We start from the raw sequence: 54,234 nt of genomic DNA on the forward strand, positions 1-54,234 counted from the left end.
CCCGCCGCACAAGCACGACGAGCACCGGCCGGGCAAGGAGAGTGAGCTCGAGGAGATCTACTACTTCGAGCTGCAGCTCGCCGACGACGCCCCGGAAGGTGTCAAGGGCAACGACCCGATCGGCTACCAGCGTGTGTACGGCACAGAGGACCGCCCGATCGACGTACTCGCGGAGGTCCGCAGTGGCGATCTGGTGCTGGTCCCGCATGGTTGGCATGGTCCCGCGATGGCGCCTCCTGGTTACGACATGTACTACCTGAACGTGATGGCCGGCCCCGGCGCCGAACGCGAGTGGCTGATCACCGACGACCCACAACACGGCTGGGTCCGCGAACTGTGGTCCACCCAGCCCATCGACCCCCGCCTCCCTCTCGGGGCACACGATGACTGACCCGACCGAAATGCGCTTCGGCGCGGACTTCCACGGAGGACAGCGATGACGGTACGCCTCACGGTCGCGCAGGCGTTGGTGCGATTCCTGAGCGTCCAGTACTCGGAGCGCGACGGACAGCGGCAGCGGCTGTTCGCCGGGTGCCTCGGCATCTTCGGACACGGCAACGTGGCCGGCGTCGGACAGGCGTTGCTCCAGGCCGAGCTCGACGACCCGCAGGCGCTGCCGTACATCCTGGCTCGCAACGAGCAGGCCATGGTGCACACCGCGTCCGCGTTCGCCCGCACCCGCGACCGGCTCCAGACCTACGCCTGCACGGCAAGCATCGGTCCGGGCTCGACCAACATGGTGACCGGCGCGGCTCTGGCAACGATCAACCGGCTGCCTGTTCTCCTCCTTCCGTCGGACGTGTTCGCGACCCGGGTGGCGACTCCCGTACTGCAGGAGCTCGAGAGCTTCGGCGCCGGTGACGTGTCCGTCAACGACGCCTTCCGCCCGGTGTCGAAGTACTTCGACCGGATCTGGCGGCCCGAGCAACTGCCGGCGGCACTGCTCAACGCGATGCGCGTGCTGACCGATCCGGTCGAGACCGGCGCGGTCACGCTCGCCCTACCGCAGGACGTGCAGGCCGAGGCCTACGACTGGCCCGAGGAGCTCTTCACCGAGCGCACCTGGTACGTCGCGCGGCCGTTGCCGGAAGCATCAATTGTCGACAAAGCCGTAGATCTCCTACGGTCCGCGCAGCGACCGCTGATCGTCGCGGGCGGTGGCGTGCACTACTCCGGCGCCGAGGACGCGCTCCGCGAGTTCGCCGAGGCGACCGGCATCCCGGTGGCCGAATCCCAGGCAGGCAAGGGATCCCTGCGCTACGACCACCCGCAGTCGGTCGGCGCGGTCGGCTCGACCGGGACCACGGCAGCCAACACACTCGCGCGCGACGCCGACGTGGTGATCGGCATCGGCACCCGCTACAGCGACTTCACGACGGCCTCGCGGACCGCCTTCCAGAACCCGGACGTGCGGTTCGTGAACATCAACGTGGCGCGTTTCGACGGTGGCAAACATGCCGGCCTTCCTCTCGTCGCGGATGCCCGGGAAGCCCTTGTTTCGTTGCGATCCGCGGTCAGTGACTGGTCTGTGAGCGACCAGTACAGATCGTTGACCGGCATGCTCGCAACCCAGTGGGACGGAATTGTGGACAACGCCTACAACCCGCCCGCCGAGGTGACCGCGAAGCTGGCCGAAGGACTGCTGACCCAGGGCGAGGTCCTCGGTGCCGTCAACGAATTGTCGGCGCCGTCTGATGTGGTGGTGTGCGCGGCCGGTTCGATGCCGGGCGACCTGCACAAACTCTGGCGGACCCGCGACCCGAAGGGATACCACGTCGAATATGGCTACTCCTGCATGGGCTACGAGATCGCCGGCGGCATCGGCGTCCGCCTCGGCGCACCGGACCGCGACGTCTTCGTCATGGTCGGCGATGGGTCGTACCTGATGATGTCGTCGGAGCTGGTGACCGCGGTCCAGGAGAACGTGAAGATCGTCGTCGTCCTGGTGCAGAACCACGGCTTCGCGTCGATCGGCGCGTTGTCGGAGTCGCTGGGGTCGCAACGGTTCGGGACGGCGTACCGGCGGCGGAGCGGCGACGGCCGGCTCGACGGCGACTACCTGCCGGTCGACCTGGCGGCGAACGTCCGCAGCCTCGGCGTCGACGTGATCGAGGTGCACGACCGCGCCGAGCTGGAGAAGGCGATCGGTACGGCGAAGGCCGCCGACGGACCGATCGCGATCCACGTGACCACGGATCCGTTGATCGGCGCCCCGGACAGCGAGTCCTGGTGGGACGTGCCGGTCAGCGAGGTGTCCGAGCTCGAGACGACCCGCGCGGCGTCGGCGTCGTACCAGGAGTCCAAGAAGGGCCAGCGCCCGTACCTGACGCCAACCGAGGGAGACCGCTGACATGGGCCGGGTGAAGGTCGGCAGTGCGCCGGACTCGTGGGGGGTGTGGTTCGCCGACGATCCGCGGCAGACGCCGTGGGAGCGGTTCCTCGACGAGGTCGCCGCGGCCGGGTACACCCGGATCGAGCTCGGGCCGTACGGCTACCTGCCGACCGACCCGGCCCGGTTGAAGGACGAGCTGGACACGCGCGGCCTGACGATGACGGCCGGCACCATCTTCGAGCACCTGCACCGCCCGGACTCGTGGGACTCGACCTGGCAGGACATATCCAAGGCCGCCGAGCTGACCGCGGCCATGGGCGCCGAGCACCTGGTCGTGCTCCCGTCGATGTGGCGGGACGGGATCACCGGCGAGATCACCGAGCCACGGCTCGACCGGGAGGGCCAGGCCCGCCACGGCCGGCAGGTGACCGCGCTGGGGCGCCGGATCGCCGAGGAGTTCGGGCTGCGGACGCAGTACCACCCGCACGCCGACGGCCACGTGGACACCCACGAGACCGTCGAGACCTTGCTCGAGGACACCGACCCTGCGTACGTGAATCTGTGCCTCGACACCGGCCACATCACCTACTGCGGCGGCGACAACCTGAAGCTGATCCAGGACCACCCGGACCGGATCGGGTACGTCCACCTCAAGCAGGTGGACCCCGCGATCCTGGCCGGGGTCGAGGCCGACGGCGTCGGCTTCGGCGAGGCGGTCAAGCGCGGGGTGATGTGCGAGCCGCCGACCGGAATTCCCGAGCTCCCGCCGCTGCTGGACGCGCTGGCGAAGCTCGAGGTGGACCTGTTCGCGATCGTCGAGCAGGACCTGTACCCGTGCCCGCCCGACGTCCCGCTGCCGATCGCGGAGCGGACGTTGACCTATCTGAGATCCCATGGGGGTGGCGTATCGATGTGACGGCCAGCAGAGTGTGCACTCTCTGGTCCCTTGCAACACCGCGGAGCAATCCCGCGGATCGTCTGAAAGGCTGGTTGTAGTCATGGTTCGGTGGCAGAAGAAGGCGGCGGCCGTGGGGGCTGCGCTCGTGCTGGTCGCGGCGCTGGGTGCGTGCAGCGAGTCCGGTGGCAAGCAGGAGGAGCAGAGCTCCGGCGGTTCCGGCGGCAACGTGGCGGACACGCCGCGCATGAAGATCGCGTTCATCACGCACGCCAAGCAGGGGGACACCTTCTGGGACCTGGTCCGCAAGGGTGCCGAGGCGGCCGCGGCGAAGGACAACGTCGAGTTGCAGTACTCCGGTGCGCCCGAGGGCCCGGACCAGGCGAACCTGGTGCAGACCGCGATCGACCAGAAGGTCGACGGCATCGCGGTCACGCTGGCCAAGCCGGACGCGATGCAGGCGAACGTCAAGAAGGCCGCCGACAGCGGCATCCCGGTGGTCGCGCTGAACGGCGGGATCGAGTCCTGGAAGCAGGCCGGCGCGCTGGGGTACTTCGGCCAGGACGAGCGGATCGCCGGCCAGGCCGCGGGTGACCGGCTGACCCAGCTCGGCGCGAAGAAGGCGCTGTGTGTCATCCAGGAGCAGGGCCACGTCGGCCTCGAGGCCCGGTGCCAGGGTGTGAAGGACAAGTTCCCGAGCACCGAGAAGATCTACATCACCGGCACCGACATCCCGGGCAGCCAGACCACGATGACCTCGAAGCTGCAGCAGGACAAGGCGATCGACTACGTGGTCACGCTGGGCGCGCCGTTCGCGCTGGCCGCGGTGCAGTCGGTGAAGGACTCCGGCTCGGCCGCCAAGGTGGGCACCTTCGACACGAACGCCGACCTGGTGAAGGCGATCAAGGACGGCACCGTGCAGTGGGCGGTCGACCAGCAGCCGTACCTGCAGGGCTACCTGGCCGTCGACAGCCTCTGGCTGTACAAGACCAACGGCAACACCATCGGCGGTGGCCAGGCCACGCTGACCGGTCCGGCCTTCATCGACAAGGACAACGTCGCCGCGGTGGAGAAGTTCGCCGCCTCCGGGACACGCTGAGGTCCGGTCATGGCTTCCACACTGACGGCGCCGTCGGCGGTCGACGACCGCGTCGGCAAGCGGTCCCTCGGCGCGCGCCTGCTGAGCCGGCCGGAGATCGGCTCCCTGGTGGGCGCGGTCGTGGTGCTGGTGTTCTTCCTGATCACCGCACCGACCTTCCGCGACGTGGCCGCCACCGGGACGATCGTCTACAACGCGGCGCTGATCGGCGTGATGGCGGTCCCGGTCGCGTTGCTGATGATCGGTGGCGAGTTCGACCTGTCGGCCGGCGTCGCGGTCACCACCGCGGGTCTGACCGGCGGCCTGTTCTCGTACCAGTTCAGCACCAACGTGTGGGTCGGCGTACTGGTCTCACTGCTGGTGATGCTGGCGGTCGGCCTGTTCAACGGCTGGTTGCTGGTGAAGACGGGGCTGCCCAGCTTCCTGGTCACGCTGGGCACGTTCTTCATCCTGCAGGGGCTCAACCTGGGCGTCACCCGGCTGCTGTCCGGCGGCGTCTCGTCCAGTTCGATCAGCGACATGGACGGGTTCGGCTCGGCGCAGAAGGTGTTCTCGTCGGAGTTCTCCATCGGGGCGCTGAACGTCAAGATCCTGGTGTTGTGGTGGATCCTGTTCGTCGCCGCCGGCGCCTGGGTGCTGCTGAAGACCCGGATCGGCAACTGGATCTTCGCCGTCGGGGGTGACGCCGCCGCGGCCCGGGCGGTCGGTGTTCCGGTCAACCGGGTCAAGATCGGTCTGTTCATGACGGTCGGCTTCTTCGCCTGGTTCTCCGGCATGCACCTGCTCTTCACCGTCAACACGGTGCAGTCGGGCGAGGGGGTCGGCAAGGAGTTCATCTACATCATCGCGGCCGTGGTCGGCGGCTGCCTGCTGACCGGCGGTTACGGCTCGGTGGTGGGATCGGCGATCGGCGCCCTGATCTTCGGCATGACCCAGCTCGGCGTGGTGTACGCCGGCTGGAACGCCGACTGGTTCAAGGCGTTCCTCGGCGTGATGCTGCTGCTCGCGACGATCGTCAACCTGCTGGTGAAGAAGAGGGCGGATCTGCGATGACCACGACCACGAAGTTCGCGGAAGAGGCCGGCAGCAGCCCGAACACGCCAGTGGTGCACCTGGACGGCGTCGGTAAGAGCTACGGGAACGTGCACGCGCTGCGCGGGGTCTCGCTGGCCGTGCGGCAGGGTGAGATCACCTGCGTGCTCGGGGACAACGGTGCGGGCAAGTCGACGCTGATCAAGATCATCGCCGGCCTGCACGAGCACACCGACGGGATCCTGTCGGTGAACGGTGAGGAGCGCCGGTTCAGCTCACCGCGCGAGTCGCTGGACAGCGGGATCGCCACGGTCTACCAGGACCTCGCGCTCGCCCCGCTGATGTCGGTCTGGCGGAACTTCTTCCTCGGCAACGAGCTGACCAAGCGCCCGTTCGGCCGGCTCGACGACCGGCGGATGAAGCGGATCGCCGACGAGGAGCTGACCAAGATGGGGATCTCGATCCCCAACCTGGAGCAGCCGGTCGGCATGCTGTCCGGTGGTCAGCGGCAGTGCATCGCGATCGCCCGGGCGATCTACTTCGGTGCCAAGGTGCTGATCCTGGACGAGCCGACGGCCGCGCTCGGCGTGAAGCAGTCCGGCGTCGTGCTGAAGTACATCGTCAAGGCACGCGACGCCGGGCTCGGGGTCGTGTTCATCACCCACAACCCGCACCACGCCTACCTGGTGGGCAACCACTTCGTGGTGCTCAAGCTGGGCCGGGTCGCGCTCGACACGCACCGTGCCGACCTGACGCTGTCCCAGCTGACCAACGAGATGGCGGGTGGTTCGGAGCTCGAGGCGCTGAGCCACGAGCTGCGCGGAGTCGACCCCGAGCTGGTCGCCGAGCCACGCGACCGCCCGGGAGGCATCTAGTACGCCGGGCCGACGTGGGGCCGCGTCCGAGAGGCCGACCCCCGCGTCCCGCCGTACGGCCACGGCGACAGCCGCTGCCCGGGACGAGAACGTGCGACCGTCAGCAAGGAGAGAAGGTGGAGATGCGGGATCTGAGGATCGGGATCGTCGGGGTCGGGATGATGGGGGCGGACCACGCCGAGCGGGTGGCTCGCCGGATCTCCGGGGCACGGCTGGTCGCGGTGTCCGACCCGGACAAGGACCGGGCCGGTGCGCTGGCGGCCACGTTCGACGACGTACGGGCGATCGACGACCCGCTGGCGCTGATCGGCGACGCCGAGGTGGATGCCGTGGTCATCGCCTCGCCGGGGTTCGCGCATGCCGAGCAGCTGACGGCCTGCCTCGAGCACGCCAAGCCGGTGCTGTGCGAGAAGCCGCTGACCATGGACGCGGAGTCCTCGCTGCGGGTGGTCGAGGCGGAACACAAGCTCGGCAGGCAGCTGATCCAGGTCGGCTTCATGCGCCGCTTCGACCCGGAGTACGTCGCGCTCAAGGAGCTGCTCGACTCGGGTGAGCTCGGCCGGACGCTGCTGCTGCACAACGTCCACCGGAATAGGACCGTCCCGGCGACGTTCCGCAGCGAGATGATCGTCCGGGACTCGCTGGTGCACGAGGTGGACGTCGCGCGCTGGCTGTTCGGTGAGGAGATCACCCGGATCACCGTGCACGCCCCGAGACCGAGCGGTCTGGTCGGTGACGGTGTGCAGGATCCGCAGCTCGCCGTGTTCGAGATGGCGAACGGTGCGATGGCCGACGTCGAGGTGTTCGTGAACTGCCAGGTCGGGTACGAGGTCCGCTGCGAGGCGGTCGGCGAGAAGGGCAACGCGACCATCGGCTTGGGGGTCGACGTGCTGACCAGGCGGGCCGGACACTGGGGTGGTGTGGTGCCGGACGACTTCCGGGTCCGGTTCGGGCTCGCGTACGACCTGGAGCTGCAGCGCTGGGTGGACGCGGTCGCGAAGGGCACCATCGACGGTCCGTCCGCCTGGGACGGGTACGCCGCCGCAGCGGTCTGCACCGCCGGCGTACGGTCGCTGCAGGAGGGCCGCCCGGTCGGGGTGGAGATGGTGCCGAGGAGTGAGGTGCTCGGGTGATGCTGGTCATTCGAGGCACGGTCCAGCGGGGAAGATCAACGAGCAAGGGATGCAGTTGTGAGTACTGAGCGAATCACCCATCTGGTCGGCGGGACCGCGTGGACCGGGGTCTCCGAGCGCACCAGCAAGGTCTACAACCCGGCGACGGGTCAGGTCACCGGTGAGCTGGACCTGGCCTCGGCGGCGACGGTCGACGAGGTGGTCAAGGTCGCCCACGACGCGTCCAAGGCCTGGGGCCGGACGTCGCTGACCAAGCGGGCCCAGGTGCTGTTCGCGTTCCGCGAGTTGCTGAACGCGAACAAGGAGAAGATCGCCGCGCTGATCACCGCCGAGCACGGCAAGGTGCTGTCCGACGCGCTCGGCGAGGTGACCCGCGGCCAGGAGGTGGTCGAGTTCGCCTGCGGTATCCCGCACCTGCTCAAGGGCGGCTTCAGCGAGAACGTGTCGACCAACGTCGACGTGTACTCGATCCGCCAGCCGCTCGGCGCGGTCGCGGTGATCTCGCCGTTCAACTTCCCCGCCATGGTGCCGCTCTGGTTCGTCCCGATCGCCGTTGCCTGCGGCAACAGTGTCGTGATCAAGCCGTCGGAGAAGGACCCGTCCGCGGTCAACGCGGTCGCCGCGCTGTGGAAGGAGGCCGGCCTGCCCGACGGGGTGGTGAACGTCGTCCACGGCGACAAGGAGGCTGTCGACCGCCTGCTCGAGCACCCGGACATCAAGGCGGTCTCGTTCGTCGGGTCGACCCCGATCGCGAAGTACGTCTACGAGAACGGCACGAAGAACGGCAAGCGGGTGCAGGCGCTCGGCGGCGCGAAGAACCACATGGTCGTGCTGCCCGACGCCGATCTCGACCTGACCGCGGACGCCGCGGTGAACGCGGGATTCGGGTCCGCCGGCGAGCGCTGCATGGCGATCTCGGCGGTGATCGCGGTCGAGCCGGTCGCCGACGACCTGATCGGCAAGATCACGGAGCGGATGGTGCAACTGCGGACCGGTGACGGTACGCGCGGCTGCGACATGGGCCCGCTGGTCACCGGCGAGCATCGCGACAAGGTCGTCGGGTACGTCGAAGCCGGGGTCGAGGCCGGTGCCGAGCTGACCGTGGACGGTCGCGACGGTCCGTTCGACGGCGCCGACGACGGCTTCTGGCTCGGGCCGACACTGTTCGACAAGGTCACGCCGGACATGTCGATCTACACCGACGAGATCTTCGGCCCGGTGCTGTCGGTCGTCCGCGTCCCGTCGTACGACGCCGCCCTCGACCTGGTGAACTCGAACCCGTACGGCAACGGGACGGCGATCTTCACCAACGACGGCGGTGCGGCCCGGCGGTACCAGACCGAGGTCGAGGTCGGGATGGTCGGCGTCAACGTGCCGATCCCGGTGCCGATGGCGTACTACTCGTTCGGCGGCTGGAAGAACTCGCTGTTCGGCGACTCGCACGCCCACGGCACCGAAGGCGTGCACTTCTTCACCCGCGGCAAGGTCGTCACCTCCCGCTGGCTGGACCCATCCCACGGCGGCCTGAACCTAGGCTTCCCCACCCACGACTAGCCCCCAACCCACGCCCCGCCCGCCCCGGCCCGCGCTCGGCTGGGGTTGGGGCTACGGCTGGGAGTGGGTTGGGGCTGCGGTTCGGTTGCGCTGCGGCTCGGGTTGAGGCTCGGCTCGGCTCGGCTCGGGTTGGGCTCGGCTCGGCTGGGGTTGGGGCTACGGCTGCGGCTGGGAGTGGGTTGGGCTGCGGGTCGAGGCTGGGGTTGGGCTGCGGCCCGGTTTGGGCGCCGGCCGGGCTTCTGGCTTGGCGTGGGCTGGGCTTCGGGCTGGGTCAGGGGTGGTTGAGGAGGGTGGCCAGGGCTGCGGCGGCGGTTGTGTCGAGGTGGCCGTGGAGCAGTTCGACGCGGTGGACGAGGCGGGGTGCGTCGATCGGGATCTTCGCGATGCCCGGAGGCACGTCGATCGACTCGGGGAGCACGGCCAGGCCGTGGCCGGCAGCCACCAGTTCCAGCAGCGTGAGTACGTCGGCGCCGGAGTACACCAGCGCTGCCCGCAGACCGTCGGTCTCGACGGCCGCGCGCAGATCGTCGAGCGGAGCGCTCACCGCAGGCGCATCGATCCAGCGCGCATCCACCAGCGCCGCCAGCCCGATCCGCCCACGCCCCGCCAGCCCGATCTGCCCGTGCCTTGCCATTGGGTGATCGGCTGGGACGACGACTGCCAGGCCTGACTGGGCGACCGCGGAGGTGCGGAGCAGGCCGACGTCCGGGAGCCGCAGCGGATCGCTGGGTGCGGCGATTCCGTCGACCAGACCGAGGTGAAACGCACCGGACGCGACGCCGCGGGCGACGTCCTCCCGTCCACCCACCTCGAATGTGACCGCGATCCCTGGCCTGATCCGCCTGAGCTGGGTCAGCGCGTGCGCAATCCGGCCGACACCGGCCAAGGGAGTGGTGGCGAAGACGAGTTCACCGGGCGGTTCGCCGACCACTCGGCGTACGTCGGCCCGCGCGGCCTCGATGCGGAGGAGGATCGCGCCGGCGTGCTCGAGCAGACGCTCGCCGGCCGGAGTCGGCGCGACCGGGCGACGGGTGAGGAGCGGGGTGCCGAAGGAGTTCTCGAGCGCGGCGATGTGCTGCGAGACGGCCGACTGGGTGTAACCGAGGTCCGCAGCCGCCGCCGAGAAGGAGCCACTCGACGCGACCGCGACGAAGGTGCGGAGCAGATGCGGATCCACGCGCATCAGTATCGCTTATGGACCATCCAGGAATCATCGTTGGTGCTGATCGGCCGCGACGCCGGAGGATGGAGGTATGACCATCCACGCGTACTCCGGCCGGATCGCCCTGGTCGGCGATCGTTCCCCGCACGTTCGCTCGCATCAGCGCGTGCCGCAAGTGCTCGAGCGGATGCGCGAGCGCGAGGGTCTCGACCTGGACGTGTACTGGGTCCCCACCGACGAGGTCGGCGCGATGGACGGGTTCGACGGGATCTGGGTCCTGCCGGGCAGCCCGTACCGGAGCGAGGCCGGTGCGATCAGCGCGATCCGGACGGCGCGGGAGCAGGGCATACCGTTCCTCGGCACGTGTGGCGGGTTCCAGCACGCGATGCTCGAGTATGCGCGGCACGTCTGCGGCGCGACCGGCGTACACCACGCGGAGAACACTCCGGATGCCGACGACCTGCTGATCGTCCCGCTGGCATGCTCACTGGACGGTCATGAGGCGGCGGTCGAGGTGCGGCCGGGCACGCTGGCCGGCCGGCTGCTCGGTGCGGAGCGGTCCACCGAGCGCTACCACTGCTCGTACGGACTCGCGCCCGGGCGACAGAGCCTGCTGGAGGAGCACGGGCTGGTGTTCAGCGCGTACGACGACGGCGCGCCGCGGGTCGCCGAGCTGCCCGCGCACCCGTTCTTCCTGGTCACGCTGTTCCAGCCCGAGCTGTCCGGTGACGGCACCCGCCCCCACCCGTTCATCCAAGCCTTCGCCCACGCAGCCGCCGCCCACGCCGGCCCCGCGCCGACCGCACGACCGGCAACGACCGCGCGACCGGCGCCGACCGCACGACCGGCAGCGACCGCGCGACCGGCGGCCACCGGGACGAACGGTCAGATCGTGGAGAGTGGGCGTGGGGCCATGCCGGCGTCGCGGTAGCAGGCGTCGATCAGCTCCATCGTCGCCAGCGCGTCGTCGGCGTCCGTGAGCACCGGCGCACCGTTACGCACCGCCGACGCGAACGCCTCCAGCTGATACGTGTACGACGACCGCGTGCCGAGGTGCTCGACCCAGGTGTCCTCCTTGGTCGTCACGATCACCCGGTCGTCGTTGTGCGGCAGCACGAAGAACGGCGCGAACGCCTCACCCCGCGTGCCGACCACCTTCAGGCTGAAGTCGACGTTCTCGGCCGCCATGCTGGTCCGGACGGCGCCAGTCGCACCGCTGGGGAACTCCAGGTCCGCGTTCAGCCACTCGTCCACACCGGGCAGTCGCTTGCGCTCACCGGCCCGCGCACTGATCAGCTTCGGCGCACCACCGGCGTACTGCGCGAGCATCCGCTGCGCGTGGATCGCGTAGCAGCCGACGTCCATCACCGCGCCACCCGCGAGCGGCAGTGACCAGCGCGGGTCGTCTTCCGCCGGCGGTGGCATCACCATGGTCGCCTCGACGTGCTGCAGCTCACCGAGCTCACCCTTCGCGAGCAGCTCCTGCAGCCGGCGCATCACCGGGTGGTACGCGTAGTGGAACGCCTCCATGAAGACCACGCCGCGCTCGCGGACGGCGTCACGGACCTCGAGCGCCTCGGCGGCGTTGCTCGCCGACGGCTTCTCGGTGAGCACATGTTTGCCGGCGGCAAGCGCCCGGAGGTTCCACGGGCCGTGCAGGCCGTTGGCCAGCGGGTTGTAGACCGCCTCGACCTCGGGGTCGTCGAGTACGTCCTGGTACGACGCGTGCACGCGTTCGACCTGGTGTTCCGCCGCGAACGCCTCGGCCCGGCCGGTGTCCCGGGCGGCGACCGCGACCAGCCGGGCCCCGGTCAGCCGGGCCGGCTCGACAATCGCCCGGCCGGCGATCCGGGCAGCCCCGAGAATCCCGATGCGCAGCGGTTCCATGCCTTCTCCTTCGATGGGGCGGCCGTACGGGCGGCGTACGGCAGGTCGGCTGAGTGGCGCGTTCCGCCGGTCAGCGTAACCTTCCGCTCCGCCGGCGAACGCGCCATCCTGCCTGACGATCCCCTGCCGGCGACAGCACCTGCCCGTGATCCGGACCGGGTTCACCGAAGGTTCACGGATTTGGTATCAGTGCGTCCGCCGGCGGCCGGCGTGCTCGGTCAGGGCCCGGTCGAGCTGTTCCGGGCTCCACGTCTCGGCGACGGCCTGGCGCAGTACGTCGGCCTGGGACTGCGGCGCGAGTCCACCGATCGGCTGGTCACGGTCGAGGTTGGTCGGGAAGGCGTAGCCCTCGGCGGTGGCGGCGATGACGTTGCCGACGGCCACCGGGTCGTTCTGCGCGAGCTCGAGCAGGACGGGGTAGACGGCCGAGGCCATCCGGGCCCGGTCGATGCTCTCCATCGCCCGGCCGAAGGCGGACGAGATCTGCAGCAGGTTCGCCATTCGCTTGATGTCCGTCGAGTGGTTGCTGCCCGCCGCGTGGAACAGCGCCGGGTTGAAGAAGACCACGTCGCCCTTCTCCAGCGGCAGTTTCACGTGGTGCTCGACGGAGTACTCGGAGAAATCGGGTCGCCGATAGGCCAGATAGCCGAGCTCGTACTTCTGCGAGTGCGGCAGGTACAGCGTCGGACCCGACTCGACCGGCATGTCGCAATGCGCCACCGCTCCCTGCAGCGTGAGTACGGCGGACAACCCGTGCACGTGGGCCGGGTACTGCGCCGCGACCTCGTCGGACTGGAATCCGAGGTGGTAGTCGCGGTGGACCGTCTGCCCCTCGCCACCCGGGTTCACCACGTTCACCTGTGAGGTCACCTGGTACGCCGGGCCGAGCCAGGCCGTGGCGACCAGGGCGAGCAGGTCGTTCGCGTAGTACGCGGCGAACACGCTGGGTGCGCCGACGGCCAGCTTCTCCAGGGCATTCCAGACCCGGTCGTTCGCGCCGGGTTTGGCGAAGTGGTCACCGGCCGCGGTCCCCGACCGGCGCTGCTCGTCGATCAGCCGGTTGTACTCCGCCGTCGTCGCGTCCACCACCTCGTTGCCGAAGGCGCCCTTCAGGACGACGATGCCGGGGCCGGCCCCGAACGCGCGGACGAACTCGGACTGCACCGTCCGCGGATCCGCGGCCCGCAGCCGCGCGGCGTCGTACACCGGGACCTGCTGCTCGATCCGCTCGGCGAGCGGGTAATCGGTCGCGTCGGTCTGGTCCTTGAGGACGGTCAGCAGGTCGTCGAGGCGGACCTCGTCGGGGTTCAGCCAGGTCATCGCGGTGGCCCCTCTCGCGTGGGATTCAGGTCTTCCGAAGCAGGAGGTCCGGGCTGATGACGACCTCCCGCGGTGAGCGGTCGTCGCAGGTGGCGAGGTCGAGCGCGGCGGACGCCAGCCCGTGGGCGTTCTGGGCGATTGTCGACAATTGGATGTGGTCCAGGCGGGACGGCGTGGAGTCGTCGTACCCGATGATCGAGATGTCCTCGGGGACCTGACGTCCGCTCGCCCGGAGCGTGTGCAGGAGGCCGATTCCGCACGCATCGTTGAATGCGGCAACAGCCGTGACGTCACCGGGAAGCCGGTGTGCTGCCTCGGTGCCCGCCGACTCGGTCGGTCCGCCAGGAATGACCGCTGGACTGAGCCCTGCGCGCCGCATCGCCTGAACGTAGGCAGTACGGCGCTCTGCCGCGCCCGGCGCTCGGGCGCCGTCCACATGGGCGATCCGGGTGTGGCCGAGCGACAGGAGGTGCTCCACGGCCAGACGCGACCCGGCTGCATCATCCGTGCGTACGACGTGCACGCCGGGCGCACGGACCTTCCGCGCGACGACAACTGTCGGTTGCGCGTCGGCGAGCGCGGACAGGGCAGGCGCGGACGACGTAGGCCCTACAAGCACGACTGACTCGCATCGGTAGTCCAGCAGCGACTGGATCGCGGCCGACTCGCGCCGGCGGCCAGTGACTGCGCTGAGCGTGAGGTTGTAGCCCAGCGACTCGGCGGCGGGATAGAGCGCCTCGATCAGGTCGCCGTGGAACGGGTACCGCACGTCAAAGGCCACACCGATCAGCCGGGTGCGCTGCCTGCTGCCGAGCAGCCGGGCCCGGTGGTCCGGTCGGTAGCCGAGCTCGTCGCCGGCCGCGAGCACCCGGGCGCGGGTCTCCTCGCTCGCCCCCGGCGCGCTTCGGTAGACGATCGACACCAGCGCCCGGGACACACCGGCGCGCGCGGCGACGTCCTCCATCGTCGGTCGGCCGTTCATCTCACCAGGTCTCCTCGGCGTCTTGACCGAGACCATCAAAGCAGTGTTCGCTAGCTCCTGACTAGAGCGCTCTAGTTCTCGATCGGCGGGAGGGGTGGACGGATGCGCAACGACCACGGACTGCGGGTGGTGCGACTCGGGCTGATCGGGGCCGGCCGGATCGGCACGATGCATGCCCGGAACATCGCCCGCCACGTCCCCGCGGCCGAGCTGACCGCGGTCGCCGACGCCCGACCGGAAGCGGCACAGAAGCTCGCCGGCAGGTACGAGGCCGACGCTCGCGACGTCGACGGCGTGCTCAAGGACCCCGAGATCGACGGCGTGGTGATCACGACGATCCCCGACGTCCACGAGGAGCTGATCGTCCGGGCGGCCGAGGCTGGGAAGCCGGTCTGGTGCGAGAAGCCGGCCTCGCTGACACCGGCGGAGCTGGACCGGGCGATCGCGGCGACCGAGCGGGCCGGCGTGCCGTTCCAGGTCGGCTTCAACCGCAGGTTCGCCCGCGACTTCGCCGCCGCGCGGAAGGCGATCGAGGACGGCGGGATCGGCACACCACAGTTGATGCGGTCGATCACCCGCGATCCCGGTCGGCCGGAGGGCCTCGGGACGGCGGCTGCCGGGATCCGGCCGTGGACGATCTTCCGCGAGACGCTGATCCACGACTTCGACACGCTGCTCTGGCTCAATCCGGGCGCGCGACCGGTCGAGGTCTACACGAAGGCGGATGCCCTGGTCGCTCCGGAGTACAAGGAGAACGGGCTGCTCGACACCGCGGTCGTGGTGATTACGTTCGACAACGGCGCGATCGCGACCGCCGAGGCGAACTTCTCCGCGCTGTACGGGTACGACGTCCGCGGCGAGGTCTTCGGCAGCAAGGGAATGGTGGTCGCCGGACGGCTGGACAGCACACCGATGGTGCAATACCGCGTCGACGGATCGCATCAGTGCACCGTGCGCAGCGACGAGGAGCTTTTCCGTGACGCCTACGTCCAGGAGCTCGCCGAATTCGCCGAGGTGGTCCGCGGAAACGCCGTACCGGCGGTGACCGGAGCGGATGCGCGGAATGCGCTGGAGGTCGCAACGGCGGCGATCACGTCGTACCAGGAAAGCCGGCCGGTGGTGATCGGATGAGGCTTGCCGTCTGTGCCGAAATGGTCTTCACCGACCTGCCGTTCGTGGAACGGGTGGAACGCATTCACGCCGCCGGATTCGACGTCGAGTTGTGGAACTGGACGACCAAGGACATTGCCGGGCTGAAGAAGACCGGCGCCGTTTTCTCGTCGATGACGGGCTACATCGCCGGTTCGCTCACCCACGATCAGGACCGGCTGCTGGAAACCGCTGAACAGTCGATCCACACCGCCCTGGAGCTGGGCATCCCGCGGCTCAACCTGCACGGGACCGAGCTGGACGATCGCGGGTTGCCGGTGATTCCGCAGTACGTCGTCACCGGCTCGGACTGGCTCACCGCCGCGCGCACGCTGGAAAGGCTGGCGGAACTCGCGGAGCGGTACGACGTGATGTTCGTCCTGGAGAACCTGAACGCCGAGGTCGACCATCCCGGCGTGCCGTTCGGGAAAGCGGCCGACACGCTCGCGCTGGTGAAAGCGGTCGACCACCCGCGGATCCGGCTGATGCTCGACCTGTATCACGCGCAGGTCGGCGAGGGGAATCTGATCGCGTTGATCGGCAAGGCTTTCCCGTACCTCGGGGAGGTCCAGGTGGCCGACGTCCCCGGTCGCTGTGAACCGGGGACGGGCGAGATCAACTACCCGGCGATCGCGGCCGCGCTGCGAAAGCACGGGTACGACGGCACGGTCGGTCTCGAGGCGTACGCCGCGGAGAACAGTGATCTCGCGCTCAAGCGTTTCCGGGAAGCGTTCACAAAGGAAGGAATCTGATCAAATCAGGGTGGTGGGTCGACGGATCCCGGTGAAAGCTTCAGGATGTGCCCATGAGTACCGTGCAGGTCCGGGTCGATCGGAACAGCCGTACGCCGTTGCACGTGCAGTTGGCGCAGCAACTGGAGGCGGCGATCCAGGGTGGGGAGCTGCCGGTCGGCTCACGGCTGAGCAACGAGGTCGACCTGGCGGAGGCGTACGGACTGAGCCGGCCGACCGTCCGGCAGGCGATCGCCCGGCTGGTCGACCAGGGCCTGCTCGTCCGCAAGCGCGGCGTCGGCACGCAGGTGGTCGGCAACTCGGGTCAGGTACGACGGTCACTCGAGCTCACGAGCCTGTACGACGACCTGGCCGCCGCGCACCGCAAGCCGCAGACCGACGTACTGCGGTTCGGAATCTCACCTGCCGCCGCAGACGTCGCCACTGCCCTGCAGATCGAGCAGGGGGACCGGGTGCTCAGGCTGGAGCGGCTGCGCCGGGCTGATGGCGAGCCGCTCGCACTCATGCGCAACTGGCTCCCGCCGGACCTGCTGGAGACGGATCCGGCGACGCTGGCGGAGCGCGGGCTGTACGCGTTGCTGCGTGCGGAGGGGGTGCGGCTGAAGGTCGCGCACCAGACCATCTCGGCGCTGCCGGCGACCACCGAGCAGGCTCGGCTGTTGTCCGAGGAGCCGGGCGTCCCGCTGCTGGCGACCAACCGGATCACGTACGACGACCACGGCCAGCCGGTCGAGTACGGCTCGCACCTCTTCCGCGCGAGCCGGTACGCGTTCGAACACACGCTCGTCCACCGCTGATTCGTTGCAACAAGCTGCAATCGTGTAGCTCCGGCGGTGAGCTCACGGATACCCTCGGTGAGCCTCCCGGATGTCACGGTTGTCCACAGGTGGCCGGGATCGAGTGGCGCGGCCGGCTCCGCGGTTGAAAGGATAGTCGCGCATGGTGACCGAGCGGTCGCCAGACGGGACACACACGGGGAGACGGATGACAGCCGACAGACTCGCCGCGCGCCGGTCGGGCTGGGACGGCGCCGTCGACATCATCGACGCCCAGGTGCGCGACGTCGTCCGCCGCGAAGGCATCGACCCGCTCCGGGACCCGGGCTCGGTCAGCGCGATCGTCGCCACCGTCGTCCGGGAGTACGACGAGCGCAGTCTGACCGGGGTGGTCCCGCCGATCGGCGACGTGGAGGCGGTCAGCCGGGAGGTGCACGACCGCGTCGCCGGCTTCGGTCCGCTCCAGCGGTACCTGGACGATCCCGCGGTCGAGGAGATCTGGATCAACGAGCCGTCGCGGGTCTTCATCGCCCGGGAGGGCCGGCACGAGCTGACCACGACCGTGCTGACCGAGGAGGAGGTCAGCGACCTGGTCGAGCGGATGCTGAAGACGACCGGCCGGCGGATCGACGTCTCCCAGCCGTTCACGGACGCGCGGTTGCCCGACGGGAGCCGGGTGCACATCGTGCTCGGCGGGATCACGCAGAAGCATGCCGCGATCAACATCCGGAAGTTCACCGTGCGGGCGACGCGGCTGAGTGATCTGGTCGCGCTCGGGTCGCTGACACCGCACGCAGCCGCGGTGCTGGATGCCGCGGTCGCCTGCGGGCTGAACATCCTGGTCTCCGGCGGGACGCAGGCCGGCAAGACGACGATGCTGAACGCGCTGGCCGGGTCCATCCCGGGCAGCGAGCGGGTGATCAGTTGCGAGGAGGTCTTCGAGATCAAGCTGCCGATTCCCGACTGGGTGTCGATGCAGACGCGGCAGGCCGGTCTCGAGGGCACCGGCGAGGTCCGGTTGCGCGACCTGGTCAAGGAGTCGCTGCGGATGCGGCCGTCCCGGGTGATCGTGGGTGAGGTCCGCGGCGAGGAGTGCCTGGATCTCCTGCTGGCGTTGAACAGCGGGCTTCCCGGCATGTGTACGATCCACGCGAACTCGGCCCGCGAGGCGCTGATCAAGATGTGCACGCTGCCGCTGCTGGCGGGCGAGAACATCGGCTCCCGGTTCGTGCTGCCGACGGTCGCCGGCTGCGTCGATCTCGTCGTACACCTAGGCATCGGGCCTGACGGGCAGCGGCGGGTGCGGGAGATCGTGGCGGTCAGCGGGCGGATCGAGGAGCAGGCGATCGAGACCGAGACGTTGTTCGGGACCTACGACGGCCACCTGCGCCGGGCCGAGGGTCAGCTGCCGCATCCGGAGCGGTTCCAGCAGGCGGGGTACTCCGTGGCCGGGCTGCTCACCGAGTTGCCGCGAGGGGTGGGCTGATGGGGCTGCTGCTGGGGCTGTTCTTCGGGATCGGCCTGCTGCTGATCATCTGGACGTTCGTGGTGCCGCCCGAGGACGGGCCGGCCGGCGACGGGCGGTTGATCGCGCGCAGCCGGGATCTGCTCGCGAGTGCGGGTGTCGAGGGTGTGACGCCGGGCGCGTTCATCGGGGCGTGCGTGATCACGGGCTTGGCCGGGTCCGTGGTGATGTTCGCGGTGTCGGGGGCATGGCCGATCGGTGTCGTGTTCGGGCTGATGGCGGGCGGGTTGCCGATCGCGTTGCTGCGGAGCCGGGCGCGGAAGCGGCTCGCCGAGTTCCGGGAGCTGTGGCCGGACGTGGTGGACAACATCGCGTCCGCCGTACGGGCCGGGTTGTCGTTGTCGGAGGCGCTGGCGCAGGTGGGTGAGCGAGGGCCGCTGCCGTTGCGCGAGCCGTTCCGGCGGTTCGGTGCGGACTACGCGTCGACCGGGCGGTTCGCCGACTCGCTCGACCGGTTGAAGGCGCGGCTGGCGGATCCCGTCGGGGACCGGGTGGTCGAGGCGTTGCGGATCGCCCGCGAGGTCGGTGGTGGTGATCTCGGGCGGTTGCTGCGTTCGCTGTCGACGTTCCTGCGCGACGACGCCCGCACGCGATCGGAGCTCGAGTCCCGGCAGTCCTGGTCGGTCAACGGTGCCCGCGTCGCCGTCGCGGCGCCGTGGCTCGTCCTTGCGCTGCTCTCCTTCCAGGGCGACGTCATCCAGCGCTACAACACCCCGCTCGGCGCGCTCATCATCGCGATCGGCGCCGGGGTCTGCCTGATCGCCTACCGGGTCATGCTCCGCATCGGCCGCCTCCCCGAGCCCGAACGAGTCCTCCGATGACGCCCACCTACACAACCGCAGATGGCGTGTGCTGCCGGTTGACGACCACGTTGTCGACGAGCGTCGTACCAGCTGGGAAGAGGTGGGAGCTGGGATGAGTCCACTGGTGCTGGGGGCGCTGCTGGGCGGAGGGTTCGGGCTGGGGTTGTTGCTGGTGGTCCGGCGGTTGCCGGTCTTGCGGCGGCCTTCGGTCGACGACCGGGTCGCGCCGTACTTGCGCGATCTCGGTGGGGCGGACGTGTTTCTCGGGGTGGTCGACTCGAGTTCGCCGTTCTACGCGATCCTGCGGTTGTTCGGGCCGACGTTGCGGGCCGGCGCGACCAGGCTGGAGCGGCTGCTCGGAGGGGCCGGTTCGATCCGTCGGCGGTTGTCGCGGGCGGGGATCGAGCGGACGGTCGAGGAGTTCCGGATCGAGCAGTTGCTGTGGGGGACGGCCTGCTTCGGGTTCGCCCTGGTGGTGTCGGTCGTCGCGATGTCCTTCGGCGTCGGCAACCCGATCGGGATGCTGCTGTTCTGCGGGCTGCTAGGCGTCCTCGGAGTGCTTGCCCGAGACACCTATCTGAGCACGCAAGTACGGCGCCGTGAGCGCCGGCTGCTCGCCGAGCTGCCGACGGTCGCGGAGTTGCTGGCCCTGTCGGTCGCGGCCGGCGAGGGCCCGGCCGCCGCGCTCGACCGGGTCGCGCGCTCGTGCCGGGGCGAGCTCGCCGAGGAGCTGAAGCGGGTGCTGGGCGAGACCCGCGCGGGTGAGACGCTGGTCCGCGCCCTCGACGGCCTGGCGGACCGGACCGGCCTGCTGGCGCTGTCACGGTTCGCGGACGGCCTCGCGGTCGCACTCGAACGCGGTACCCCGCTGGCCGACGTACTGCGGGCACAGGCGGGAGACATTCGTGAGGCCGGGCGGCGCGAGTTGATCGAGTCCGGCGCGCGCCGCGAAGTCGCCATGATGATCCCGGTGGTGTTCCTCGTGCTGCCCGTGACCATCGCTTTCGCCTTCTATCCAGGCGCTGTCGGAATCCGGCTGATCGCCGGATGAACTGAGGAGAGGTCATGCCGTTACTGCTGACGAAGTTGTTCGTGGCGCTGGTGCTGGCGCCACGCCCCGCGCGGAAGGAGCGCGGCGACGTCCCCGGCTGGGTGCTCATCACCGTGATGACCGCCGGCCTGGTCGTCGCCATCTGGGCCGTCGCCGGCCCCGCCCTCTCCCGAATGCTGCAGGACGCCCTGAACTCCGTCACCAACAAGTGATCCCACCACGCCACCACCGAGCAGGCCGTCGCCGGAGTGAGCAGGGGGCGGCTGTGGTGGAGTTCGTGCTGGTGTCGATGCTGGTGGTGCCGCTGTTCCTCGGGATCCTGCAGCTCGGGTTCTATCTGTACGTGCGCAACACGGTGGTTGCCGCGGCGTCGGAGGGGGCGCACTACGCGGCGGTGCTGAACCGGGAGCCTGCCGACGGTGAGGCGCGCACGCGTGAGCTCGTGGACGGTGTGGTGAACGACCGGCTGGTCGACTCTGTGCGGGCGGAGTCGACCGATATCGAGGGCCAGCCCGGGGTGCGGGTCGTGGTGACGGCACATATGCCGGCGCTCGGCCTGTGGGGACCCGCCGTCGAGTTCACCGTCCAAGGCCACGCCGTGAAGGAGACCGGCGAATGAGCCGTCGGCGGTGGGGTGGCAGGACGCGTCCGGTAGGCGGGCACTGGCGGGCGGGGCACTGGCGGGCGGCGTGGTGGCGCTGGGGTGGTTGGCGACGCGGGGTGGAGGGTGAGCGGGGGAGTGCGGTGGTGGAGTTCTCGTGGTTGGCGTTGTTGCTGATGGTTCCGTTGGTCTACGCGATGCTGGCGGTGTTCGACGTCCAGCGGGCGTCGTACGGCGCGACGGCGGCGACCCGGGCGGCCGGGCGGGCGTTCATCATCGTGCCGGCCGGGCTGTCGGAGGACCAGGCGCGGGCGCGGGCGTTCGAGGCGGCGCGGCTGGCGATGAAGGACCAGGGGATGGAGCTGACCTCGGACCAGTTGTCGATCACCTGCAACCCCGCCTGCCTGGAGCCCGGCTCGACGGTCACGGTGACCCTCGACACCGCCGTACCACTGCCACTCATCCCCGACGCGCTCGGCGGGCAGCCGCCGGCCGTTCACATCAGCGCGTCGCACACCGAGCCGTACGGCGACTACCGCGAAGCCAAGGGCGACGGATGAGGCCGCGCAACGAGCAGGGACAGATGACTGTCCTGATCATCGGGTTCATGGCGATCATCCTGCTGATGGTGGTCGTGGTCACCGACATCTCGAAGGTGTTCCTGGTACGGCGCGACCTCGACGCGACCGCGGACGGCGCCGTGCTCGCGGCGGCCAACGGCCTCGCGGCGATCTACGCCCAGCCGGCCGCGGACGGGAACGCCGAGCTCGATCCGGACGAGGCCCGCCGGCTGACCGCGGAGTACCTCGACCAAGTTGCCGCCAGCAACAGGTTCGACGGCCTGGACTGGTCGGCCGACGTCACCGGTACGACGGTCACCGTACGCCTCACGTCCTCGGTCGACCTGCCGTTCGAACCACCTGGCTGGCAGGGCTCCGCCGACATCGCCTCCGAAGCAGCCGCCATCGTCCCCATCCGGTAGCTGCGACACCTCCGCGGACGTTCGGCGTGGAGGGCGGTTCTGGTTGGGGGTGTCGGGCACTGTGGGGTGCATGCAGATTGAGCTGAGTGGGCGGCGGGCGTTGGTGTCGGGGTCCAGCCAGGGGATCGGGCTGGCGATCGCCACGGAGTTGGCGCGCGCCGGCGCCGCGGTCGTGGTGAACGGGCGCGGTGCGGACAAGACGAACGCCGCCGCGGACGAGGTCCGAAAGGAGGTGCCCGGCGCCGAGGTGACCGCGGTGGCCGCGGACCTCGCGTCGGCCGAGGGCGCCGAGGCGTTGCGGGAGCAGGTCGGTGAGCTGGACATCCTGGTCAACAACCTGGGGATCTTCGGGGCGAAGCCGGTGCTCGAGATCGACGACGACGAGTGGCGGCGGTACTTCGAGGTGAACGTGCTGTCCGCGGTCCGGCTGATCCGGATGTACCTGCCGGGGATGATGGAGCGCGGGTTCGGCCGGGTGATGAACATCGCCAGCGACTCCGCGGTGGTGACGCCGCTGGAGATGGTGCACTACGGGATGACGAAGACGGCGCTGCTCGCGGTCACCCGCGGGTACGCGAAGGCGGCCGCGGGGACCGGCGTGACGGTCAACTCGGTGATGGCCGGGCCGACGCACACGCCGGGGGTGGAGGACTTCGTGCACGAGCTCGTCGGCGACGACCTGCCGTGGGACGAGGCGCAACGCCGGTTCATGAAGGAGCACCGGCCGTACTCGCTGATCCAGCGCCTGATCGAGCCGCCGGAGATCGGCAACCTGGTCGTGTACCTCAGCTCCGAGCTGGCCTCGGCGACCACCGGCGGCGCCGTCCGCGTCGACGGCGGCTACGTCGACTCGATCCTGCCCTGACCGACGAGACGAGCCCGCGGTGGACGTGACCACACTCCGAGCAGGCATCACACTGGGTGACGAGGCGACCGGGAGCGCCCGCGCCTTTTAACGGCAAGGGCGCACTTGCGGGTAGTCTGCTTGGTTGTGGCTGGACTGGATTTTGACGCCGAGCTCAAGCAGCTCGACGCGACGCTGACCTCGATCGAGAAGGTGCTCGATCTCGACGCCCTGCGCAAGGAGATCGCCGACCTCGGCGAGCAGGTCGCCGCGCCCGACCTGTGGGACGACCAGGCGAACGCGCAGAAGGTGACGTCGCGGCTGTCCAGCCTGCAGGCCGACCTGGAGCGGGTGACCGCGCTGCGCGGCCGGATCGACGACCTCGGTGTCCTGGTCGAGCTCGGCCGCGAGGAGAACGACGCGGACAGCCTGGCCGAGGCCGAGAAGGAGATCGGTGCGCTCAGCAGGGCGATCCAGTCGCTCGAGGTCCGCACGCTGCTGTCGGGTGAGTACGACGAGCGTGAGGCACTCGTCACGATCCGTTCCGGCGCGGGCGGCGTGGATGCGGCGGACTTCGCCGAGATGCTGCAGCGGATGTACTTGCGCTGGGCCGAGCGCCACGGGTACGGCACCGAGGTCTACGACACGTCGTACGCCGAAGAGGCCGGGATCAAGTCGACCACGTTCGCGGTCAAGGCGCCGTACGCGTACGGGACGCTGAGTGTCGAGTCCGGGACGCATCGCCTGGTCCGGATCTCGCCGTTCGACAACCAGGGCCGGCGGCAGACGTCGTTCGCCGCGGTCGAGGTGGTCCCGGTGCTCGAGCAGACCGACGAGATCGACGTACCCGAGGAAGAGCTGCGGATCGACGTGTACCGGTCGTCCGGGCCGGGTGGTCAGAGCGTCAACACGACCGACTCCGCCGTCCGGATCACGCACATCCCGACCGGCACGGTGGTCTCCTGCCAGAACGAGAAGTCCCAGCTGCAGAACAAGGCCAGCGCGATGGTCATCCTGAAGGCGAAGCTGCTCGCGCTGAAGAAGGCCGAGGAGCGGGCGCAACTCGACGCGCTGCGTGGCGACGTGCAGGGCTCGTGGGGTGACCAGATGCGGTCCTACGTGCTGCACCCGTACCAGATGGTCAAGGACCTGCGGACGCAGTACGAGTCGGGGAACACCTCCGGGGTCTTCGACGGCGAGATCGACGACTTCGTCGAGGCCGGCATCCGCTGGCGTCGTACCGGCCAGACGGTTGCCGAACAGAACTGACCTCAGAGCCGACTGCAGCAGGTGCTTCGGCCTCTGCTGCGTCGCGCTGGCGTTCAGCAAGTCGGCGGACTTCGCGATCGACAAGTCCGCCGGTGAGCCCTGTCCGAACCTCGATGACGGCTTCCGCTGCACGATCCACAGCACGCTGCGGCCGGCAGGCTTCCAGGGCTGCACGGTCTACGACTGCTTCGGGGCCGGTCAGGAGATCTCGCGCCGGGCGGGGACGAGTTGGCGCGAGCAGCCGGGACAGGAGATGTTCGCGGCGCTGCCGATCCTGCGGCAGCTGCACGAGCTGCTGTGGTATCTGACGGAAGCCCTTGAGCACAAGGCGTTCGAGGACGAGTTGACCGCCGCGATCGCGCGCGTGGAAGAGGTCAGTCGTACGGCGGACCTGACAGCCGTCGACGTGATGGCGGAGCGGGCGGCCGTCAACGAGTTGCTGCTGCAGACCAGCCGGCTCGTCCGCGGAAAGCAACCGAAGAAGAAGGAACGCCGTGGCGCTGATCTGATCGGAGCGCGCCTGCGGGGCGCGGACCTGTGCAAGGCCAACCTTCGCGGTGCCTACCTGATCGGCGCGGACCTCCGCGGCGCGGACCTGCGCCAGGCCGACCTGATCGGCGCGGATCTCCGGGACGCCGACGTCCGCGGCGCGGATCTCACCGGCGCTCTCTTCCTCACCCAGTCCCAACTGAACGCCGCCCGCGGCGACCGCACCACGAAGATCCCGCAAGCCCTCACCCGCCCGACCCACTGGACCACGCTCACCACGTGACCGGCGGGGACAGCAACGAGGGCACGGAGTGAGCTCCGTGCCCTCGTTCCTCCCAGTGCTGAGGGGCGGTCAGCCGACCGGGGTGCGGAAGTTGTCCGGGGTGCGGATCCGGTCGCGGACCCAGACGCCGGCCGGCTTCAGCACCGACGTCCCCGTGAAGTTGTTGCCGGCGCACACGTTCTGCTTGAAGACCGCGCCGGAGCGGAAGTCGTCGGAGAAGTTCCAGTTGGTCCAGCCGATCTTCTTGCTGGCCAGGAAGTCCAGGTACTTCTGCGACCAGGTGAAGTCGTTGCCGCCGTCACCGGTGTAGGTCTGGGTGCCGAACTCGGTGACGAACAGCGGGAGCTTGTCCGCGGCCCGTGACAGGGCGTCGAAGTACACCTGCTGGTGCGAGGCGGCGTAGAAGTGGAACGTGTACATCAGGTTGGACGCGTTGACCGGATTGTTGACGATGTCGGCCTCGCTGCGTCCGTCGGAGACGCCGAGGGAGGCCCAGCCGTGGGTGCCGACGAAGATCACGCTGTCGGGGTCCTTGGCGCGGATCACCGGCACCATCTGCTCGGCGTACGACTTGATGCCGGCCCAGCTGACGTTGTTCGGCTCGTTGGCGATGTCGTAGATGATGTTGTTCTTGTTCTTGTGCCGGTCGGCGATCTCGGTGAAGAACGTCTTCGCCAGGGAGAGGTTGTAGTTCGGGTCGCCCGGGTCGAGCTGGTGCCAGTCGACCAGCGCGTACATGCCGCGCCGGGTGGCTTCCTCGATGTAGCCGTGCACCATGTCGGTGAACCGGCGCGGGTCGGTCTCGTAGCCGCCCTCCTGTACGTAGAGCGAGATGCGCAGGATGTCGGCGTTCCAGTCGTAGGCGAGGGCGTCCAGCGACGCGGTCTTCACGCACTGGGAGTACCACTGGATGCCGTGGGTGCTCATGCCGCGCAGCTGGACCGGCTGCCCGTGCTGATTGCAGAGCTTGGTGCCGCAGACGCGCAACTGCCCGTTGATCGAGACCGGCGTCTCAGCTGCGGGCGCGGATGGTGCGTCCGGTACGACAGGAGCCGCTGACACCGGAGTGGTCGGGACGAGGGTGGCTACGGCCAGCAGAACGCCGGTCGCCAGGGAGCGGATCATGAACTGCCTCCTACTGCGTCGGGGCGGGGACGAAGCAAGAAATCGTTAGGAAGGTTTCCTATTAGTTCACCGGAACCTAGCGTCTGCCGCGGAACGCTGTCAACCGGTCGCGCAAGGTGATCGCCTGCGATCAGGCCGTGTCGCGGTGCGGCCAGGCGGACTCCAACGTGGCCAGCGTGACCGCGATCGCCGGCCGCCGGGCGGTCGTCGTCCGCCAGACGGCGTACAGGCGGCGGCTCGGGGCGGGCTGGAGCGGTACGGCGACGACGCCGTCGGGGATCGTGCCCCGGCCCAGGCGGGGGAGCAGGCCGATGCCGATGCCACGGGCAAGCATCGCCAGCTGGGTCTGGTACTCCGCGACCGAGTAGGCGACGTCCGGCTCGACGCCGGCCCGCCGCATCGTCCGGATCAGCCACTCGTGGCAGATCGAGCCGGCCGGCTGGCAGATCCACCGCTCGCCGACGAGGTCCTCCGCGCGGACGAACTCCTTGCCGGCCAGGCGGTGCGACGCAGGCACCAGGACGTCGGCCGGATCGGAGCCGAGCTTCACCCGGGACAGCCCCTCGGGCAGCGTGAGCGGCGTGTTCTGCCAGTCGTGCACGACCGCGACGTGGATCTCGCCACGGTTGACCGCGGCAACGGCCTCGAACGGGTCGACCTCGGTGACACGGACGTCGAGGTTCGGGTTCTCGTCGATCAGCATCGCCAGCGCGGCCGGCAGCAGGCCGCGGGCCGCGGTCGGGAACGCCGCAATGGTCAGCGTGCCGATCGCCTGGCCGCGCTGCTCCTCCAGGGTCAGCTCGGCATCCTCGACCAGCTCGAGCACCCGGGCCGCGGTCGCCGCCAGCTGCTGGGCCGCGTCGGTCAGCACGATGCCCCGGCCGCGTCGCTCGACCAGGACGGTGTGCGTCTCCCGCTCCAGCTTGGCCAGCTGCTGCGACACCGCGGACGGCGTGTAGCCGAGCACCTCGGCCGCGCGGTTGACCGACCCGTACTGGGCGACGGCATGCAGGGCGCGGAGCCGGCCGAGGTCGATCATGTAGCACTCCTACATCGAAGGCGGTAGCAATCAGTGCTGGTCCTTAAGTATAGTCCCCGCCCAGACTGGACCGCATGACACCTCGTGACCTGCTGCTCGCGCTCGCCGTCGTCGTCGCCTGGGGCGTGAACTTCGTCGTCATCGAGGTCGGCCTGGAGAACTTCCCGCCGCTGCTGTTCTCCGCGCTCCGCTTCTTCCTCGCCGCCGTCCCGGCGATCTTCCTGCTCGGCCGGCCGCGGGTGGCCTGGCGCTACGTCGTCGGCGTCGGGCTCGCGCTCGGGGTGGCAAAGTTCGGTCTGCTGTTCATCGCGATGGACCGTGGCGTCCCGGCCGGCCTGTCGTCGCTGGTGCTGCAGAGTCAGGTGATCTTCACGGTCCTGTTCGCGATCGTCGTCCTGCGGGAACGGCCGCGGTCGACGCAGGTCGCCGGGATCACGATCGCCTGCGTCGGCATGCTGCTGATCATGCTCGACCGCGGGCTGTCGGCCCCGCTCGGCGCGCTCGCGCTGGTGATCGCGGCCGGCGCCTGCTGGGGTGTCTCGAACACGATCACCCGGCACGCGAAGCCGCAGGACACGCTGCGGTTCATGGTCTGGGTGAGCGCGGTGGCCGTCGTACCGCTGCTCCTGCTGTCGCTGATCGTCGAGGGGCCGCGGGCCGACGTGGACGCGCTGCGGAGCATCGACCTGACCGGGGTCGGCGCCCTCGGGTACCTGGCCTTCGTCGCGACGCTGTTCGGCTTCGGCGTCTGGGGCTACCTGCTCCGGCAGTACGACGCGAGCACGGTGGCGCCGTTCTCGCTGCTGGTGCCCGTGGTCGGGATGGGCGCCGCCTGGCTGCTCCGTGGCGAGGCGATCGGCGTCCAGCAGGCTGTCGCGGCCGTCCTGATCATCGGCGGGATGGCCTGCACGGTGGTCCGCCGCCGGCCACCGCGGACGGCGGCGGCCGGCGAACGGATCCTCACCGGGTCAGTTGGCCGGTAGCGGGAGCGGCATCGGCGGCATCTGCCACCCGCGCGCGAGCGAGGACGCGTACGCCGGTGCGCCGCCGGCGAAGTACTCGGTGAACTTCATGATCAGCGGATCCCAGCGCAACGGGTCGATGTAGCGGTCGTTGCTCATCAGGAGATCCTCGCGGACGTGCACCCGTTCGACCTTCATCTCGAGCGCGCGGAGGTTCGATCCGTCGCCGCCCACCTCGAAGATCGTCTCGATCCGGCCCTCGAGGTTGATCGGGCTCTCCAGGACGGCGTCCACGTCGACCAGGTCGCTCGGTGCGCGGGTCAGCCCGGCGGCGCCGAACTTGTCCGGCTCGTACCGGTAGCCGCGGGCGCGTTTGGCGTCCGACATCTCGGTCGAGCCGGTCAGCAGCGCGATCCGGTCGAGCGCGGCGACCATGGCCGGGTCGACCAGGTTGAGCACGGCCTCCGGTCGCTCGGTCAGGTTCTTCACCGTCTGCGAGCTCGCACTCATCCCGAGCATCGCGGTGTACCCGAGCCACCAGGCGGACGACATCGGGCCGAGGTTCGTGCTGCCGTCCGGGTTGCGGGAGCTGATCAGGACGACCGGCGTACCGAAGTACAGGACCTTGGGTTCCACAGTTCGCTTCACGGGAGTGGAACGGTGGCGGGCGAGGTTGTGTGAGCTACTCGTAGGGGTTGGCGGGGGCGGCGACGGTCGTGATCGTCTCCACGGTGAGGGCGGCGACGTCGCCGTCGGCCCGCTTGGTCGGCTCGGCCCACTCGCCGGTCACGGTGACCCACTGGTTCTTGGGCGGGGCCTCCTGACCACGCGCCTCGACCATGAACGCCGTACCGTCGGCGACGCAGCAGGTCATGCCGATGCGCGTCACGTACCAGGTGCCGTTCTGCGCCGGGGTGACGAAGCCGGTCAGCTGGAACGCGCGGCCCTTCATGCTCTCCTTCTCCCACACCGCCCAGACCGAGTAGTCCCGGACGGCCAGCGGCACCGGGGCGTCGCCCTGGGAGTTCTTCGCCAGCCAGGAGTTGCTCTTCGGGTCCGCCGGTTTGGCCGCGACCGGCGACTGCCGCTGGGCCGCGTCCGCGCCGAGCGCCGGCGGGTCGACCACGAGCAGCGCGAAGATCGGCACCAGCAGCAACCAGGCCGCCCGCGGGAGGCCGTGGTGGCCGTGGCCGTCGTCGGCGTGCTCCTGCTTGCGGGTGTCCGCGAGGACGTCGTACACCGCGAGCGCGATCAGGATCAGCCCGGCCGCGAGCAGCATCCACCGCATCCCCGGCTTCACGTACCGCAGGTAGGTGTTCGAGATCGCGAGCTGCACCACCGCGGCTCCGACGAACACCACCACCAGCCCGGCGACGTTGCGCCTCACAACAACCACCACCCGACGAGGAGACTGGCCAGGATCGCGACCACGAACGTGGCCGGCGCGAACCGGGCGGCGAACTTGGCACCGAAGGTGCCGGTCTGCAGAGCGATCAGCTTCACGTCCACGATCGGCCCGACCACCATGAACGCCAGCTTCGCGGTCAGCGAGAACTGCGTCAGGCTGGCCGCCACGAACGCGTCCGCCTCCGAGCAGATCGCGAGCAGTACGGCGAGCAGCCCGAGGATCACCACCGACAGCAGCAGGTTCCCGGCCACGTGGTCGAGCCAGCTGCGCGGGACGACGACGTTCAGCGTGGCCGCCGCGGCCGCGCCGATCACGAGGAACCCGCCGGCGTGCAGGAAGTCGTGCAGCATCGCCGACCGGAACACCTCGAACTTCCCGGTCCCGTCGGTGTGCCGGTTCTTCGGCATCCGCAGCCACGAGGCGCCCTTCCCGGTGGCCAGGAACAACCAGCCGAGGACCATCGACACCCCGAGCGAGGTCACGGCCCGGGCGACCACCACCTTCGGCTGCCCCGGGAACGCGACCGCAGTGGACGCGAGCACGACCGGGTTGATCGCCGGCGCGGACAGCAGGAACGCGATCGCCGCGGCCGGGGTGACACCGCGGCTCATCAACGCGGCCGACACCGGCACCGACGCACACTCACAGCCCGGCAGGACGACGCCGGACGCGCTCGCGACCGGGACCGCGAGGACCGGCCGCTTGGGCAGCGCCTTCGCGAAGAACGACGGTGGGATGAACGCGGTCAGCGCGGCAGACAGCAGCACGCCGAGGACCAGGAACGGGATCGCCTGGACGGTCACGCCGACGAACATCGTCGCCCAGGTGCGGATGCCCTCGTCGGTGAACCAGCCGGCGAAGAGCTTCCGGCCGAACAGGGCGAGGCCGACGAGCAGGACCAGCGTCCCGGTGAACGCGATCGAGGAGCCGGTCGGCTCCTTCTTTTCCGCGCCGTCCGGGTCAGGCGGGTCGGAATCGACAGGCGGTGGGGCGGTCGGATTGGCCGTCATGGGCGGAATCCTGACACAACGCAGTGCGCCCGGACGAGAACTCACCGCAGCCGTGAAATGAAAATCAGCGTCATCCCGGGAAATAGTCGCGGATCGCCAGGCCATCACAATCGCCGGTCCGGGCGCCCGGCACGGGGGACGGGGCCGGCGCGGCGGCGATTGTGATGGCCCTGGGGTCCGGCATGGCAGGGTGGAGGTATGGATGCCGACCCTGAGTCCGCTGTGGTGCACGCCGTCAACGACCTCACCGCCCGCTGGGCCCGCGAGCTCCCCGACGGCAACACCGTCGTGTCCGGCCTCGGGCTGTGGCCGCTGCTCGCGCTGCTCGCGACCGCCGCGGACGAGCCGGGCCGCGGTGAGCTGGCCGCGGCGGCCGGGATGGACGCGTCCGCGGGCTCGCAGCAGGCGCTGGAACTCGTACGCGCGATCGAGGGCTCGCAGGATCTGCACGCGGCGCTCGGCGTCTGGGTGCACGAGCAGCTGAAGCTGGCGGAGTCGTTCGACAGCGTGCTGCCGGCACCGCTGGTCGGCAAGCTGGTCGGCGACGCGTCGGCCGACAAGCCGAAGCTCGACGCGTGGGCCGCCGAGCACACCGACGGCATGATCCGCGAGATGCCGATCGAGGTGACGCCCGACCTGATGCTCGTGCTCGCCTCGGCGCTGTCGCTCCGGACGACCTGGGTGACCCCGTTCAAGGAGTCGGTACGGCGGTTCTACGACGGCCCGTGGTCGGGCGGGTCGTGGCACTGGCTCGAGCGGGTCGACGGCGAGCTGGACGCCGTACGCCGGTACGACGACCTGACTGTGGTCACCGTGGCCGGCGATGCGGATGTCGACGTACTCCTGGGGATCGGAGGATCGCAGACCGACGTACTGTCAGGGCTGTTGCAGGTGCAAGGCGAGGGTGTGCCGGGGAGTCGGCTGATCGAGCAGGGAGAGCCGGGGGCGGAGGTCGCGCCCGGGGTGAAGGTCGGGCAGACGACCGCGCCGCGGCCGGATCTGAAGCTGTCGCTGCCGTCGTTCAGTGTCGAGGCGGAGCACGACCTGATGGCGGCCCGCGAGCTGTTCGGGCTGAGCACCGTGTCGACGGATCCGGGCGCGCGCGGTCACTTCAGCGCGATCAGCCCGACGCCGCTCGCCGTGGGGCAGGCCAAGCAGAAGGTGCTCGCGCGGTTCTTCGCCACCGGGTTCGAGGCCGCGGCGGTGACCGCGATGGGGTTGATGCGGACCGCGATGCCGACCCAGCAGGCCCGGCGGCTCGAGGTGACGCTCGACCGGCCGTTCGGGTTCGTCGCCGTACTGCGGAAGTCGCGGCTGCCGATCGTGGCCGGATGGGTGGCTACGCCGACCGAGCCGGGAGATTGAACAGCTGGTTGAGCAGCGCGGACGCCTCGTCGACCGCGTCCCGGTCACCGGTGAGCAGCAGGTCGAACAGAAGGCCGCGGGAGGCGGCGAGGCCGAGGCGCGCGTACGTCGGCGCTCGGTCGGGCGGGATGCCTGCCCGGACGCACAGCTCGGTCAGCGGCGGGAGCCAGACGTTGATCAGATCGGCCTTAAGGGCGGCGGTGTGCGGCCGGTCCTGCATCGCGTGCGCGCTCAGCTCGAAGAACAGCGGGCCGTAGACCAGCGTGGCCTCGGTGACGCGCCGCCAGAACAGGTCGGCCTGCTCCTCGATCGGCAGGTCCTGCGCCATGACGTCGGCCAGCATGTCGCGCTGCTGCTGCTCGACGGTCCTGACCACCTCGGCCAGCAGGCCCTCGCGGGAGCTGAAGTGGTAGATCAGCATCCGGTGACTGGTGCCGATCGCGGTCGCTATGCCCCGCAGGCTCGCGTCGCCGATGCCGTTCTTGGCGAAGTGCTCCACGGCACCGGCGAGCAGCGACTCACGACTCACTGACTTCCTTCAGCTTCTCGACCTCGGTCTGGATGTAGCGGCGAGTGAGGCCGGCGTACAGCTTGCCGAACAGCCAGCCGAGCGGGCCCTCCTGGATGACAATGGCGGTCGCGACCGTGCCCTCCGGCGTACTGACCACCCGGTGGCCGCCGGTGGTCCGGATCCCGGGTGCTCTCGAGACCCATTCGAAGTACTCGCCCTCCTTGAGCTCGGTCACCTCCCAGACCGCGACCGGAAGCTTCGGCTGGCGGATCCGCGTCCGGGCGCCGACGTGGATCCGGCCCTCGTCGAGCCGCTCGACGGACTCGATCGTCGGCGTCCACTCGGGCCACCGCTCGACGTCGCTGTACACCTGCCACACCCGCTCGGGCGCGGCCTGGACCGTGATGGAGTGATCGAAGCGCATGTACCAAATGGTACATCAGGTCTTCGTGAGGTTCTCCGGGCGGTCCGCGGTCCTGGACACGTCGCCAGGTAGGGTCTGGGGCCATGGCTGAGCAGAACGTCCCGCACAACGTCGAGAACGAGCAGGACCCGGGCGCGAACACCCAGATGTTCCGCGCCTTCGTGAACGAGGGCCAGGCCGAGGCGACCACCGAACCCAAGCTGAACGGCCGCATCCTCGCGATCGTCCTGGCCGCCGTGGTCCTGATCGCCGTCGTCGCCGCCATCACCGTCTTCTGACCCCGGCGGACCTGCGTCCGCCCCGGACCACCACGCACGATCCTCAGGCATCCGTTGACGGGTGTGGGGGAGCGGATGGAGCATGGGTGCTCGGCTAGTGGTGGGAGGGCTGATGGCGGAGGTTGTGCGGGCTGCGTTGGTGCAGACGTCGTGGACGGGTGACAAGGAGTCCATGATCAAGGCGCACGAGGAGTACGCGCGGCAGGCGGCCGCGGCCGGTGCGCGGGTGATCTGCTTCCAGGAGCTGTTCTACGGGCCGTACTTCTGCCAGCTCCAGGACGCCAAGTTCTACGAGTACGCCGAGTCCGTGCCGGGCCCGACGACCGAGCGGTTCGCCGCGCTGGCGGCCGAGCTCGGGATGGTGATGGTGCTCCCGGTGTACGAGCAGGAGCAGCCGGGCGTGCTGTACAACACCGCCGCCGTGATCGATGCCGACGGCACCTACCTGGGCAAGTACCGGAAGAACCACATCCCGCAGGTGAAGGGGTTCTGGGAGAAGTTCTACTTCCGGCCCGGCAACCTCGGCTACCCGGTGTTCGACACCGCGGTCGGCCGGATCGGGGTCTACATCTGCTACGACCGGCACTTCCCGGAGGGCTGGCGGGCGCTCGGGCTGGCCGGCGCGAAGATCGTGTTCAACCCGTCCGCGACCCACCGCGGCCTGTCGTCGTACCTGTGGCAGCTGGAGCAGCCCGCGAGCGCGGTGGCGAACGAGTACTTCATCGGCGCGATCAACCGGGTCGGGATCGAGTCCGACTACGGCGAGAACGACTTCTACGGTTCGTCGTACTTCGTCGACCCCGAGGGCAAGTTCGTCGGCGAGCTCGGGCACGACCACGATCCGGAGCTGATCGTCCGCGACCTGGACCTGAGCCTGCTGGACACGGTCCGCGACCGCTGGCAGTTCTACCGCGACCGCCGCCCGGACGCGTACGGCGACCTGACGAAACCGTAACGTTCGACACCAGGGGAGCGCGGACATGTCGTTGCTGGTCAAGGGTGGGACCGTCGTCGGGCCGACCGGGACGCAGGTCGCCGACGTCCTGGTCGAGGGCGAGAAGATCGTCGCGCTGCTGGACCCGGCGTACTCCGGGACGGTCACCGCCGACGAGGTGATCGACGCCGCGGGCAAGTACGTGATCCCGGGCGGGATCGACGCGCACACGCACATGGAGCTGCCGTTCGGCGGCACCGCGGCGAGTGACACGTTCGACACCGGCACCCGGGCCGCGGCCTGGGGTGGTACGACGACCATCATCGACTTCGCCGTCCAGCGGACGGGTGAGGTCGTCCAGGACGGGCTGGCGGCCTGGCACGCCAAGGCCGACGGCAACTGTCACATCGACTACGCGTTCCACATGATCCTCGGCGGGGTCGACGACGACTCGCTGAAGGCGATGGACCAGTTGGTCGCGGACGAGGGCGTGACCAGCTTCAAGCTGTTCATGGCCTACCCGGGCGTGTTCTACTCCGACGACGGCCAGATCCTGCGGGCGATGCAGACCGCCCGGGACAACGGCGCGATGATCATGATGCACGCGGAGAACGGCATCGCGATCGACGTGCTCGTGCAGCAGGCGATCGCCCGCGGCGAGACCGACCCGATCTACCACGGCATCACCCGGCCGGCCGCGCTGGAGGCGGAGGCGACGAACCGCGCGATCGCCCTCGCCGAGGTCGCCCAGGACTGCCCGCTGTACATCGTCCACCTGTCGGCAAGTCAGGCCCTCGAGCACGTCGCACAGGCCCGGGACGCCGGCCGGAACGTGTTCGCCGAGACCTGCCCGCAGTACCTCTACCTCACCCTGGAGGACCAGCTCGGCGCGCCCGGTTTCGAGGGCGCGAAGTGGGTGTGCTCGACGCCGCTGCGGAGCAAGCACGAGTCGCACGCCAAGGACCTGTGGAAGGGGTTGCGGAGCAACGACCTGGCGATCGTCTCGACCGACCACTGCCCGTTCTGCATGAAGGACCAGAAGGAGCTCGGGCTCGGCGACTTCTCCAAGATCCCGAACGGGATCGGCGGGGTCGAGCACCGGGTCGACCTGATCTACCAGGGTGTGGTCGACGGGCAGTTGTCGCTGGAGCGCTGGGTGGAGACGATCGCGACCACGCCGGCCCGGATGTTCGGGCTGTACCCGCAGAAGGGGATCGTCGCCCCGGGCTCGGACGCGGACCTGGTCGTCTACGACCCGAACGCGACCACGAGGATCAGCGTCGACACCCATCACATGAACATGGACTACTCGGCGTACGAAGGGGTCGAGATCCAGGGCCGGGTGGGCACCGTGATCTCGCGCGGTGAGGTCATCGTGGCCGACGGCAACTACCATGGCCGGAAGGGCCGCGGCAGGTTCCTGCGGCGCGGCCTCTCGTCGTACCTGCTCTGAGAGGGGGAGACCGTGGACTTCGGAGTGGTGTTCCAGTGTGATCCGCCGGCGTCCGCGGTCGTGGAGCTGGCGCGGACGTCGGAGGAGGCGGGGTTCGACTACGTCTGGACGTTCGACTCGCACCTGCTTTGGCAGGAGCCTTTCGTCATCTACAGCCAGATCCTCGCCAGCACCGAGCGGGTGATCGTCGGCCCGATGGTGACGAACCCGGGCACCCGCGACTGGACCGTGATCGCGTCCCAGTTCGCCACCCTGAACGAGATGTACGGCAACCGGACGATCTGCGGGATCGGCCGCGGCGACTCCGCGTTGCGCACGCTCGGCTGCAAACCCGGCACGATCGAGGACCTGAAGCACTGCGTCGACGTGGTCCGGTCGCTGGCCCGCGGCGAGACGGTCGAGTACCGCGGCCGGCAGCTCAGGTTCGCCTGGGTCGAGAACGGCGCGCTCGACGTCTGGGTCGCGGCGTACGGTCCGAAGGCGCTGGCCGCGACCGGTCAGGTCGGCGACGGCTACATCCTGCAGCTCGCCGACCCGGACATCGCCGCGTGGATGATCGCCGCGGTACGCCGTTCCGCCGAGGACGCCGGCCGGGATCCGGCGGCGATCAGGTTCTGCGTCGCGGCCCCGGCGTACGTCGGCGACGACCTCGACCACCAGCGGGACCAGACCCGGTGGTTCGGCGGCATGGTCGGCAACCACGTCGCCGACATCGTCGCCCGCTACGGCGCGTCCGGAGCGGTGCCGAAGGCGCTGACCGACTACATCGAGGGCCGCAAGGGCTACGACTACTCCGAACACGGCCGCGCCGGCAACACCCACACGACGTTCGTCCCGGACGAGGTCGTCGACCGCTTCTGCATCCTCGGCCCACCCGAGAACCACGTCACCCGCCTCGCCGAGCTGAAGTCGCTCGGCGTCGACCAGTTCGCCGTCTACCTCCAGCACGACGCCAAGGAGGAGACCCTCGAGGCCTACGCCAAGGACGTCATCCCGTACGCCCGCTGACTCGCTCAGGGCTCCCAGCGATAGGCGCCAGGGAGCAGATCGGTGGCGAGGACCGAGCCGAGGCCTTCGTCGGTCGGCAGGATCACGCGCATCCGCGGGTGGTAGTCGACGAAGACCTGGCGATCCCGGCCGCACGGGCCGACGACGCCGCGGCCTTCGTTGCCTACGGCCACGATGGTGGTGAGCTCGCGGGCGCCGTCGGCGCGGGCGCGGCCGAGGGCGACGAGCTCGGCGCACGGGCCGCCGGTGAAGTGGTAGAGGTTGATGCCGGCGTACAGCCGCCCGTCCACGCCCCGTACGGCGGCGCCCATGGTGTAGACGCCGTCAGGGCCGTCGGTATTCGCGTCGACCGTCCGCCGGGCGAGCTCGATCAGCTCGCGGTCCTCGTCGGTCAGCGGCTGCACGATCATCCGGCGATCCGCTTCAGCTCGGCCTCGGCGACCGCCTTGACCTTCGTGATCTCGGTCGCCGGGTCGCTGCCGTTGCGGATGATCCGGTTGAGGGCGTCGGAGTACGCCGTAGCGGACTTCGGGGACCACAGCAGCGGGGTCTGCGCCCGGCCGTTCTCGTTCACGAACTTCACCGCGTCCGCGGCCGGGCCGGCCTTCAGCTTGTCCGCCCGGCCGGCCAGGCTCTTGCGGGCCGGGATGTGGAAGCCGTACGCCTGGGCGAAGTCGAGCTGCTTGTCGGTCTGGTCGACCCACAGCCACTTGACGAACTTCTTCGCGGCGTCGACGTTCTTCGACTTCGCGTTCACCATCGAGCCGTACGCGCCGACCGGGACACTCGGCTCGCCGGTGGTCGCGGACAGCCTCGGCCAGGGCAGGACGCCGAAGTCGTCCGCGAGGGCCTTCTCGATCGCCGGCAGGGTCCACAGGCCGGTGAACTGCATCGCGGTCAGGCCCTGGGTGAACGCGGACGGGTCGGACCAGTCGGTCGGTGCCCCGAGCAACAGACTCTTCGAGGTGAAGAGCTCGCGCAGCTTGCGCAGCGACTCCACGGCGGCCGGGTCGTCGAAGCCGAACCTGTTGTCGTCGGTGAGATAGTCGAGTCCGGCCGACCAGAGCGCCGGACCGCCGAGGATGCCGACGCCGCCGTCGTTCCCGACGAACAGCCCCTTCACCTTGTCGTTGGTCAGCGTCTTCGCGGCCGCGAGCAGGTCGTCGACCGTCTGCGGCGGCTGGACGCCGGCCGCGTCGAGCAGGCTCTTGCGGTAGACGAGCAGCTGCATGTCGGTCACCTGGGGGATCCCGTACAGCTTGTCCTGGTACGTCATCCGGGTGATCAGCGACGGCGTGAAGTCGGCCTTGGTGGCGTCGTCGAGCAGGTCGCTCAGGTCGACCACCTGGTTGCCCTTGATCATGTCGATCGTCGGGCCGTTGCCGTACTCGAAGACGTCCGGGCCCTTGTCGGTCAGCAGCGCGGCCGAGGTCTTCTGGTCGTAGTCGCCGGGCGACCACTGCACGGAGACCGTGGCGTCCGGGTACTCCTTCGCGTAGCGCTCGACCGCCTGCTGCGTGCCGGCCTCGCCGTACTGGTGGTACCACTGCGACAGCGCCGGCTTGTCCCCGCCCGACCCGCCGTCGCCGGACTCGCGCCCGGTGTTCGAGCCGCACCCGGCGACCGCCATCGCCGCCAGCCCGCCACCCATGGCCAGCAACCGTCGCCTGGTCACGCCCGCATCCGCCATCACGCCGTACCTCCGACTCCGGTGCGGTCCCACAGCCCGCACTCACCGCCTGACACTACGACGATCCGGTGGGGTATGCTCATCGGCATGTTCGCTCCCCGTGCCTAGACACGGCTCCTGCCTCTGCGCAGTCCGAGCCGTTGTCCGTCGTGACTCTCCAGGAGCGTTCTCATGTCCGGCACAAATCGTGCCGGGAGCTACCGTGACGTGCTGCTGTTGCCGTCCGCGCTGCGCACTTTCGTGCCGGCGCTGATCGGCCGGCTGTCGTACGGTCTGCTCCCGCTGTCATTGCTGTTCACCGTCCAGCAATCCACCACCTCGTTCGCGACGGCCGGTGCGGCGGTCGCGTTGTTCGGCCTCGCGTCGCTGTCGATGCCTTACAAGGCGCGGCTCGTCGACCGCTTCAGTCAGCGGCGCGTGCTTCCCGTCCTCGCGGTCGGTTGCGCCGCCTCGCTGATCGTCGTCGCCTTCGTGAGCGCGAACCTCGCGGTCGTCGCCGCGGCGGGGCTGCTCGCACCACCGCTCGGTCCGTCGATGCGGTCGAACTGGCGGCTGCTCACCGAGGGCTCGACGCTGAAGGAGCGCGCCTACGCCCTCGACGCGGTCTGCGAGGAGTCCCTCTTCCTCGGCGGCCCGCTGCTGGTCGGCGTGCTGATCAGCGTCGTGTCCGCCCCGGCGGCGCTGACCTGCTCCGCGGGCCTGATGCTCGTCGGCACCATCGTCATGGTGACCAGTCCGGTCACCCGGCACACGGTCGGGGCCCCGCCGGCCCGTCACCCTCTCGGTCCGCTGGTCATCCCGGGGTTGCGCCGGATCCTGGTGGTCATCCTGGCCACGGCGTCCGGGATCAGCGTCGCGTACCTGTGCGTGGCGGCCACGGCCGCGCGGGCCGGCAGTCCGGGCGCGGCCGGGTACGTCGAAGCCGCGATCGGACTCGGTAGCGCGGTCGGCGGGCTCCTGTGGGCTCGCCGCAATCACAGGCGCTCGTGGTCCACCCAGCTCGGCGGGCTGATCGCCGTACTGGCTCTGGGGCTGCTCGCCGCCTCGTTCGCGACCAACCTGGTCGTGCTCGGCATCGTGATGGCGGCTGCGGGTGTCGCCGTGGCGCCGATCTTCGTGGTGTCCTACCTGGCCGCCGACACCGTCACCCCGGAGTACCAGCGCACCGAGGCGAGTACCTGGATCAACACCGCCAACAACCTCGGCAGCTCGGCCGGATCGGCGCTCGCCGGGCTGACGATCGAGCGGACCGCGCCGTCCCACGGATTCTTGGCGGGCGGCGTACTGCTCGTACTCGTTGCCGCCGCCGTCTGGGCGTCAGGCGTCGGAAAGGCGGGCGATCGTGGCGGAGGCGCGGCGGACGATCGGGACCGGGCCCTCGGGGAGGACGTCGCCGACGAAGCTGTAGTGCCGCAGCAGGTCGGGGTCGATCCCGCCGGGCCGGTGTCGGCTGTGGTCGCGGACCCAGTCGATGATGTCGCCCCAGCCGGGCGCGGCGAGCGAGCCGCCGAAGTGCTGCACCGAGAGGCCCGCGCACAGGTTGCCGAAGGCCAGCCGGTGGGCCAGCGGCCATCCGCGTAGCGTGCCCAGGACGAGCGAGGCGAGGAAGACGTCGCCGGCCCCGGTCGGGTCGTACGACCGCACCGGCAGCGCCGGCACCTGCTCCTCCTCGCCGGTGGTCGAGTCGATCGCCAGTACGCCGTCCGCGCCGTTGGTCACGACCGCGAGCGGCACCCGCTCGGCCAGCTTGTGCAGAGCCGCCTTGGGCGTGTCGGTCCGGGTGTAGGCCATCGCCTCGCCCGCGTTCGGCGTGAATGCGTGAAAACCGTCCAGTACGTCGAGTACGGCGGGGGACCACTGGTCGGTGGGGTCCCAGCCGACGTCGCCGAACATCAGCGCCCCGGACCGCATCGCCTCGATCGTCCAGCCCGGCAGCTCGTCCTCGACCGGCACGATCGCGGATCTGGTGTTCAGGCCCGGGCCGACCAGCTTGCTGGGGTCTCCGGGCGCCTCGTGGGCGTGCGTCACCATGGCCCGGTCGCGGTCGAGCGACATCGACACCGTCACCGGGGAGTGCCAGTGGCCGATCCGGCGGGAGTGCGACAGGTCGACGCCCTCCTGGTCGGCCAGGGTCCGCCAGCAGAAGTCGGCGTACACGTCGTCGCCGAAGACCGCGGCCAGGCCGGTCTTCAGGCCGAGCCGGCTGGCGGCGATGGCGAAGTTGGCGACGCCGCCGGGGCAGGAGCCCATCCCCTCGGCGAAGATCTCGGTCCCGGTGGCCGGGGCGGACTCCAGGCCGGTCAGCACGATGTCGAGGAACACAGTCCCCTGCACGAACACGTCGTAGCGGTCCGGCTCGTCCATCTCGGTGACACTGCCCCTCTGTCATTCTGACGATCTGTCGGTGGCGGGTGGGACGCTCCCTTCGTAGCATCATCGCCCGGTCACCACCATGGATTTGGGAGGACGCGTATGGACGGCGAGCTGTATCCCGTGATTCCGACCTGGATCGCGGTGATCGGCGTCGTCGCCACGGTCCTGAGTCCGTTCCTCGCGCTCGGCGGGGTCATGCTGGGTGCCTATCTGACCCGGAAGTCCGACCGCGAACTCGACGTCTGGCGGCACCGCGAGGAGACCATGCGGATGGTCCGCTGGGCGGTCGAGCAGATCCTCGAGGGCACCGATGCCGGGACGGACGCCGGCGTCGTCACGCTCCGCTCACTGATGCGGTCGGAGCTGTTACAACCGGAGGACTACGACCTGGTCGCCGCGCTGACCGCCTCCGTCGCGATCGACCGCGTCGGTCAGGCCGCGTACGCTGATATCGCGGAGTCGGATACCGAGGTCGTCGAGGGAGACAGTGCCCATGGCTGAGAAGAAGACCGTCAAGGTCTCCCGCCAGGCCGTCGAGCTGGCCCGGCTGCACGTCGAGGCAGCCCGCCGGGCCGGCCGCAAACCGGAGCCGGGCCTCGCCCGGATCGCCGACGCCCGGCCGGGGAACGGCAACGGCACGAGTCCGGCCCCCGCCTGACTCACTCGTTCGACCGCACGGACGCCGCGTTCCGGGTATCGGACGTGGTCGTACGGTGCGGCAGGTCTGGTCGGCGGCACGCCCAGGACCACTTAGACTGATCCGCGGCCGCTCCGGTGGCGTACGGTCTCCTGGTGGTTACCGCTGCGTCGCTCCCTGTTCCCGACCACGGCCGGATGATCCCGTGATCCGCTTCGAGAATGTGTCCAAGACGTACGAGGGCCAGTCCAAGGCCGCTCTGCTGAACGTCAACGTCGAGATCGAGAAGGGCGAGTTCGTCTTCCTGGTCGGCACCTCCGGGTCCGGCAAGTCGACGTTCCTGCGCCTGGTCCTGCGTGAGCACCGGACGTCCAAGGGTCACATCATGGTGGCCGGCAAGGACCTGAACCGGCTGGCCAGCTGGCGGATCCCGCAGATGCGCCGCCAGATCGGCACCGTCTTCCAGGACTTCCGGCTGCTGCCGAACAAGACCGTCGCGGAGAACGTCGCCTTCGCCCTGCAGGTGATCGGCAAGCCGCGCTCGCACATCCGCAAGACCGTCCCCGAGGTCCTCGAGCTGGTCGGCCTGGACGGCAAGGAGGACCGGCTGCCCGACGAGCTGTCCGGCGGTGAGCAGCAGCGGGTCGCGATCGCCCGGGCGTTCGTGAACCGGCCGATGATCCTGATCGCCGACGAGCCGACCGGAAACCTGGACCCCGGTACGTCGGTCGGCATCATGAAGCTCCTGGACCGGATCAACCGCACCGGGACGACGGTCGTGATGGCCACCCACGACGTGTCGATCGTCGACCAGATGCGCAAGCGCGTGATCGAGCTGGAGAACGGTCATGTCGTCCGCGACGAGTCGCGCGGCGTCTACGGCTACCAGCACTGAGACAGGGACTGAAGAATGCGCTTGAACTACATCCTCTCCGACCTCGGCATCGGCCTGAAGCGGAACCTGTCGATGACGATCGCGGTCGTCGTCACCATCTGGGTCTCGCTGTCGCTGTTCGGCAGCGCGCTGCTCGCCCGCGAGCAGGTCGAGCTGATGAAGGGCAACTGGTACGACAAGATCCAGATCTCGGTCTTCCTCTGCACCAAGGACTCCGGCGGCCGCGGCTGCTCCGGCACCGAGGTGACCCAGGAGCAGAAGAACCGGATCCGCCAGGTGATCGAGACGAACCCGGACACCGCCCCCGACGGCGTGTTCGGCGAGTCGAAGAAGGAAGCGTTCGAGCAGTTCAAGAAGCTGTACAAGGACTCGCCGATCGTCTCGACGGTCACCGAGGACCAGATGCAGGAGTCCTTCCGGGTCAAACTGAAGGATCCGCAGCGCTACCAGAACCTGGTCAGCGCGGTCGCCGGCCTTCCTGGCGTCGACACCGTCCAGGACCTCAGACAGTATCTGGATCCGTTGTTCAAGGCCCTCAACGGTTTGCAAGTCGGCGCACTGGTGGCCGCCGCGCTCCTACTGGTCGCCGCCCTGATGCAGATCTCCAACACGATCCGATTGGCGGCGTACGCCCGCAGACGCGAGATAGGCATCATGCGGCTGGTGGGCGCCTCGAACTTCTATATCCAGCTGCCGTTCCTGCTCGAAGCGGTCCTGGCAGCACTCATCGGCGCGATCCTTGCCTGCGGCACCTTGTGGGTCGGGGTGTACTTCGTGGTCATGCAACGGGCCCAGGAGACGTTCCGGGTCTGGCAGTGGGTCGGCGCCACCGAAACCTTCCGCGCCACGCTCATCATGGTCGTGGTCGGCCTGATCCTCGCCGTCGTCCCGACATTCCTGACAACGCGGAAATACCTCAAAGTCTGACCCGGGTGATCTATCGTGCGATAACAGGAGTAACAGCAATCACTCCTGTACCGCACGACAAGTGAACCCAGAGCAAGGGGTCGACCTGTGGTCCCGCACTTCCCCGGTGCGAACCCGCGTGAGCGGGGGAGCATCAAGCGAGACGACAGCACCGGCACCTCCGCGAAGCCGCGCCCGAACGCACGCACGAAACCGGGCCGGCAGACGGTCGTCGCCGCATGCTGCCTTGTCCTGTCCCTGTCCGCCGGAGTCCTGGCGGTGGTGTCGCCTGCCCAGGCGGACCCACCGGATCCAGCCGCGAAGAAGAAGCAACTCGACTCGCAGATCGACCAGTCCAAAGCCGATCTCGCCGCCGCGTCCGACCAACTCGGCAAGTCCGTTGCCGCGTACAACGTTGCCGACGCCAAGTACAAGGCCGTCCAGGCCCGGTACGCCGCCGCGCAGGGCCGGCTCGCGGCCGCGAAGGCCGCCGATGCGGTGGCCGCGAGCAAGCTCCGGGCCGCCGAGCGGTCGCTGCGCGCGGCCGTCGCCGACGTGGCCGCGGGCGAGCGGCTGATCGCCGAGAAGAAGGCGGTCGCGGGTCGTGCCGTCCGGTCGGCGTACCAGCAGCAGAACAGTCTGGTCGGGTTGTCCATCGCGCTCCGCGGTGCGTCGCCGGCCGACGTCGCGACCGGGATGCAGGTCCAGCGGAACGTGTTCGGCATCCAGGGCAACGCGATCACGAACCTGAACAACGCCCAGGCGCAGCTGGTCAGCAAGCGGGCCAAGGTCGCCAAGGCCGAGAAGGCCGCCGAGGCCGCCCGCGCCGAGGCGGCGCGGACGGTGCAGCAGGTGACCGAGCTGACCAAGCAGGTCGCCGCCGACCGGGCCGAGGCGGCCGTGGTCGCGCAGGCCAAGCTGGTCGCGTTCAAGGCCGCCGAGAAGGAGCGGGACACCGAGCAGGCGCAGTACAACGCGCTGCTCCGCGAGCGCAGCCGGGTCGAGCAGATGCTGATCGCCCGCGCCCGCGCCGAGAAGGCGGCCGCGGCCCGTCGCAAGGCGGCCCGGGAGAAGGCCGAGCGGGAGAAGGCCCGCAAGGAGGGTCGCCCGCCACGTCCGGTCCCGGACGACCGGGAGGACGACGGCCGGCTCAGCTACCCGGTCCGCAGCTACATCACGTCGCCGTTCGGCATGCGGTTCCACCCCGTCCTGCACTACTGGAAGCTGCACGACGGCACGGACTTCGGCGGCGGCTGTGGTACGCCGATCCGCGCGGCCGCGAGCGGGGTCGTCACGGACCGGTACTACAACGGCGGCTACGGCAACCGGGTGTTCGTCTCGCACGGGGTCATCGACGGCCACTCCGTCACCACGGTCTACAACCACCTGTCCCGCTACAAGGCCCGCGTCGGCGAGCGCGTCAGCCGCGGCGAGATCATCGGGTACGTCGGCACGACCGGCTACTCCACCGGCTGCCACCTGCACTTCATGGTCTACCAGGACGGCCGCGTGGTTAATCCGATGAAGTGGCTCTGAACTGTCTGAGATACTGGTCGGATGGTGAAGGAGACCGGCCGGAAACCGATCGCGCAGAACCGTAAGGCGCGACACGACTACCACATCGAGGACGTGGTGGAGGCCGGGCTCGTGCTGACCGGGACCGAGGTGAAGTCCCTGCGGCAGGGCCGGGCCTCGCTGGTGGACGCGTTCGCGGCCGTCCGCGGCAACGAGCTGTGGCTGCAGGGCATGCACATCCCGGAGTACAAGCACGGCACCTGGACGAACCACGAGCCCCGCCGGACGCGCAAGCTGCTGCTGCACAAGGACGAGTTGCAGAAGATGATCCGGGCGGTCGAGCAGCAGGGGGTCTCGCTGATCCCGCTGTCGCTGTACTTCAAGGACGGCTACGCGAAGGTCGAGCTGGCCACCGGTCGCGGCAAGAAGGACTACGACAAGCGGCACGCCCTGGCCGAGCGCCAGGCCAACCGCGAGGCCCAGCGCGCGCTCTCCGACCGCCGGCGGCGCTGAGGGGCGCGCCCTCTCAGCCTGCTCTGAGGAAGCGCTTGGGGTCTGCTCAGGGACGCGTGGGGGTCGCACCCGATGGGGTGTACGGCGTCGGGCGCGCAGAGTGGAGGCATGTCCACTTCAGACCTGCTGGTGACGCCGGCCCAACGGGACCGCGCCGTCGAGATTCTGAAAGAAATGTACGCCGACGGCCGGCTGGACCACGTCGAGTTCGACACCCGGCTGGAACTGGCGCTCAAGGCCCGGACCCGGGCGGAGCTGAACAGCACCTTCGACGGCCTGGTGGCGCGGCCGGTGCCGACGTACGCGCCCGCCGCCTTCACCCGGCCCGCGCCGCTGCAGCGGTCCAACGGCGACGGCCGCGGGATGGGGACGGTGGCCCACTGGCTCGGGTACCCGACGTTCTTCGTCGGCCCGGCGATCGTGGTCGCGACGGCCGGACAGAAGAACCCGGCGGTCCGCAAGCACGCGGTCGAGGCGCTGAACTTCCAGCTGAGCGCGTTCGGCGCGTTCGCCCTGCTGGGGATCATGACCGGGGTGACGGAGGGGTTCACCGCGTTCCTCTTCCCGCTGCTCGGTGTGCTCTGGTTCGTGCTCACCGGCATCGGCGGCCTTGCCACCGCGGTCGGCTCCAACTTCCGCTACCCGTTCACGCTGCGTCTGATCAAGTAACGCACCGTAGTTCGCGGCGCGCGGAATCCCGGGTGCGGGCGGGTTGTTGGACTTGATAGTGTGGATCTTCCACCGCCCTGCGGGGCCGGTGGGAGTTTGACAACTCAACAGGGGGTGAACGGTTTCGACTTTGGACGTTCGTTCCAAGGGAAGCGGGCCGAGGATCCAGGGTTATCTCGTTAACGATCTCTGGAAACCAATAACTGCCAACGCTAAGCGCAGTAGCTTCGCTCTCGCCGCCTGACGGCCTGAGCACTTAAAGAAGCGGTCAGCCCGGGGATGCTTCCGCCCCGGTTCCTGGCCTCAGCTAGGAAGCTTGCTGCACCAGCCCGGTCACGGGGTTGGTGCGGGACTCTTACAGTGACTGAGTCTGTCAGCGACGTGTCTGTGCGAGCGCTGGGACTGAGAAAACGCCTCACAGACTGCGCCCGGAGAAGCCTTGAAGCAACGCTGAAGGACGCGGGTTCGATTCCCGCCACCTCCACCCCTACAGAACGCCCAGGCCAGAGCCATCTGGCCTGGGCTTTCTGCTGTTCAGGCGGTCTGCAGCGTGTGCAGGTAGGTGTCGACCGCGGCGGGCTGCAGGGCGTGTTCGACGACCATCATGGCGGCGCCGTAGAGGCCGGCGTCGGGGCCCATGGTGGCCGCCTCGATGCGGACGTCACCGGCCGGGCCGGACTGGGCCGACTTGGCGACGCTCTCGCGGATGCCGGCGATCAGCTGTTCCTCGGCCTCGGCGAGGTAGCCCCAGAGGCTGATCACGCCGGGGTTGAGCAGGTTCACCACACCGGCCAGGACTTCGCCGATGTCGCGGCCGGCGACCCGGACCGCGTGCCCGGCCTCGACGTGGGCCGCCCGGGCCAGCCGGGCGACCTCGCGGGCGTTCGGCGCGTCCACCCCCTCCGCCCGCAGCCGGCGCGCGAGCGCGGCGCCGCTGGCGATCGCGTTCAGGCAGCCGCGGTTGCCGCAGCTGCACGGCTCGTCGGAGGCGCCGACGCGGGTGTGGCCGATCTCGCCGGCCAGGCCGGAGACGCCCTGGACGACCCTGCCGTTGACGACCACGCCGCAGCCGATGACAGTGCCGACCTTGACGCAGATCAGGACCTCGGGCTCGTCCGTCCGGGCGCAGTGTTCGCCGAACGCGAGCAGGTTGACGTCGTGGTCGACGAAGATCGGCACCTGCATCCAGCGGTTCAGGACCTCGCACACGGACTCGGCGGTCCAGTCCGCGCCGCCGCCGTGCGCGGCGAGCTCGACCCGCGCGGGCATGCCGAAGCCGATGCCGTGCACCCGGTCCGGATCGGCCCCGAGCCGCTCGAGCATCTCGTCGTACGTCCGGGTGACCTCGGTGAGGACCGCCTCCGGGCCGTCGGCGAGGTCGATGTCGATCATCGTGCTGGCCAGGATCTCGCCGGCCAGGTCGGTGGTGGCCAGTCGGATGCCGGAGATGCCCAGCTGCGCGGCCAGGGTGAGACCGGCCCGCGGGCTGAAGCTGAGAGTCGCCGGCGGCCGGCCGCGGGAGCCGCCGGCAGCGGGGCTGTCGAGCGTCAGCAGCCCGGCCGCGAGCAGGACCTCGACCCGGTCGTTGACCGTCGATCTGGCCAGGCCCAGCTCGTCGGCCAGCTGGCCGGTGGTGTGCGCCCGGCCGTGCCGGATCAGCTCGAGGATCTCGCCGGCCCGGGCGATCCGGGACGGCGACGCCGTACGGCGGCCGGGACGTGACGGCGCGGTGGTCATGGCGGAAGCCTACCAATTAGGGCAATCGTCAACGTCTTTCTGTTGACCATCGACATTAAAGTCCCTACGCTCGCCGAAAAGCCTCCACGAGCGAGGAGCTCGCATGACCAGTTCAGGACTCACCCGGAGACAGCTGCTCCGGACCGGCGGGGCCGCCGTCGCCGCCGCCGGGCTGGCGCCGGCGCTGGCCGGCTGCGGCGGGTCGGACGAGGCCGCCGGCGGCGGCAAGCTCAGCTTCATGTACTGGGGATCGGCCTTCGAGAAGAAGGCGATCGACGAGATGCTGAAGAAGTACGCCAAGGAGCACGACGGCACGAGCGTCGACCCGATGTACGTGCCGGTGTCCAACTACCCGACCAAGGTCTCCAGCCTGGTCGCCGCGAACACCCCGCCGGACCTGGCCTACCTCGGCACCGGGCAGATGTACGACCTGGCCCAGAAGGACCTGATCCTCAACCTGTTCCCGTACCTGGACAAGTACCCGGCGCTGAAGGACCGGCTGCCGAGCAGCTACTTCTGGTACGGCAAGGACAAGCTGGCCGCGAACCAGCTGGCGATGGGCGTGCAGATCCTCTACTACAACACCGACGCCTTCGAGGCGGCCGGGCTGGACCCGGCGCCGTTCACCGCGGACACCGCCTGGAGCTGGGACGACTTCGTCGAGGCGGCGGACCGGCTGACCGTCGACCAGAACGGCAAGCACCCGTCCGAGGACGGCTTCGACACCGGCAAGGTCAAGCAGTTCGGCACGATCGCGCCGGTCGGCGGGGCACCGCTGTACAGCCTGCTGCGGTCCAACGGCGCCGACTTCGTCAACGAGGACGGGACCAAGTTCGCCCTCGACTCCGCCGCCGCGGTCGACGTCCTGAAGAAGGTCCAGGAGCTGATCTACGTGCACCGGGTAGCGCCGACGCCGGCCCAGCTGGGCAAGAACGCGCCGACGACGTCGGTGCAGCTGCAGACCAAACGGGTCGGGATGATCATCGACGGCAACTGGACGATGCTCGACCTGATGGAGAGCAAGGTGCCGTTCGGGGTCGCGGTGCTGCCGAAGTTCCAGGAGCCGCTGACGATGACCGGCGGTGCGGCCGGCGCGATCTTCGCGAAGACCAAGCACCCGGAGGAGGCGATCGAGCTCTACCTCTACTACAACGACCCGGAGCACGTGGACCTGTTCAAGGACGGCCTCTGGGCGCCGTTGCAGAAGAAGTACTACACGGACCAGGCCGAGATCGACAAGTGGGTGCTGAAGGACAAGTACCCGCCCAACTTCAAGACCGCCGTGGTCGACACCACTCTGAACCACGGAGTCACCGACTGGGGGCAGCAGATCAAGAACGCCGAGCGGATCCACCAGGTGCTCGACCCGGCGATCGAGCAGATCAGCCTGAACAAGGGCGCGCCGATCGACATCGTGAAGGCGCTCAAGCCCAAGCTCCAACCGCTGCTGCAGGGCAAGTGGCCCCGCCAGGAGCTGTGATGGCTTCTCCGATGAAGCAGGAGGCGCGCTGGGGCGTGCTGATGGCGCTGCCGGCGATCATCGGCTTCGTCGCGTTCACCCTGCTGCCGATGATCGCCTCGGCGGTGATCAGCCTGACCGACTGGACCATCGGGGCGTCCCCGAAGTTCGTCGGTTTCGCCAACTACACCAGGATGTTCACCGCGGACGACAGCTTCTTCAAGTCGCTGTGGGCCACGCTCTACTACACGCTGGGCGCCGTACCGCTGCTGCTGGTGGTGTCGTTCGTGGTGGCGCTGCTGCTGAACCAGCCGGTCCGTGGGCAGGCCCTGTTCCGGGTGATCTACTACCTGCCCGCGATCGTGCCGATCGTGGCGAACTCGATGCTGTGGATCTGGCTGTTCAACCCCGACTTCGGCCTGCTGAACACGCTGACCGAGAAGGCCGGGCTACCCCGGTCGCAGTGGATCTTCGACGAGAGTACGGCGATCCCGTCGCTGATCCTGATGTCTGTGTGGGGCTTCGGCAACGTCGCTGTCATCTTCCTGGCGGGACTGCAGGGCGTGCCGCGGCAGCTCTACGAGGCGATCGCGGTGGACGGCGGCGGGGCGTGGCGGAAGTTCCGGCACATCACGCTGCCGATGATGACGCCGACGATCTTCTACAGCCTGGTGACGAGCGTGATCGGGGCGCTGCAGGTGTTCGTGCAGGCCGCGGTGATGACCGAGGGCGGCCCGAACGACTCGACCCTGTTCTACATCTACTACCTCTACCGGACCGCGTTCACCAACAACGAGATGGGATACGCCAGCGCGCTGGCGTGGATACTGTTCCTGGTGATCATGGCGATCACCGTGGCGCTGTTCCGCAACTCCAGCCGCTGGGTCTACTACGAGGCCGGGAGCGCGCGATGACCGCCGTACTGGAGAAACCCGAGACCGTCGCGGCCGCGCCGCCGGCGCCGCGGCCGCTCGCGCCGAAGGGGATCGGCAGGAAGGTCCTCGTCTACCTCCTGCTGGTGGCCGGGGCGGTGCCGACGCTGCTGCCGCTGATCTGGCTGGTGCGCAGTGCGCTGATGTCGTCGGCGCAGATCTTCGTCTCACCGGTGGAGTGGATCCCGAAACCGTTTGCCTGGGACAACTTCTCCGGTGCGCTCACCCAGGTGCCGTTCGCCCGCTACTTCCTGAACACGCTGATCATCGAGGCCGGCGTACTCGTCGGGACCGTGCTGTCCTGCTCGCTGGCGGCGTTCTCGTTCGCCCGGTTGCGCTGGAAGCACAAGAACCTGGTGTTCGGCCTGCTGATGTCGGGGGTGATGCTGCCGTACGCCGTCACGCTCATCCCGACGTTCCTGTTCTGGCAGAAGCTCGGCCTGGTGAACACCTACGTCCCGCTGATCCTGCCGTCCTGGTTCGGGACCGCGGTGTTCAACATCTTCCTGCTCCGCCAGTTCTTCCTGTCGATCCCGTACGAGCTGGACGAGTCGGCGTACATCGACGGGGCGACTCCGTTCCAGGTGTACTGGCGGATCATCCTGCCGCTGTCGAAACCGGCCCTGGCCGTGGTCAGCGTCTTCACCTTCCTGCACGTGTGGAACGACTACCTCGGGCCGCTGATCTACCTGAACGACTCGGACAAGTACACGCTGGCGATGGGGCTGGCGTCGTTCCAGGGCACCTACACCGCACAGTGGGGGTACCTGATGGCCGCGGCCGCCGTCGTGCTGCTGCCGATCGTGCTGTTGTTCGCCTTCGCGCAGAAGTACTTCGTCGAGGGCATCGCGCTGACCGGACTGAAAGGCTGACATGTACAAGGTGACCGTGCTCTACGGGCCGCCGGACTCCGCCGAGGAGTTCGACCGGTACTACGACCGCACGCACATCCCGCTCGCGCAGCGGATGACCGGGCTGAAACGGTGGACGGTGTGCCGGTTCGAGGCGGCGCCGGACGGGACGCCGCCGCAGTACCACTACCAGGCCGAGCTCTACACCGACAGCCGCGCCGACCTGGAGCTCGTGCTGAACTCGCAGGCCGGTCTCGAGGCGAACAAGGACCTGGAGAACTTCGCCACCGGCGGCGCGGTGTTCCTGTTCGGCGAGGAGCGGGAGGTGCCGGTCCGATGAGTGTCGACGTGATCGTCGTGGGTCTCGGCTTCGGCGCCGACTTCGCCCCGATCTACCAGGCGCATCCGGACGTCGGCCGGGTCGCGGTCGTCGACGCGGATCCCGCCCGTACGGCGGCCGTCGCCGACCGGCTCGGGATCGGCGAGCGGTTCGCGACCCTGGACGACGCGCTGGCCGCTCCGGGGTGGGACGCGGTCCACCTGCTGACCCCGGTACGGTTCCACGCCGACCAGGTCCGGCAGGTGCTGAAGTCCGGCCGGCACTGTGCGTCGGCGGTGCCGATGGCAACGACTCTCGAGGACCTCGACGCGTTGATCGCCGCCCAGGAGGATGCCCAGCGCAACTACATGATGATGGAGACCGCGGTCTACTCGCGGGAGTTCTTCCACGCCAAGCAACTGCTGGACAGCGGGCGGCTGGGCCGGCTGAGCTACTTCAAGGGCGACCACCTGCAGAACCTTGACGGCTTCCCGGAGTACTGGCGCGGCTACCCGCCGATGCACTACGTCACCCACGCGCTGTCGCCCGCGCTCGCACTCGCGAACACCCGAGTCGAGTCGGTCCGTTGCCTCGGGTCCAGCCGCCTCACCCCGGACCACATCGGCGTCGCCGGTGACGGGTTCGGTACCGAGGCCGCGTTGTTCCAGCTGGCCGGTGACGACGCCCTGGTCGCGAACGTGACGATGTCGTTCTTCCAGCTCGGCCGCAGCTACCTCGAAGGCTTCTCCGTGTACGGCGACGAAGGCGCACTGGAGTGGCCGCAGCTCGAGGGTGGACCGATGAAGGAGTTCGCGCTGCAGCCGCTCGCCGAAGGCCGCCGTGGGCGGGCGGTCAGCGAGGTCGACGTCCGGCCGCCTGGTGCCCCGGAGTTGTTGCCTGAGGCCCTGAGACCGTTCACCGACGGCGGCCACGGCGGATCCCATCCGCATCTCGTGCACGAGTTCGTGTCCAGCATCGTCGAGGGCCGCAAGCCCCGCGTGGACGCACGGACCGCGGCGACGTGGACGGCCCCCGGGATCTGCGCTCATCAGTCCGCACTGCAAGGCGGCGCCGAGATCCAGGTGCCGGACTACGGAGCGCGCTGATGCCTGTCATCGCCCTCGTCGGAGCCCTCGACACGAAGGGAGCGGAGTACACCTTCCTGGCCGACCGGGTCACCGCGCTCGGAGGCCGGCCGCTCCTGGTCGACGTCGGCGTCCTGGGCGAACCGTCCCTGACCGCGCGGATCGGGCGCGACCTGATCGCGGAGCTCGGAGGTGGTTCGCTGGCCGAGCTGCGCGAGCGTGGTGACCGGAACGCGGCGATGACCGTGATGGCCCGCGGTGCCGCCGGCGCGCTGGCCGATCTCGCGGCGACCGGCGACGTGGACGGCGTCCTCGCGGTCGGCGGGTCCAACGCCGCGTACGTGATGGCCGAGATCTGCGGACGGTTGCCGTTCGGGTTCCCGAAGGTGCTGGTCTCGACCATCGCGGCCGGCGACACCCGCTCGTACGTCCGCGAGACCGACCTGACGCTGATGTACCCCGTGGTCGACATCAACGGGCTCAACCGGCTCAGCCGGCCCGTCCTCGCCAACGCGGCCCAGGCCTGCGTGGGGATGGCCACGAGCCGGTACGCCGAACCCGCCGACTCCGCGCCCTTGGTCGGAGTGAGCATGTTCGGCGTGACGACGACCTGCGGGGCGAACGTGGTCCGGGGCCTCGACGACCGTGGCTTCGAGGCGCTGACGTTCCACAGCACCGGGGTCGGCGGCCGCACGCTGGAGGCGCTGGTCCGCGCCGGCACGATCCGTGGGGTCGCCGACCTGACGACGACCGAGTTGGCCGACGAACTGGTCGGCGGGGTCTGCTCGGCCGGTCCGGACCGGCTCACGGCCGCGGCGACGACCGGCGTACCTCAGGTCGTCAGCGTGGGTGCGCTGGACATGGCCAACTTCTACGACACCGTGCCGCCGGAGTACGCCGGACGGCAGTTGTACCCGCACAACCCGGCCGTCACGCTGATGCGGACGACCGCCGGGGAGTGTGCCGAGCTGGGCCGCCGGATCGCTGCCCGGCTCAACCCCTCGATCGCGCCGGTCGCCGTCCTGTTCCCGCGTCGCGGACTGTCGCAGCTCTCCACGCCCGGCGGGGTCTTCCACGACCCGGCCGCGGACGACGCGCTGTTCCAGGCTCTGCGGGACGGGCTGCGGCCCGGCATCGAGCTGCACGAATTCGACACCGACATCAACGACCCGGTGGTGTCCCGCACCGCCGTGGATCTGCTGGCCGGCTGGCTGGAGAAGGAGACGCCATGAACACACAGACCCGCGCCGAACTGCTGGCCGGATTCCGGGCCAAGGTCGCCGAGGGCCGCCCGATCGTCGGCGGCGGCGCCGGCACCGGGCTGTCCGCCAAGTGCGCCGAGGCGGCCGGCCTCGACTTCGTGGTGATCTACAACTCCGGCCGGTACCGGATGGCCGGCCGGTCCTCGATGGCCGGGTTGATGCCGTACGGCGACGCGAACGCGATCGTGATGGAGATGGGCGCCGAGGTGCTCCCGGTGACCGACACCCTTCCGGTGATGGCCGGGGTGTGCGGGACCGACCCGTTCCGGGACATCCCGCGGTTCCTCGACCAGGTCAAGGCGGCCGGGTTCGCCGGGATCCAGAACTACCCGACCGTGTGCCTGTTCGACGGGATCATCCGGGCGAACCTGGAGGAGACCGGGCTGGGCTTCTACCGCGAGGTCGACCTGGTCCGGGCGGCCCGGGAGCGCGACCTGGTCACGCTCGCCTACGTGCACAGCGAGGACGAGGCGGCCGCGATGACCGAGGCCGGCGCGGACATCCTGGTCCCGCACCTCGGCCTGACGACGTCCGGCATGATCGGCGCGCGGACCAGCCTGACGCTGGACGACGCGGTCGACCTGGTCGCGCGGCTGCGGGACGCGATCGTCGCGGTGGACCCGGGCGCGCTGGTGATCTGTCACGGCGGCCCGATCGCGACCCCCGAGGACGCGCGGCACGTGCTGTCGAAGGTCGACGGGGTCGTCGGCTTCCTCGGCGCCTCCAGCATGGAGCGCCTGCCGACGGAGGTGGCCATGGTCGACCACATGCGCAGCTTCCACGAGATCCGGGTCAGCTGACAGCCGACCGGGGACACCGCGAGCGCGGCGTCCCCGGTCGGTGGTTGTCTCAGGTCACTCGCCGACGAGTTGGTCGTAGTGCGTGGTGAAGGAGACGTGGTTGACGCCGTCGAAGACGGCGGGGATCTTGCCGTAGGCGGTGATGGCGGTGGCCGCGCCGTTGGCCTTGCTCATCGCGTACTGGTCGCCGGACTGCGTGTTGTGGTCGACCGCCACGATCAGCGACCCGCCGCGGGTGCCGCAGCCCTGGACGACCAGGGACTCGTAGTTCGCCCAGCC

The 54,234-nt window shown here is 69.4% G+C and carries 58 protein-coding genes, 1 other RNA gene and 1 pseudogene (2 of these 60 running past the window's edge); 44 read left to right on the forward strand and 16 right to left on the reverse strand.

Going from position 1 to position 54,234, the window contains the following annotated elements:
* The 8 genes from iolB to ACQPYZ_RS07795 form a co-directional block, all read left to right on the forward strand.
* Nucleotides 1-391, forward strand: the 3' portion of a protein-coding gene (gene iolB / locus ACQPYZ_RS07760) for a 5-deoxy-glucuronate isomerase (RefSeq protein WP_433166673.1). 503 nt of this gene lie to the left of the window's left edge; 391 of the gene's 894 nt are visible here — the last part of the coding sequence; the start codon falls outside the window, past its left edge; it ends in the stop codon at nucleotides 389-391.
* 45 nt (nucleotides 392-436) lie between these two features.
* Nucleotides 437-2,350, forward strand: coding sequence for a 3D-(3,5/4)-trihydroxycyclohexane-1,2-dione acylhydrolase (decyclizing) (gene iolD / locus ACQPYZ_RS07765; protein ID WP_433166675.1), 1,914 nt, complete (start codon nucleotides 437-439; stop codon nucleotides 2,348-2,350).
* Between the two features lies 1 nt (nucleotide 2,351).
* Nucleotides 2,352-3,248 carry a TIM barrel protein gene (locus tag ACQPYZ_RS07770; RefSeq protein ID WP_433166677.1) on the forward strand — a complete coding sequence of 299 codons (897 nt, stop codon included), beginning with the start codon at nucleotides 2,352-2,354 and terminating at the stop codon, nucleotides 3,246-3,248.
* An 82-nt stretch (nucleotides 3,249-3,330) separates the two neighbouring features.
* Nucleotides 3,331-4,326, forward strand: coding sequence for a sugar ABC transporter substrate-binding protein (locus ACQPYZ_RS07775; protein ID WP_433166679.1), 996 nt, complete (start codon nucleotides 3,331-3,333; stop codon nucleotides 4,324-4,326).
* A gap of 9 nt (nucleotides 4,327-4,335) precedes the next feature.
* Complete coding sequence (locus ACQPYZ_RS07780; RefSeq protein ID WP_433166681.1) at nucleotides 4,336-5,379, forward strand: ABC transporter permease; 1,044 nt, start codon at nucleotides 4,336-4,338, stop codon at nucleotides 5,377-5,379.
* Nucleotides 5,376-6,233, forward strand: coding sequence for an ATP-binding cassette domain-containing protein (locus tag ACQPYZ_RS07785; protein WP_433166683.1), 858 nt, complete (start codon nucleotides 5,376-5,378; stop codon nucleotides 6,231-6,233). The genes ACQPYZ_RS07780 and ACQPYZ_RS07785 overlap by 4 nt, the downstream gene beginning before the upstream one ends.
* A 122-nt stretch (nucleotides 6,234-6,355) precedes the next feature.
* Nucleotides 6,356-7,366, forward strand: a complete 1,011-nt coding sequence (locus ACQPYZ_RS07790; protein ID WP_433166685.1) for a Gfo/Idh/MocA family protein — start codon at nucleotides 6,356-6,358, stop codon at nucleotides 7,364-7,366.
* 57 nt (nucleotides 7,367-7,423) lie between these two features.
* Nucleotides 7,424-8,920: a CoA-acylating methylmalonate-semialdehyde dehydrogenase gene (locus ACQPYZ_RS07795; RefSeq protein WP_433166687.1), complete on the forward strand. Its 1,497-nt coding sequence runs from the start codon at nucleotides 7,424-7,426 to the stop codon at nucleotides 8,918-8,920.
* Between the two features lie 271 nt (nucleotides 8,921-9,191).
* On the opposite strand, the gene ACQPYZ_RS07800 is transcribed toward ACQPYZ_RS07795, so the two are convergent.
* On the reverse strand, nucleotides 9,192-10,097 hold the full coding sequence (locus ACQPYZ_RS07800; RefSeq protein ID WP_433166689.1) for a LysR family transcriptional regulator: 906 nt from the start codon (nucleotides 10,095-10,097) through the stop codon (nucleotides 9,192-9,194).
* A 76-nt stretch (nucleotides 10,098-10,173) separates the two neighbouring features.
* Here ACQPYZ_RS07800 and ACQPYZ_RS07805 point away from each other — a divergent pair, with 76 nt between their 5' ends.
* Nucleotides 10,174-11,013 (forward strand): CTP synthase C-terminal region-related (seleno)protein, encoded by an 840-nt coding sequence (locus ACQPYZ_RS07805; RefSeq protein ID WP_433166691.1) that lies wholly within the window; start codon nucleotides 10,174-10,176, stop codon nucleotides 11,011-11,013.
* Here ACQPYZ_RS07805 and ACQPYZ_RS07810 read toward each other — a convergent pair.
* From ACQPYZ_RS07810 to ACQPYZ_RS07820, 3 genes are all read right to left on the reverse strand, one after another.
* Nucleotides 10,968-11,969: a Gfo/Idh/MocA family protein gene (locus ACQPYZ_RS07810; RefSeq protein WP_433166693.1), complete on the reverse strand. Its 1,002-nt coding sequence runs from the start codon at nucleotides 11,967-11,969 to the stop codon at nucleotides 10,968-10,970. The genes ACQPYZ_RS07805 and ACQPYZ_RS07810 overlap by 46 nt on opposite strands.
* 186 nt (nucleotides 11,970-12,155) lie before the next feature.
* Nucleotides 12,156-13,289, reverse strand: a complete 1,134-nt coding sequence (locus ACQPYZ_RS07815; RefSeq protein WP_433166695.1) for a phytanoyl-CoA dioxygenase family protein — start codon at nucleotides 13,287-13,289, stop codon at nucleotides 12,156-12,158.
* A gap of 25 nt (nucleotides 13,290-13,314) precedes the next feature.
* A complete protein-coding gene (locus ACQPYZ_RS07820; protein WP_433166697.1) occupies nucleotides 13,315-14,271 on the reverse strand; it encodes a LacI family DNA-binding transcriptional regulator in 957 nt (318 codons plus the stop codon).
* 102 nt (nucleotides 14,272-14,373) lie between these two features.
* Between ACQPYZ_RS07820 and ACQPYZ_RS07825 the strand changes: the two genes are divergently transcribed.
* The 13 genes from ACQPYZ_RS07825 to ACQPYZ_RS07885 all read left to right on the forward strand — a co-directional run bounded on the left by ACQPYZ_RS07825 (nucleotide 14,374) and on the right by ACQPYZ_RS07885 (nucleotide 24,795).
* Complete coding sequence (locus ACQPYZ_RS07825; RefSeq protein WP_433166699.1) at nucleotides 14,374-15,402, forward strand: Gfo/Idh/MocA family oxidoreductase; 1,029 nt, start codon at nucleotides 14,374-14,376, stop codon at nucleotides 15,400-15,402.
* Nucleotides 15,399-16,172 carry a TIM barrel protein gene (locus tag ACQPYZ_RS07830; protein WP_433166701.1) on the forward strand — a complete coding sequence of 258 codons (774 nt, stop codon included), beginning with the start codon at nucleotides 15,399-15,401 and terminating at the stop codon, nucleotides 16,170-16,172. Before ACQPYZ_RS07825 ends, ACQPYZ_RS07830 begins: the two co-directional genes overlap by 4 nt.
* A 53-nt stretch (nucleotides 16,173-16,225) precedes the next feature.
* Nucleotides 16,226-16,969, forward strand: coding sequence for a GntR family transcriptional regulator (locus ACQPYZ_RS07835; RefSeq protein ID WP_433166703.1), 744 nt, complete (start codon nucleotides 16,226-16,228; stop codon nucleotides 16,967-16,969).
* 187 nt (nucleotides 16,970-17,156) lie between these two features.
* Entirely contained in the window at nucleotides 17,157-18,434 is a 1,278-nt protein-coding gene (locus ACQPYZ_RS07840) for a CpaF family protein (RefSeq protein ID WP_433166705.1), read from the forward strand.
* On the forward strand, nucleotides 18,434-19,294 hold the full coding sequence (locus ACQPYZ_RS07845; protein ID WP_433166707.1) for a type II secretion system F family protein: 861 nt from the start codon (nucleotides 18,434-18,436) through the stop codon (nucleotides 19,292-19,294). Before ACQPYZ_RS07840 ends, ACQPYZ_RS07845 begins: the two co-directional genes overlap by 1 nt.
* A 94-nt stretch (nucleotides 19,295-19,388) precedes the next feature.
* Entirely contained in the window at nucleotides 19,389-20,327 is a 939-nt protein-coding gene (locus ACQPYZ_RS07850; RefSeq protein WP_433166709.1) for a type II secretion system F family protein, read from the forward strand.
* A gap of 14 nt (nucleotides 20,328-20,341) precedes the next feature.
* The gene (locus ACQPYZ_RS07855) at nucleotides 20,342-20,539 is read left to right on the forward strand and encodes a hypothetical protein (protein WP_433166711.1); all 198 of its coding nucleotides are present in this window, start codon (nucleotides 20,342-20,344) and stop codon (nucleotides 20,537-20,539) included.
* A 53-nt stretch (nucleotides 20,540-20,592) separates the two neighbouring features.
* Complete coding sequence (locus tag ACQPYZ_RS07860; RefSeq protein WP_433166713.1) at nucleotides 20,593-20,946, forward strand: TadE/TadG family type IV pilus assembly protein; 354 nt, start codon at nucleotides 20,593-20,595, stop codon at nucleotides 20,944-20,946.
* Nucleotides 20,943-21,488, forward strand: a complete 546-nt coding sequence (locus ACQPYZ_RS07865) for a hypothetical protein (RefSeq protein WP_433166715.1) — start codon at nucleotides 20,943-20,945, stop codon at nucleotides 21,486-21,488. Before ACQPYZ_RS07860 ends, ACQPYZ_RS07865 begins: the two co-directional genes overlap by 4 nt.
* A gap of 23 nt (nucleotides 21,489-21,511) precedes the next feature.
* The gene (locus ACQPYZ_RS07870) at nucleotides 21,512-21,910 is read left to right on the forward strand and encodes a pilus assembly protein TadG-related protein (protein ID WP_433166717.1); all 399 of its coding nucleotides are present in this window, start codon (nucleotides 21,512-21,514) and stop codon (nucleotides 21,908-21,910) included.
* Nucleotides 21,911-21,980: 70 nt separating this feature from the next.
* On the forward strand, nucleotides 21,981-22,775 hold the full coding sequence (locus tag ACQPYZ_RS07875) for an SDR family NAD(P)-dependent oxidoreductase (protein WP_433166719.1): 795 nt from the start codon (nucleotides 21,981-21,983) through the stop codon (nucleotides 22,773-22,775).
* Between the two features lie 126 nt (nucleotides 22,776-22,901).
* Nucleotides 22,902-24,023, forward strand: coding sequence for a peptide chain release factor 2 (gene prfB / locus ACQPYZ_RS07880; RefSeq protein ID WP_433166721.1), 1,122 nt, complete (start codon nucleotides 22,902-22,904; stop codon nucleotides 24,021-24,023).
* Complete coding sequence (locus tag ACQPYZ_RS07885; protein WP_433166723.1) at nucleotides 24,007-24,795, forward strand: pentapeptide repeat-containing protein; 789 nt, start codon at nucleotides 24,007-24,009, stop codon at nucleotides 24,793-24,795. Before prfB ends, ACQPYZ_RS07885 begins: the two co-directional genes overlap by 17 nt.
* Before the next feature lie 69 nt (nucleotides 24,796-24,864).
* Here ACQPYZ_RS07885 and ACQPYZ_RS07890 read toward each other — a convergent pair whose 3' ends face one another.
* Both ACQPYZ_RS07890 and ACQPYZ_RS07895 read right to left on the reverse strand, forming a co-directional pair.
* Nucleotides 24,865-25,920 (reverse strand): glycoside hydrolase family 5 protein, encoded by a 1,056-nt coding sequence (locus ACQPYZ_RS07890; RefSeq protein ID WP_433166725.1) that lies wholly within the window; start codon nucleotides 25,918-25,920, stop codon nucleotides 24,865-24,867.
* Nucleotides 25,921-26,050: 130 nt separating this feature from the next.
* The gene (locus ACQPYZ_RS07895; protein ID WP_433166727.1) at nucleotides 26,051-26,959 is read right to left on the reverse strand and encodes a LysR family transcriptional regulator; all 909 of its coding nucleotides are present in this window, start codon (nucleotides 26,957-26,959) and stop codon (nucleotides 26,051-26,053) included.
* A 74-nt stretch (nucleotides 26,960-27,033) separates the two neighbouring features.
* On the opposite strand from ACQPYZ_RS07895, the gene ACQPYZ_RS07900 reads away from it, so the two are divergent.
* Entirely contained in the window at nucleotides 27,034-27,942 is a 909-nt protein-coding gene (locus tag ACQPYZ_RS07900; protein ID WP_433166729.1) for an EamA family transporter, read from the forward strand.
* Here ACQPYZ_RS07900 and ACQPYZ_RS07905 read toward each other — a convergent pair.
* The 3 genes from ACQPYZ_RS07905 to ACQPYZ_RS07915 are packed head-to-tail and all read right to left on the reverse strand — an operon-like array spanning nucleotide 27,928 to nucleotide 30,339.
* Nucleotides 27,928-28,569 carry a flavin reductase family protein gene (locus ACQPYZ_RS07905; RefSeq protein WP_433166731.1) on the reverse strand — a complete coding sequence of 214 codons (642 nt, stop codon included), beginning with the start codon at nucleotides 28,567-28,569 and terminating at the stop codon, nucleotides 27,928-27,930. The two genes, ACQPYZ_RS07900 and ACQPYZ_RS07905, sit on opposite strands and share 15 nt — an antisense overlap.
* A 34-nt stretch (nucleotides 28,570-28,603) precedes the next feature.
* Complete coding sequence (locus tag ACQPYZ_RS07910; protein ID WP_433166733.1) at nucleotides 28,604-29,308, reverse strand: TIGR03943 family putative permease subunit; 705 nt, start codon at nucleotides 29,306-29,308, stop codon at nucleotides 28,604-28,606.
* Complete coding sequence (locus ACQPYZ_RS07915; protein WP_433166734.1) at nucleotides 29,305-30,339, reverse strand: permease; 1,035 nt, start codon at nucleotides 30,337-30,339, stop codon at nucleotides 29,305-29,307. Before ACQPYZ_RS07915 ends, ACQPYZ_RS07910 begins: the two co-directional genes overlap by 4 nt.
* Before the next feature lie 198 nt (nucleotides 30,340-30,537).
* Between ACQPYZ_RS07915 and ACQPYZ_RS07920 the strand changes: the two genes are divergently transcribed.
* Entirely contained in the window at nucleotides 30,538-31,704 is a 1,167-nt protein-coding gene (locus ACQPYZ_RS07920; RefSeq protein ID WP_433166736.1) for a serpin family protein, read from the forward strand.
* On the opposite strand, the gene ACQPYZ_RS07925 is transcribed toward ACQPYZ_RS07920, so the two are convergent.
* Nucleotides 31,679-32,233: a TetR/AcrR family transcriptional regulator gene (locus ACQPYZ_RS07925; RefSeq protein ID WP_433166738.1), complete on the reverse strand. Its 555-nt coding sequence runs from the start codon at nucleotides 32,231-32,233 to the stop codon at nucleotides 31,679-31,681. The genes ACQPYZ_RS07920 and ACQPYZ_RS07925 overlap by 26 nt on opposite strands.
* Entirely contained in the window at nucleotides 32,223-32,639 is a 417-nt protein-coding gene (locus ACQPYZ_RS07930) for an SRPBCC family protein (protein WP_433166740.1), read from the reverse strand. The genes ACQPYZ_RS07925 and ACQPYZ_RS07930 overlap by 11 nt, the downstream gene beginning before the upstream one ends.
* Before the next feature lie 83 nt (nucleotides 32,640-32,722).
* On the opposite strand from ACQPYZ_RS07930, the gene ACQPYZ_RS07935 reads away from it, so the two are divergent.
* The 4 genes from ACQPYZ_RS07935 (at nucleotide 32,723) to ACQPYZ_RS07950 (ending at nucleotide 36,312) form a co-directional block, all read left to right on the forward strand.
* On the forward strand, nucleotides 32,723-32,917 hold the full coding sequence (locus ACQPYZ_RS07935) for a hypothetical protein (RefSeq protein ID WP_433166742.1): 195 nt from the start codon (nucleotides 32,723-32,725) through the stop codon (nucleotides 32,915-32,917).
* 112 nt (nucleotides 32,918-33,029) lie between these two features.
* A complete protein-coding gene (locus ACQPYZ_RS07940; RefSeq protein WP_433166744.1) occupies nucleotides 33,030-33,872 on the forward strand; it encodes a nitrilase-related carbon-nitrogen hydrolase in 843 nt (280 codons plus the stop codon).
* Nucleotides 33,873-33,897: 25 nt separating this feature from the next.
* Nucleotides 33,898-35,304, forward strand: a complete 1,407-nt coding sequence (hydA, locus tag ACQPYZ_RS07945; protein WP_433166746.1) for a dihydropyrimidinase — start codon at nucleotides 33,898-33,900, stop codon at nucleotides 35,302-35,304.
* A gap of 12 nt (nucleotides 35,305-35,316) precedes the next feature.
* Nucleotides 35,317-36,312: a TIGR03842 family LLM class F420-dependent oxidoreductase gene (locus tag ACQPYZ_RS07950; RefSeq protein WP_433166748.1), complete on the forward strand. Its 996-nt coding sequence runs from the start codon at nucleotides 35,317-35,319 to the stop codon at nucleotides 36,310-36,312.
* Between the two features lie 5 nt (nucleotides 36,313-36,317).
* Here the strand turns inward: ACQPYZ_RS07950 and ACQPYZ_RS07955 are convergent, their stop codons facing one another.
* Nucleotides 36,318-36,722, reverse strand: coding sequence for a cytidine deaminase family protein (locus ACQPYZ_RS07955; protein WP_433166750.1), 405 nt, complete (start codon nucleotides 36,720-36,722; stop codon nucleotides 36,318-36,320).
* Nucleotides 36,719-37,987, reverse strand: a complete 1,269-nt coding sequence (locus ACQPYZ_RS07960) for an ABC transporter substrate-binding protein (protein ID WP_433166752.1) — start codon at nucleotides 37,985-37,987, stop codon at nucleotides 36,719-36,721. The genes ACQPYZ_RS07955 and ACQPYZ_RS07960 overlap by 4 nt, the downstream gene beginning before the upstream one ends.
* A 738-nt stretch (nucleotides 37,988-38,725) precedes the next feature.
* On the opposite strand from ACQPYZ_RS07960, the pseudogene ACQPYZ_RS07965 reads away from it, so the two are divergent.
* Nucleotides 38,726-39,256 (forward strand): annotated as a pseudogene (locus tag ACQPYZ_RS07965) (MFS transporter); the annotation flags it as partial.
* Nucleotides 39,257-39,319: 63 nt separating this feature from the next.
* On the opposite strand, the gene ACQPYZ_RS07970 reads toward ACQPYZ_RS07965, so the two are convergent.
* On the reverse strand, nucleotides 39,320-40,366 hold the full coding sequence (locus ACQPYZ_RS07970) for a carbohydrate kinase family protein (protein WP_433166754.1): 1,047 nt from the start codon (nucleotides 40,364-40,366) through the stop codon (nucleotides 39,320-39,322).
* 108 nt (nucleotides 40,367-40,474) lie between these two features.
* Here ACQPYZ_RS07970 and ACQPYZ_RS07975 point away from each other — a divergent pair, with 108 nt between their 5' ends.
* From ACQPYZ_RS07975 to ssrA, 8 genes are all read left to right on the forward strand, one after another.
* On the forward strand, nucleotides 40,475-40,876 hold the full coding sequence (locus ACQPYZ_RS07975) for a hypothetical protein (RefSeq protein ID WP_433166756.1): 402 nt from the start codon (nucleotides 40,475-40,477) through the stop codon (nucleotides 40,874-40,876).
* Nucleotides 40,869-41,033: a hypothetical protein gene (locus ACQPYZ_RS07980; protein ID WP_433166758.1), complete on the forward strand. Its 165-nt coding sequence runs from the start codon at nucleotides 40,869-40,871 to the stop codon at nucleotides 41,031-41,033. Before ACQPYZ_RS07975 ends, ACQPYZ_RS07980 begins: the two co-directional genes overlap by 8 nt.
* A gap of 184 nt (nucleotides 41,034-41,217) precedes the next feature.
* Complete coding sequence (gene ftsE, locus ACQPYZ_RS07985; protein ID WP_077013482.1) at nucleotides 41,218-41,907, forward strand: cell division ATP-binding protein FtsE; 690 nt, start codon at nucleotides 41,218-41,220, stop codon at nucleotides 41,905-41,907.
* A 15-nt stretch (nucleotides 41,908-41,922) separates the two neighbouring features.
* Nucleotides 41,923-42,834: a permease-like cell division protein FtsX gene (ftsX, locus tag ACQPYZ_RS07990; protein ID WP_433166760.1), complete on the forward strand. Its 912-nt coding sequence runs from the start codon at nucleotides 41,923-41,925 to the stop codon at nucleotides 42,832-42,834.
* 87 nt (nucleotides 42,835-42,921) lie between these two features.
* Nucleotides 42,922-44,349, forward strand: coding sequence for a M23 family metallopeptidase (locus ACQPYZ_RS07995; protein WP_433166762.1), 1,428 nt, complete (start codon nucleotides 42,922-42,924; stop codon nucleotides 44,347-44,349).
* 21 nt (nucleotides 44,350-44,370) lie between these two features.
* Nucleotides 44,371-44,841, forward strand: coding sequence for an SsrA-binding protein SmpB (gene smpB / locus ACQPYZ_RS08000; protein WP_132325167.1), 471 nt, complete (start codon nucleotides 44,371-44,373; stop codon nucleotides 44,839-44,841).
* 108 nt (nucleotides 44,842-44,949) lie between these two features.
* Nucleotides 44,950-45,510, forward strand: coding sequence for a DUF1707 and DUF4870 domain-containing protein (locus tag ACQPYZ_RS08005; RefSeq protein WP_433166764.1), 561 nt, complete (start codon nucleotides 44,950-44,952; stop codon nucleotides 45,508-45,510).
* 110 nt (nucleotides 45,511-45,620) lie between these two features.
* Nucleotides 45,621-45,997: a transfer-messenger RNA gene (gene ssrA / locus ACQPYZ_RS08010) on the forward strand.
* 47 nt (nucleotides 45,998-46,044) lie between these two features.
* Here the strand turns inward: ssrA and ACQPYZ_RS08015 are convergent.
* Nucleotides 46,045-47,247 (reverse strand): ROK family protein, encoded by a 1,203-nt coding sequence (locus tag ACQPYZ_RS08015; protein ID WP_433166766.1) that lies wholly within the window; start codon nucleotides 47,245-47,247, stop codon nucleotides 46,045-46,047.
* A gap of 103 nt (nucleotides 47,248-47,350) precedes the next feature.
* Between ACQPYZ_RS08015 and ACQPYZ_RS08020 the strand changes: the two genes are divergently transcribed.
* From ACQPYZ_RS08020 to ACQPYZ_RS08050, 7 genes are read left to right on the forward strand one after another with little or no spacing between them, the layout of a single operon-like run.
* Nucleotides 47,351-48,727: an ABC transporter substrate-binding protein gene (locus tag ACQPYZ_RS08020; protein ID WP_433166768.1), complete on the forward strand. Its 1,377-nt coding sequence runs from the start codon at nucleotides 47,351-47,353 to the stop codon at nucleotides 48,725-48,727.
* The gene (locus tag ACQPYZ_RS08025; RefSeq protein ID WP_433166770.1) at nucleotides 48,727-49,620 is read left to right on the forward strand and encodes a carbohydrate ABC transporter permease; all 894 of its coding nucleotides are present in this window, start codon (nucleotides 48,727-48,729) and stop codon (nucleotides 49,618-49,620) included. The genes ACQPYZ_RS08020 and ACQPYZ_RS08025 overlap by 1 nt, the downstream gene beginning before the upstream one ends.
* Complete coding sequence (locus tag ACQPYZ_RS08030; RefSeq protein WP_433166772.1) at nucleotides 49,617-50,510, forward strand: carbohydrate ABC transporter permease; 894 nt, start codon at nucleotides 49,617-49,619, stop codon at nucleotides 50,508-50,510. Before ACQPYZ_RS08025 ends, ACQPYZ_RS08030 begins: the two co-directional genes overlap by 4 nt.
* A 1-nt stretch (nucleotide 50,511) precedes the next feature.
* A complete protein-coding gene (locus ACQPYZ_RS08035; RefSeq protein WP_433166774.1) occupies nucleotides 50,512-50,829 on the forward strand; it encodes an EthD family reductase in 318 nt (105 codons plus the stop codon).
* Nucleotides 50,826-51,914, forward strand: a complete 1,089-nt coding sequence (locus ACQPYZ_RS08040) for a Gfo/Idh/MocA family protein (protein ID WP_433166776.1) — start codon at nucleotides 50,826-50,828, stop codon at nucleotides 51,912-51,914. Before ACQPYZ_RS08035 ends, ACQPYZ_RS08040 begins: the two co-directional genes overlap by 4 nt.
* Entirely contained in the window at nucleotides 51,914-53,125 is a 1,212-nt protein-coding gene (locus ACQPYZ_RS08045) for a Tm-1-like ATP-binding domain-containing protein (protein ID WP_433166778.1), read from the forward strand. Before ACQPYZ_RS08040 ends, ACQPYZ_RS08045 begins: the two co-directional genes overlap by 1 nt.
* A complete protein-coding gene (locus ACQPYZ_RS08050) occupies nucleotides 53,122-53,955 on the forward strand; it encodes a phosphoenolpyruvate hydrolase family protein (protein ID WP_433166780.1) in 834 nt (277 codons plus the stop codon). The genes ACQPYZ_RS08045 and ACQPYZ_RS08050 overlap by 4 nt, the downstream gene beginning before the upstream one ends.
* A gap of 54 nt (nucleotides 53,956-54,009) precedes the next feature.
* Here the strand turns inward: ACQPYZ_RS08050 and ACQPYZ_RS08055 are convergent, their stop codons facing one another.
* A protein-coding gene (locus tag ACQPYZ_RS08055; protein ID WP_433166782.1) for a hypothetical protein crosses the window boundary here: on the reverse strand, nucleotides 54,010-54,234 show its final stretch. It continues 735 nt past the right edge of the window; 225 of the gene's 960 nt are visible here — the last part of the coding sequence; its start codon lies beyond the right edge, outside the window — the gene reads right to left on this strand; it ends in the stop codon at nucleotides 54,010-54,012.

It is taken from the genome of Kribbella sp. CA-247076, assembly GCF_050942445.1.
Classification (GTDB): Bacteria; Actinomycetota; Actinomycetes; order Propionibacteriales; family Kribbellaceae; genus Kribbella.

Bases quoted from the DNA above. Each gene is read 5' to 3' on its own strand.
- ACQPYZ_RS07970 (WP_433166754.1), bottom strand. From the start codon at position 40,366: ATGGACGAGCCGGACCGCTACGACGTGTTCGTGCAGGGGACTGTGTTC.
- ACQPYZ_RS07980 (WP_433166758.1), top strand. From the start codon at position 40,869: ATGGCTGAGAAGAAGACCGTCAAGGTCTCCCGCCAGGCCGTCGAGCTG.
- ACQPYZ_RS07815 (WP_433166695.1), bottom strand. From the start codon at position 13,289: ATGACCTGGCTGAACCCCGACGAGGTCCGCCTCGACGACCTGCTGACC.
- ACQPYZ_RS07870 (WP_433166717.1), top strand. From the start codon at position 21,512: ATGACTGTCCTGATCATCGGGTTCATGGCGATCATCCTGCTGATGGTG.
- ACQPYZ_RS07825 (WP_433166699.1), top strand. From the start codon at position 14,374: ATGCGCAACGACCACGGACTGCGGGTGGTGCGACTCGGGCTGATCGGG.
- ftsX (WP_433166760.1), top strand. From the start codon at position 41,923: ATGCGCTTGAACTACATCCTCTCCGACCTCGGCATCGGCCTGAAGCGG.
- ACQPYZ_RS07900 (WP_433166729.1), top strand. From the start codon at position 27,034: ATGACACCTCGTGACCTGCTGCTCGCGCTCGCCGTCGTCGTCGCCTGG.
- ACQPYZ_RS08035 (WP_433166774.1), top strand. From the start codon at position 50,512: ATGTACAAGGTGACCGTGCTCTACGGGCCGCCGGACTCCGCCGAGGAG.
- ACQPYZ_RS07845 (WP_433166707.1), top strand. From the start codon at position 18,434: ATGGGGCTGCTGCTGGGGCTGTTCTTCGGGATCGGCCTGCTGCTGATC.
- hydA (WP_433166746.1), top strand. From the start codon at position 33,898: ATGTCGTTGCTGGTCAAGGGTGGGACCGTCGTCGGGCCGACCGGGACG.
- ACQPYZ_RS07875 (WP_433166719.1), top strand. From the start codon at position 21,981: ATGCAGATTGAGCTGAGTGGGCGGCGGGCGTTGGTGTCGGGGTCCAGC.
- smpB (WP_132325167.1), top strand. From the start codon at position 44,371: ATGGTGAAGGAGACCGGCCGGAAACCGATCGCGCAGAACCGTAAGGCG.
- ACQPYZ_RS07920 (WP_433166736.1), top strand. From the start codon at position 30,538: ATGGATGCCGACCCTGAGTCCGCTGTGGTGCACGCCGTCAACGACCTC.
- ACQPYZ_RS08045 (WP_433166778.1), top strand. From the start codon at position 51,914: ATGCCTGTCATCGCCCTCGTCGGAGCCCTCGACACGAAGGGAGCGGAG.
- ACQPYZ_RS08040 (WP_433166776.1), top strand. From the start codon at position 50,826: ATGAGTGTCGACGTGATCGTCGTGGGTCTCGGCTTCGGCGCCGACTTC.
- ACQPYZ_RS07810 (WP_433166693.1), bottom strand. From the start codon at position 11,969: ATGGAACCGCTGCGCATCGGGATTCTCGGGGCTGCCCGGATCGCCGGC.
- ACQPYZ_RS07835 (WP_433166703.1), top strand. From the start codon at position 16,226: ATGAGTACCGTGCAGGTCCGGGTCGATCGGAACAGCCGTACGCCGTTG.
- ACQPYZ_RS08050 (WP_433166780.1), top strand. From the start codon at position 53,122: ATGAACACACAGACCCGCGCCGAACTGCTGGCCGGATTCCGGGCCAAG.
- ACQPYZ_RS07820 (WP_433166697.1), bottom strand. From the start codon at position 14,271: ATGAACGGCCGACCGACGATGGAGGACGTCGCCGCGCGCGCCGGTGTG.
- ACQPYZ_RS07855 (WP_433166711.1), top strand. From the start codon at position 20,342: ATGCCGTTACTGCTGACGAAGTTGTTCGTGGCGCTGGTGCTGGCGCCA.
- ACQPYZ_RS07935 (WP_433166742.1), top strand. From the start codon at position 32,723: ATGGCTGAGCAGAACGTCCCGCACAACGTCGAGAACGAGCAGGACCCG.
- ACQPYZ_RS07840 (WP_433166705.1), top strand. From the start codon at position 17,157: ATGACAGCCGACAGACTCGCCGCGCGCCGGTCGGGCTGGGACGGCGCC.
- ACQPYZ_RS07930 (WP_433166740.1), bottom strand. From the start codon at position 32,639: ATGCGCTTCGATCACTCCATCACGGTCCAGGCCGCGCCCGAGCGGGTG.
- ACQPYZ_RS07780 (WP_433166681.1), top strand. From the start codon at position 4,336: ATGGCTTCCACACTGACGGCGCCGTCGGCGGTCGACGACCGCGTCGGC.
- ACQPYZ_RS07830 (WP_433166701.1), top strand. From the start codon at position 15,399: ATGAGGCTTGCCGTCTGTGCCGAAATGGTCTTCACCGACCTGCCGTTC.
- ACQPYZ_RS07850 (WP_433166709.1), top strand. From the start codon at position 19,389: ATGAGTCCACTGGTGCTGGGGGCGCTGCTGGGCGGAGGGTTCGGGCTG.
- ACQPYZ_RS08020 (WP_433166768.1), top strand. From the start codon at position 47,351: ATGACCAGTTCAGGACTCACCCGGAGACAGCTGCTCCGGACCGGCGGG.
- ACQPYZ_RS07940 (WP_433166744.1), top strand. From the start codon at position 33,030: ATGGCGGAGGTTGTGCGGGCTGCGTTGGTGCAGACGTCGTGGACGGGT.
- ACQPYZ_RS08005 (WP_433166764.1), top strand. From the start codon at position 44,950: ATGTCCACTTCAGACCTGCTGGTGACGCCGGCCCAACGGGACCGCGCC.
- ACQPYZ_RS08015 (WP_433166766.1), bottom strand. From the start codon at position 47,247: ATGACCACCGCGCCGTCACGTCCCGGCCGCCGTACGGCGTCGCCGTCC.
- ACQPYZ_RS07890 (WP_433166725.1), bottom strand. From the start codon at position 25,920: ATGATCCGCTCCCTGGCGACCGGCGTTCTGCTGGCCGTAGCCACCCTC.
- ACQPYZ_RS07975 (WP_433166756.1), top strand. From the start codon at position 40,475: ATGGACGGCGAGCTGTATCCCGTGATTCCGACCTGGATCGCGGTGATC.
- ACQPYZ_RS07770 (WP_433166677.1), top strand. From the start codon at position 2,352: ATGGGCCGGGTGAAGGTCGGCAGTGCGCCGGACTCGTGGGGGGTGTGG.
- ACQPYZ_RS07785 (WP_433166683.1), top strand. From the start codon at position 5,376: ATGACCACGACCACGAAGTTCGCGGAAGAGGCCGGCAGCAGCCCGAAC.
- ACQPYZ_RS07805 (WP_433166691.1), top strand. From the start codon at position 10,174: ATGACCATCCACGCGTACTCCGGCCGGATCGCCCTGGTCGGCGATCGT.
- ACQPYZ_RS07790 (WP_433166685.1), top strand. From the start codon at position 6,356: ATGCGGGATCTGAGGATCGGGATCGTCGGGGTCGGGATGATGGGGGCG.
- ACQPYZ_RS07865 (WP_433166715.1), top strand. From the start codon at position 20,943: ATGAGCCGTCGGCGGTGGGGTGGCAGGACGCGTCCGGTAGGCGGGCAC.
- iolD (WP_433166675.1), top strand. From the start codon at position 437: ATGACGGTACGCCTCACGGTCGCGCAGGCGTTGGTGCGATTCCTGAGC.
- ACQPYZ_RS07915 (WP_433166734.1), bottom strand. From the start codon at position 30,339: ATGACGGCCAATCCGACCGCCCCACCGCCTGTCGATTCCGACCCGCCT.
- ACQPYZ_RS07775 (WP_433166679.1), top strand. From the start codon at position 3,331: ATGGTTCGGTGGCAGAAGAAGGCGGCGGCCGTGGGGGCTGCGCTCGTG.
- ACQPYZ_RS07895 (WP_433166727.1), bottom strand. From the start codon at position 26,959: ATGATCGACCTCGGCCGGCTCCGCGCCCTGCATGCCGTCGCCCAGTAC.
- ACQPYZ_RS08030 (WP_433166772.1), top strand. From the start codon at position 49,617: ATGACCGCCGTACTGGAGAAACCCGAGACCGTCGCGGCCGCGCCGCCG.
- ACQPYZ_RS07955 (WP_433166750.1), bottom strand. From the start codon at position 36,722: ATGATCGTGCAGCCGCTGACCGACGAGGACCGCGAGCTGATCGAGCTC.
- ACQPYZ_RS08025 (WP_433166770.1), top strand. From the start codon at position 48,727: ATGGCTTCTCCGATGAAGCAGGAGGCGCGCTGGGGCGTGCTGATGGCG.